Here is a 57671-nt window from a genome sequence, read left to right as displayed (position 1 = left end):
CGGGCGGGCGGAAGGGACGGGGCTGGGCCTGTCCATCGTCCGGGAAATCGCGGTCGCCCACGACGGCATCGCCCGCTTCCGCCGCGACGACGGCACAACCACCCTCGAAATGGTCCTGCCATGGCAACCGTGCTGATTGTCGATGACGATGCCGCCCTGCGCGACGCCCTGGGCGAGGTGGTGGGGGATTGCGGCCACACGGCGCGGCCCGCCCCCTCGGGCGAGGCCGCCTTGGCCATCCTGGCGAACGAGGCCGTGGACGCCATGGTGCTGGACCTGCGCATGCCGGGGCTGGACGGGATGGAGGTGCTGCGCCGCGTGCGCGACCGCTTCGGCACCCTGCCCGTCACGGTGCTGACGGCCCACGCCACCGCCGCCAACACCATCGAGGCCATGCGCCTGGGCGCGTTCGACCATTTGACCAAGCCCGTCGGCCGGGCCGAATTGACCCAGGCCCTGACCGGCATGCTGGCCCTGAACCGGGGTGGGGAAAGCCCCAGCGACACCGCCCCCAGCCCGGCGGAGGGCCCGATCGGCGTGTGCGAGGCCATGCGCGCCGTGCAAAAAACCATCGGCATGTTGGCGGACAGCGACGCCACCGTGCTGATCACCGGGGAAACCGGCACCGGCAAGGAGGTGGTCGCCCGCGCCCTGCACGATCATGGCCGCCGGGCCGCACGGCCCTTCGTCGCGGTCAACTGCGCCGCCATCCCATCGGAATTGATGGAAAGCGAGCTGTTCGGCCATGTGAAGGGCGCCTTCACCGGCGCCACGGCCGACAGGATGGGGGCCTTCCGCCAGGCCGATGGCGGCACGCTGTTCCTGGATGAGATTGGCGACATGGACCTAGCCCTGCAGGCCAAAATCCTGCGCGCCTTGCAGGAACGCACCGTGACGCCCATCGGCGGCAAACCCGCCCCCGTGGATGTGCGGGTGGTGGCCGCCACCCACCGCGACCTGCGCCAACGGGTGAGCGAGGGCGGTTTCCGGGAGGATTTGTTTTACCGCCTGCATGTCGTCCCCATCCATCTGCCGCCCTTGCGCGAACGCCGGGCCGACATCCTGCCCCTGGCCGAATCCTTCCTGGCCCAAGCGGGGAACAAGACCCTGGATGCCGATGCCGCCGCCCGCCTGGTGGCCTATCGCTGGCCCGGTAATGTCCGGGAGTTGCGTAACGTGGTCGAACGGTTGGCGGTGCTGGTCCGCGGCCCGGTGATCACGGCGGCCGACATCGGCTTCCTCGACCTGACGGACGCCGGGCCGACACCGGACAGCGGGGACGCTTGGCCGGCGGAGGACCTGCCCGCCGCCGTGGCCAAGCTGGAGGAGTCCATGATCCGTCGGGCGCTGGACCGATGCGGCGGCAACCGGGCGGAAGCGGCCCGCCTGCTGGGCATCCACCGCCCTTTGCTGTACGCCAAGATGAAGCGCTATGGCCTGGAGGCGTCCGAAGAGAGGACGCGCCCTGTTTCAAAACCGGACGAGGACGTGTTGGAGGAATAACCCTATCTATCTGTAAACATTAAGAATCCTTTCTGGCACGGCGCTTGCCATTTCCTCCTGGTCCCCATAACCAGGAGGAAGTCTGATGCTTACCGTTCGGAACCTCGGCCTGTTGGCCGGCACCGCCCTGCTTCTGTTGCAGACCCAGGGTCATGCCCAGGTCGCCCCACCGGTGGGCCCCCCGCCGCCGCCGCTCGAAGCCGCCGGCGTGGGTCCGGTTTACGACGCGACGCAGCTGCCGTCGATCAAGGGCGTCGTCCGTCAATTCACCCAGACGCCCCGGGGCGACATCGACGGCCTGATCCTGACGGACGGCACGGAGGTGAAGACCCCACCGCATCTGTCCAGCCAGATCGCCTACGCCGTCCGCCCCGGCAGCACCGTGGTCGTGCATGGCCTGCGGGCCGCGGCGCTGCCCCTGGTGCGTGCCGTTTCCATCACGGATGAGACGTCGAAGATCACCATCACCGATGATGGCCCCGGCCGCCGGGTGGATGTGTCGGGCGGCCCCACCCTGTCCAGCGGGCGGGTGCGCATGCCCCTGCATGGGCCAGAGGGCGAGATCGACGGCGTGCTGCTGGACGACGGCACCGTGCTGCGGCTGCCGCCGGAAGCCTATCGCGGCGGCACCCGGCTTGAGCCCGGCCAGCCGGTCGTGGCCGAAGGATCCGTCCTGACGACGCCGTTCGGCAAGGTCGTGGACGTGACGGCCCTGGGGGCCACACGGGACCGCCTGGAACCCCTGGCGCCGCAGCCGCCGGGCCCGCCCCCGCCGCCGCCCCGTCCCTGAAGCAGCACTCTTCCCTTTCCTGAGCGAGCCTTTTCTTGAGCGAGGACGATCATGCATTGGATAGACCCAGAGCACCTGCCGGTGATCCCCGGACGCGTAACCAGACTGTTGTTGAGCCCGCGGGGCGAGGTTGACGGCTTTCTGTTGGGCGATGGGCTGGAGGTGCTCATGGCCCCCCACGTCGGTACCGCGGTGGCCGCGGCCCTGGCCGCCAGCCATGACGTGGCCGTCGGGATACGGGGCGTGAAGCTCAGGGCCGGCAACGTGGTCGCCGCCGTCGCGGTGGATCTGCCCGATGGACGACGCATCGCCGACACCGGCCCCGACCACGCACCGCCCCCGCACACCCCGGCCCCCCCGCCGGCGGTGGAGCGCACCCCGGCCACGACCACGGGCCGGATCGAGCGCCTGTTGCATGGCGGCAAGGGGGAGGTGCGCGGCGTCCTGTTGCTCGGCGGCGAGCAGGTGCGCTTCGCCGCCGCCGAGGCGGAACCGTTGGCGCAAGGGATGCGCATCGGCGCCCCCTTCGCCGCCGCCGGCGAGAGGGTGACGACCACGGCGGGGTCGGTGCTGGTGGCGCGGGCCATCGGCACCAGCGTCGATGAGCTGCGGGATCTGAAGCCCGGCAAGCAGAAGCCGGGCAAGCCCAAGCCAGACCCCAAGCCCGGCCCCGAGGCTGATCACCAGCGGGATGCCGATGCCGGCCGTCACGCTGGTTGAGGGCGGGATCTGGACGGTGGCCGCCGTTACGACCGGCGGCGTCATCGTCCGACCCTGGCGCCTGCCAGAGGCCGTATGGGCCATGGCGGGCGCCGCCACCCTTGTCGCCACGGCGCTGGTTCCGTGGCGGCAAGCCTGGGGGGCCGTCGCGGAGGGCAGCGACCTCTACCTGTTCCTGATCGGCATGATGCTGCTGGCCGAATTGGCCCGCCAGGAGGGGCTTTTCGACTGGCTGGCCGCCATCGCCGTCAATCGGGCCAATGGATCGGGCGGCCGTCTTTTCACCCAAATGTTCCTGATCGGCGTGGCGGTGACGGCCTTCCTTTCCAACGACGCCACCGCCGTGGTCCTGACCCCCGCCGTCTATGCGGCGGTGCGGGCCGCGGGCGCCACGCCGGCGCCCTATCTTTTCGCCTGCGCCTTCGTCGCCAACGCCGCCAGTTTCCTGCTGCCCATTTCCAATCCCTCCAACCTGGTGATGTACGGCGGCCACCTGCCGCCGCTCGCCGAGTGGCTGGGCCGCTTCGCCCTGCCGTCAGCCTTGGCCATCGGGGTGACGTTCCTGGCGCTTTTCCTGAGCCAGCGGCGCGCCCTCTCCGCCCCCATCGCCCAGCGCATAGCCGTGCCGACGCTGACCAGGGGCGGCCGCCTCGCGGCCTGTGCCCTGGTGGTGGCCGCCCTCGCGTTGGTGGCGGCCTCCACCGCCGGCCGGCCCCTGGGGGGACCGACGATCGGTGTGGCGGCCCTGGCCGCCGCCTTGCTGTGCGCGGTGGAGCGGCGGTCCCTGCCCCGCCTGCTCGGCCACCTGTCATGGAGCACCCTGCCGCTGGTCGCCGGCCTGTTCGTTATGGTGCGCGCGTTGGGTCAGACCAGCGTCGTGGACCGGCTGGCTGAATGGCTAGGTCAGGCCGGCGGGGCGGGCTCGGGGCCAATGGGCGTGGGGCCAACGGGTATCGGGCTGGTGGTGGCCATCCTCTGCAACCTGATCAACAACCTGCCGGCGGGTCTGCTGGCCAACTCGGTGGTGGCGATGGCGGCCCCGCCCGCCGCGACGGTGGGCGCGATGCTGATCGGGCTGAACCTTGGACCGAACCTGTCCGTGACCGGGTCCCTGGCAACCCTGCTCTGGCTGGCCGCGCTGCGGCGGGAGGGGGAGGAGATCAGCGCCTGGCGCTTCATGCGCCTGGGGGCCGTGGTCACCCTCCCAGCCCTGCTGCTGGCCCTGGCCGCGCTTTCCGTGGGAGCACACCTATGATTTCGACGCCCTTAAGGGGCAGCGTGGCACGGCTGTGCAAAAGCCTGAACGCGCTGGACGCCCTCAACTTCCTGCTGGCCGATGTGCGCGGCGCCCTGGGGCCGTTCCTGAACGTCTACCTGGTCACCCAGCAGGGCTGGAGCCAGTCCGCCGTGGGCATGGTGACCCTGGTGAGCGGCCTGCTGGGCCTGGCCGCCCAGGGGCCGGCCGGCGCCTTGATCGACGCCGTCCGCGCCAAGCGGGAACTGGTGGCCGCCGCCCTGGCGGTGTTGGCCATCGGCAGCGTCGTCATCTTCGCCATGCCGACGTTCTGGCCCGTCCTGCTGGCCAATACCGTGCTGGCGGTGGTGGGCGACATCTTCGGGCCGGCGGTGGCGGCGCTGACCCTGGGGCTGTACGCCCGGTCCCAGTTGGCGGGGCGGATGGGGCGCAACGGCGCCTTCGACCACGCCGGCAACGTCTTCATCGCCCTGGCCGCCGGGGTGCTGGGTCATCTTTTCGGCCAGCGGTCGGTCTTCCTGCTGGGGCCGTTCTTCGCCGTGCTGGCCACGATCGCGGTGCTGTCCATCCCGGCGGCGGCCATCGACCACCACCGCGCCCAGGGTCGGGACGCCCGGGGCCGGGATGAGGGCCTGGCCCATCCGGCCCAGGGTACCGTGCGCGCCCTTCTCCGATGCCGGCCCCTGATGGTCTTCGCCGGCTGCGGGCTGCTGTTCCATTTCGCCAACGCCCCGCTGCTGCCCCTGGTGGGCCAAAAGCTGGCCAACGCCAACCCGGAATGGGCCACCGCCATGATGTCGTCCTGCATCATCGCCGCCCAATTGGTCATGCTGCCCATGGCGCTGCTGGCCGGCCATTATGCGGAGAAATGGGGCCGCAAGCCGGTGCTGCTGATCGCCTTCGCCGTGCTGCCCCTCCGCGCCTGCCTCTACCTGGCGTCCGACAATCCCGCCTGGCTGATCGGCGTGCAGCTTCTGGACGGCGTCGGCGCCGGGCTGGTCGGGGTGCTGACACCCCTGATCGTCGCCGACCTGACGCGGGAGAGCGGCCATTACAACCTGGCCCTGGGCCTCATCATGTCGGCGCAGGGGATAGGCGGGGCCATCAGCGGCCTGGCGGCGGGCGCCGTGGTCGACAGGTTCGGCTATTCCTGGGCCTTCCTGGGCCTGGGGGCGGCGGCAGGATTGGCCGTCATGGCGTTGACAGCCCTGTTCCCGGAAACCGCCACCCGGACCGCACCCCGGCTGGCCATCTCACCCTCCCGAACGGGGTGACGGGTCAGGGCCGTGCCGCCGCCGCGACGGGCGCTTTGGCCCCCGTCACAACCGCCAGGGCCGTTTCCAGCGGCACGTCCCGGCCTTCGCGGATGGTGGTCAGGGTCTTCCACACCGCGATGTCCGGCACCAGGCCATAGCCCTCCAGCTCCCGCCCCTTGGGGTCCCTCAGCGCCGCCTCGGGCACCTGGAGCAAGCCGCCGTTCGACAGGTGATGGGCGCGCGCCATGAGAACATCGCCGGATGTCTTCCGGCCCACGATGGTCGCACGGCCGTAAGCCTGAAGTGCTGCGGCAGAAACCTCGGCGGCGCTGGCGGAGGCCGGGCCGACCAGGACCGCCAACGGACCGGATATGGCGGCGTTCCCGTCCGAAACCTTTATAATTTCGGTGCCGGTGGCGCTCCGTTGTTCCATGATCGTGGCCCCGGCGGGCAGGAAGTAGCCCAGGAAGCGCTGTGTCGCTTTAACAGTGCCGCCGGAATTATTGCGAAGATCCAGAATGACGGGCCCGGAACCGTGCTGTTGAAGCTGGGTACCGACCCAGTCCACATCCTCATCACTGAACTTGTCGAACCGGATGACCAGGGTGGTGCCGACCCTCTCAACGGACCGGTGATAGGGTTGCCATCCCTCGACATCCCTGATCGGCACCTTCGCCTCGAACTTCCTCTCTTCCCCGTTGGGCAGCTGAATGGTCAACGCGATGCCGTCCTTGCCATCCTGGCGCGGCAGGCTGGTCATTCCCCGCAAAGTCGAGCCAATCTCAATTCCCTCGTGATCGGCGACGGAATCCTTTTCTACGTCGATGACCAGCATAATCTCATCAGTCCCTGCCCCCCCAAGGGTGGTGACGATGCCACTAGGGCGGTAGAACACCACAAGGCCGGCGTTTGCAGGATCCTTCCGAAGCGCATTTAGCGCCACAAAGGAGTCTACATCGAAATTACTAACTATAATTCTTCCATTTTCTACGTGTGGAACAGAATCGTCATGAGATATCTGTGATTTTTCCACATACACCTTAACAACAGAGCCATCCGGCTTTGTCATTTCATACAATACATCGACTTTCCCATCAGTGTTTTTCAGTGTCCAGATAAGTACATGATCACCTACTCTAGCACCACGGCCATAGAGGAAAGAATTCCCCTCAATTTCCATAATGATCGGCGTCTTCATGTGCCCCGGACCAATGACGCTGAGGCCCGCCATCTCCATACTGTCAGGAAAGACCAATCCAGCACCGGGCTCTGATTGGATGGTAAACTCAGCCTGGGCGGGCGGCTCGTAATCCAGATGGGAGCTTTCAAGCAGTCGCAGCATGGAATTGATGACCTCGGCGGTATCGAATCCCTGGCTGTCCCACCACGGCAGCTTGGCCCTGTAGGTCTGGCCCACTTTCACCCAGTCATACCCGTTGAAGGTGCGGTCATAATAATGCGTGTTGACCACATCCCACGCGGTGTCGAACACACGCGATGGCTTGTGCCGCAGGTAGAAGATAGCCCCGGCCGCCGCCGTCCCTATCAATAAAAGGTAGGCCGAAACCCTGATAAGACGGCTTCTGCGCCAGATCTTGTTAAGCATGCCCCCCCAGCGCCACCAAAGTCCGACCGTCGTAACGGTCAACCAGACAGCCGACACCCCATGGCATCATGCGCCGAACTGGGGACACAAGATAAAAATGCAAGTTAAATTAAAAAATATGCCGTTCTTATTGCGTTAACATAGGAAACTTCATGCCCATTCTTTGATTTCTTAATATCCACGACTGACCACAGGCCTCCAGGCCAGTTACGATATTGCCAAGGGAATGGGCCGCTGCCCATCCCTTGCGTTGGGTCAATGCGGCTCCGCGCCCGTGTGGCAAGATCCCGCCATCCTGGTCCGCTTCACCACGCCTGCTCCCCAACCCGATGGGAGGAGACCATGCCGGAACCGTCACTCCCCCCACACGGGCAGCCGCCCCCTGCGGGCTTCAGGGAAGAGATTGTAAAGGACGGCGTCTTTGATCGCCTGGTGCGGTTTCCGGCTTTGGACGGTGGGGTGGCGGCGCCGGCCGCCCGCGTTCTGATCATCGCCCCCCTCTCGGGGATCAATCCCCGCCTGCTGCATGACATGGTGGCGGACATGGCGCCCTGGTGCGACCTGCACCTGTTGGAATGGCGCGATGCCGCCGATGTCCCGGCCGCCTGCGGCGGCTTCGGTTTGGCCGACTGCCTGTCGCGGGTGCTGGACGCCGTACAACAGCTGGGCGAGGTCGACCTCATCGGCCTGTGCCAGTCGGCCCTGCCGGCCCTGGCCGCGACCGCCCTGCTGGCGTCCAGCCGGACCCTGCCCAACCCGCGCAGCCTGGTGCTGATCGGCGGCAAGATCGACCCGCGCATCAACCCCACGGTCGGGGATCAGTTCGCCGCCGCCCATTCCCTGGATTGGTTCCGCACCCACGCCCTTTCCCTGGTCCCGGAGGGGCGGCTGGGTGTCGGGCGGGCCGTCTATGACCGGGAAACGCAGCGGCGCGTGCTGTGGTCCTATGTGAACCGGCACATGGCGGACGGCTGCGACATCATCCGCAAGGCCCTGCACGACGACGGCCTGGACCCGGCGGGGCATCCCTTCCTGTCCGACCTGGCGTCGCTGATCGACGTGCCCGCCGAATTCTTCCTGGACGTGATCGACACCGTCTATCACGCCGACGCCCTGGCCCAGGGAACCCTGCGCTGGTGCGACCTGCCGGTGACCCCCGCCCTGATCCGGGATACCGGCCTGCTGACCATCGAGGGCGGGCGCGACGACATCGCCGGCCCCGGCCAATGCGAGGTGGCGCATCGCCTCTGCCCCGCCATACCCAAGGCCCGGCGCGGGCACCGTCTTTTCGCGCCCGCCGGGCATTTCAACCTTTTCCACGGCGCCGTCTGGCATGACCGGGTGCACCCTGTGGTTCGGGATTTCCTATGCCGCCGTCCCTAGAATCCGCCGCGCCACAGCCCAGTTGGTCGCAGCCGCTGGACGCGGTGCTGGCCTCACTGGCCAGCAGCCCCGCAGGACTGGGCAGCGGCGAGGCGGAGGACAGGCGGCGGCGCTGGGGACCGAACCAGCCGGTGCCGCCGCGCCGGCGGCGGGCGTGGGTCGACTTCCTGGCCCGGTTCGCCAACCCGCTGGTGCTCATCCTGCTGTTCGCCAGCGGGCTGTCGGCGGTCACGGGCAACACCTCCAGCTTCATCATCGTCGCCATCGTCGTGCTGCTGAGCGTCGTGCTGGATTTCATCCAGGAGCGCCAGGCCGAGGCGGCGGTGGAGGCCTTGCGCCGCACGGTCGCCGTCCGGGCCCAGGTGCTGCGCGACGGCGCGGAAGCCACCCTGCCGCTGGACCAACTGGTCCCCGGCGACATCGTGCGCCTGTCTGCCGGCGACCTGGTGCCGGCCGATTGCCGCCTGCTGCAGGCGCGGGACCTATTCGTGAACCAGGCCGTCCTGACCGGCGAGGCCTATCCCGTGGAGAAGCGGGCGGAGCACACGCCACCCGCCCCGGCCATGGCGGGCGAGGCCACCGCCTGCCTGTTCATGGGAACCTCGGTCATCGCCGGCAGCGCCACGGCCGTCGTCTGCCAGACCGGCGCCGCCACCCTGTTCGGGCGGATCAGCGGCAGCCTGCGGTCCGTCCCCCCGCCGACCGCCTTTGAGATCGGCGTCCGGCGCTTCGGCTTCCTGATCCTGCGGCTGACCATCTTCCTCGTGCTGTTCGTCCTGACGGTGAACGTGCTGTTCCACCGGCCGTGGCTGGATTCCCTGATGTTCGCGCTGGCCTTGGCCGTCGGGCTGACGCCGGAGCTGTTGCCCATGATCGTCACCGTCACCCTGGCGCGCGGGGCCATGCGCCTGGCCAAGCGGCGGGTGATCGTCAAGCGCCTGGCCTCCATGCACAACGTGGGCGCCATGGATGTGCTGTGCACCGACAAGACGGGAACGTTGACCGAGGCCAACATCCGCCTGGTCCGCACCCTGGACTGCCAGGGGAACGAAGGGCGGCGCCCCTTCGACCTGGCCTATCTCAACAGCCGCTTCGAAACCGGCCTGCGCAGCCCGCTGGACGAGGCCATCCTGGCCTACGGTGATGCCGCCCAGGCAACCCCTGACCTGGCGGCCTGGCGCAAATGCGATGAGGTGCCCTTCGACTTTGAACGTCGGCGGGTGTCCGTGCTGGCGGAGAACGGCGGGGAGAGGCTGCTGGTGGTCAAGGGCGCGCCGGAGGATCTGCTGCGCCTGTCCGGGCGCTATCGCGGCGCCGGCGGGGACGACGCGCCCCTGGATGACGACATGCGGGCGCGGCTGGACGCCCAGTTCCAGGATCTGGGCCGCGAAGGGTGCCGCGCCCTGGCCGTGGCGACCAAGCCGCTGCCGCCGGATCGGGAGCATATCGACCGCGCCGACGAATGCGACCTGGTGTTCGAGGGCCACCTGGCCTTCCTCGACCCGCCCAAGGCCAGCGCCACCGCCGCCGTCGCGGCCCTGGCCCGGTCCGGCGTCGCCATCAAGATCCTGACCGGCGACACGGAGGCGGTGACCCGCCACCTGTGCGCGCAACTGGACCTGCCCATCCGCGGCGTGATGACGGGGGAAGAGCTGCGGACGCTGAGCGAGGACGCGCTGCGCGCCCGGCTGCCACACGTCACCGTCTTCTGCCGCGTCACGCCGCAGCAGAAGGAGCGGGTGCTGCTGGCCTGCCGGCAGACGGGGCATGTGGTGGGCTTCATGGGCGATGGGGTGAATGACGCCTCCGCCCTGCATGCCGCCGATGTCGGCATCTCCGTCGACAGCGCCACCGACGTGGCGAAGGAGGCCGCCGGCATCATCCTGCTGGACCACGATCTGTCGGTGGTGCATGAGGCCGTGCTGGAGGGGCGGCGCACCGTGCTGAACGTCACCAAATACGTGCTGATGGGCAGCAGTTCCAACTTCGGCAACATGTTCAGCATGGCCGGCGCCGCGCTGTTCCTGCCCTTCCTGCCCATGACGCCGGTGCAGGTGCTGTTGAACAACCTGCTGTACGACGCCTCGGAAACCGGCATTCCCTTCGACAATGTGGAGGAGGAGGCGCTGGCCCGGCCGGTGCACTGGAACCTGCCCTTGATCCTGCGCTTCATGCTGGTGCTGGGGCCGGTCAGCTCGCTGTTCGACTTCCTGACCTTCTACGTCCTGCTGCACCTGCTGCACGCGGACGAGGCCCTGTTCCAAACGGGCTGGTTCGTGGAAAGCCTGGCGACCCAGGTGCTGGTGATCTTCATCATCCGGACGCCACGGGCCCCGTGGCGCAGCCACCCCCACCCCATGCTGGCGGGCCTGGCCCTGGCGACGGCGGCCCTGGCCGCCCTGCTGCCCCTGACACCGCTGGCGCCGGTCTTCGGGCTGGTCGCCCCGCCGCCGCTGTTCTACCTGCTGCTGGGCGCCGCCGTTCTCGCCTACCTCGCCCTGGCGGAGGGGGTCAAGCGGCTGTTCTTCCGGCGTTTCTCAAGCTGAGACGCCGGCGCCACCCTGGAGGGGGGTGTCGCCGGCGGCCGATGTCAGGCTAGGTGCTTTACTTGGCCGTCTTGGCGTAGGCCTTCACCGCCTCCATCGCCTTTTCGATGTGCGTGTCGGGGTTCTTGTCGGTGAAGCTCAGCAGGATTTTGCCGCCGGGCGCGATGACATAGGACGTCCGGTCGGAGATCACGCGGCCGTCGGCCTGGATGATGTTCTGGTATTCGGTGGCGACCTTGGCGTCGGGGTCGGCCGCCACGGCGAACTTGTCGCGGCATTCCAGGCTGGAGAATTCCGCCACGCGGTCGACATTGCCGGCGGTGACGCCGATGACGGTGGCGCCCAGCTTCTTGAAGTCGTCCGTCGCCTCGGCGAACTCGTGCGCCTCGATGGTGCATCCCTTGGTGAAGGCCGCCGGGAAGAAGTACAGCACGACCGGCCCCTTGCTCAGCGCCTCGTGCAGCGAGAAGGTCAGCGGCTTGCCGGCCAAAGCGCCCTGCAGCTGGAAGTCCGGCGCGGTGGCGCCCACCGGCAGCGCGGCCGAGGCCACGGTGGCCCCACCCGCCACGGCCAGGACCGCCGCCGCGGCCAGGATGGTGCGGGCACTGTGGATGATGTTCATGGTTTGCTCCGTCCCTTTCAAAACGCTCAGGTCCCCACAGATGGGGCAGACCGCTTATAATTCGCTTGGGCGGCCCGATTGGTTTGGTGCGAAATCGCCGCACGTGAAAAAAAAGTCGCCCGCGCCCGCCGAAGGGCCGCCTCAGCTGCGCAGGCCCGGCGCCTCCTGCCCCGTGCGCGCCACATATTCCGTGTACCCGCCGCCGTACTGGTGGATGCCGTCCGGCGTCAGTTCCAGCACCCGGTTGGACAGCCGCGCCAGGAAATGGCGGTCGTGCGACACGAACAGCATGGTGCCCTCATAAGCGGCCAGGGCCGTGATCAGCATCTGCTTGGTGTCCAGATCCAGGTGGTTGGTCGGTTCGTCCAGCACCAGGAAATTGGGCGGGTTGTACAGCATCATGGCCATCACCAGCCGGGCCTTCTCCCCACCCGACAGGACACGGCACCTCTTTTCCACGTCATCGCCGGAAAAGCCGAAACAGCCCGAGAGGGCGCGCAGCGAGCCCTGGCCGGCCTGGGGAAACTTCGCCTCCAGCGCCTCGAACACCGTCTGCTCGCCGTCCAGCAGTTCCATGGCGTGCTGGGAGAAATAGCCCATCTTGACGCTGCCGCCGACCGTGACGGTCCCGGAGTCCGGCTGGTCCGCGCCGGCGATCAGCTTCAGCAGGGTGGACTTCCCCGCCCCGTTGACGCCCATGACGCACCAGCGTTCCTTGCGGCGGATGGTGAGGTCCAGGCCCTGGTAAATGGTGCGGCTGCCATAGCCCTTGTGCACGTTCTTCAGCACCGCGACGTCATCGCCTGAGCGCGGCGCCGGCGGGAATTCGAACGTCACCGTCTGGCGGCGCTTGGGCGGCTCGACCCGGTCGATCTTGTCCAGCTTCTTCACCCGGCTCTGCACCTGGCTGGCGTGCGAGGCGCGGGCCTTGAAGCGCTCGATGAACTTCAGCTCCTTGGCCAGCATGGCCTGCTGGCGCTCGAACTGCGCCTGCTGCTGGCGCTCGTTCAGCGCCCGCTGCTGTTCATAGAAGGCGTAGTCGCCGGAATAGCTGGTGAGCGACCCGCCGTCGATCTCGATGATCTTGGTGACGATGCGGTTCATGAACTCCCGGTCGTGCGAGGTCATGAGCAGGGCGCCGTCATAGCCCTTCAGGAACCCTTCCAGCCAGATCAGGCTTTCGATGTCCAGATGGTTGCTGGGTTCGTCCAGCAGCATGGCGTCGGGCTTCATCAGCAGGATGCGGGCCAGCGCCACGCGCATCTTCCAGCCGCCCGACAGGCCACCCACGTCCTTGTCCATCATCTCCTGGCTGAAGCTGAGGCCGGCCAGCACCTCGCGCGCCTTCCCCTCCAGCTCGTACCCGCCCAGTTCGTCGAAGCGCGCCTGCACCTCGCCATAGCGCTCGATGATCGCGTCCATCTGGTCGGCCTGGTCGGGGTCCGCCATGGCCGCCTCCAGGCTGGCCAGCTCCTTGGCGACATCGCTGACCGGCCCGGCGCCATCCATCACCTCCGCCACGGCGCTGCGGCCGGACATCTCGCCCACATCCTGGTTGAAATAGCCGATGGTGACCTGCTTCTCGATCGACACCTGGCCGCCGTCCGGCATCTCCTCCCCCGTGATCATGCGGAACAGGGTGGTCTTGCCGGCACCATTGGGCCCGACCAGGCCGATCTTCTCCCCCGGTTCAGCGCGGCCGACGCCTCCATGAACAGAATGCGGTGGCCATTGTGCTTGCTGACGTTTTCAAAGCGGATCATGGGGAAGCGTGTTCCTGAGGACGTGCGGGACTGGGGGGTGACTGAAGCGTGAGGGCCCCCTTATGCCACAGGATGCGTGGCGGCATAGAGCCCTGTTGGGCGGGACCCTGATGGGCATGACGATGAAAGGGGGGAACCGAAGCCCCGCTGAACGCTTCTCCGCCGGCAACGGAACCACGGGAGGCCGATCCGTCCCGGACGGCCCCATAGTCGGGAGAGCGAGCGATGGCCCAGAAGACCCTTGAGACCATGTTCATTGAAGAGTTGCGGGACCTCTACAGCGCGGAACGGCAGATCGTCCGCGCCCTGCCCAAGCTGGCCAAGGCGGCCTCGGCGGAGGAGCTGAGGCAGGCCATGGAAACCCATCTGGAGGAAACCCGCGGCCAGGTGGAGCGCCTGGACAAAGTGTTCGAGGCCCTGGACACCAACAGTCGCAGCCGCGGCAAGAAGTGCGAGGCGATGGAGGGCATGCTGGCCGAAGCCGGCGAGCTGCTGGACCTGGGCCTGTCGCCGGAGGCGTTGGACAGCGCCCTGATCGCCGCCGCGCAGAAGGTGGAGCATTACGAAATCGCCAGCTACGGCTCCGCCATCGCCTGGGCCAAGGCCCTGGGTCTCGACGACGTGGCCGACCTGCTGGCCGAGACGCTGGATGAGGAAAAGAACGCGGACCAGATCCTGAACAAGGCCTCCACCAGGATAAACAACTCGGCGGCCAGCCAGATCAAGGCCGCTTAAGAAGCACGGGCCAGCACAGCCGCGGCCGGAATGGCCGCGGCTTCCACCCCCGTAAGCCCGGTCATTGGGAACCCGGTTATGGATTGGACCCCCACGTCGGCCACGGTGCATCTGTGCCTGGACATGCAGCGGCTGTTCTCGCCAGAGCAGCCAGCGGCCCCCTGGCCAACCCCGTGGTTGCCCCGCATCCTGCCGATGGTAGCGGCTATCGCGGAACGATTCCCGGCACGCACCATCTTCACGCGCTTCATCCCGCCCCAGGAGCCGGAGGCCATGCCGGGCACTTGGCGGCCTTATTACCAGCGATGGCGCCACGCTACCCGGGATCACCTGGCCCCTGAAGCCCTGGAGCTGCTGCCTGAGCTGGCGCGGATGTGTCCGCCGGCGATGGTGGTGGACAAGCCCGTCTATTCGGCCTTCATCCGCAGCGACCTCGCGGCTCTGCTGCGGCGGCGGGGGGTGGACGGGCTGGTGGTGACAGGCAGCGAAACCGACGTCTGCGTCCTGGCCACCGTCCTGGACGCCATTGATTTGGGATATCCCGTCTGCATCGTGACCGACGCCGTCTGCAGCTCGGTCGACACCTCCCACGATGCCGTGCTGACCTTGTACCGCACGCGCTTCGCGCAGCAGGTCATCACGATGACCACGGATCAACTGCTGGACGGTTGGACCGTTGTGGATTGAGGCGGAGTGGATTGAGGCGGAAACGACTTGGGCGAACACCCAGAGGTGTCCGCCCAGGATCGCGGCTGCACCGCACATGGCATCAGTGGCTACGCCCGGAACGGCCGCCGCCAGCGCCACCCTCGTCCGCTTCGCCGTAGCCCTTCATGACGTCCGCCGCCGTCTCATAGTCGGTGTCCGGCATCGCCTCCAGCATGTCCAGCACGTCGCCTTCCGCGCCGTTTTCCTTGGCCTTGCGGATCAGGGCCTGCTTGTCGGCGGGGAAGTCGATGCCTTTCAGGTAATGGGCCACGTTGGCGGGGGAATGGCCGCCCAATCCTCGCGTCATGTGTACTCTCCTTTGAAAATCCACCCAGGTGTCAAACCGGGCCTGGCTCAGTCTGATGACGGAACGGGGCGCCGAAGCGCCCCGCCCCTCATAGGTTAGTGCATGCTGCCGGAGCTGCTGCGACGCCGGCGGGTCGGCTTCTCCTCGTCGTCGGACTCCGAAGATGACGAGGAGCGACTGCTGGCACGGGAGCGCGACCGGCTGGGCGTCTCCTCCTCATCCTCGCGGCTGCTGGCCGAACGGCCCCGGCTCTGGCCACCGCGACGACCGGCTTCGGCATGTTCCTCCGGGTCGTCGAAGTTGCCGCCCTGGCCCTCGTCCTCCGCGTGGCCGTCCTCGTCATGGCGGGCGCGCATCGCCCGCCATGACGCACCTGCCCGCCCCGGCGGCCAATATCCGAATGACCTTCGGAGTCACCGAAATAGCCGCCCTGGCCCCGGTCCTCTGCGTGGCCGTACTCGTCACGGCGCGCCTGCTGGGCACGCTCATGGCGAACCTGCCCGCCCCGGCGGCCAATTTCCGAATGGCCCTCGGGGTCACCGAAGTAGCCACCCTGACCGCGGTCCTCGGCGTGGCCATACTCGTCACGCCGCGCCTGCTGGGCACGCTCGTGGCGGACCTGACCGCCGCGGCGGCCAATATCGGAATGGCCTTCCGGATCACCGAAGTAGCCACCCTGGCCACGGTCCTCGGCGTAACCGCCACGGCCACCGCGTCGGTAGTCCCCGTCATCGTCGTCATCGCGGCTGCGCGAATGACGGCGATCCTCATCATAATCCTCATAGTCCCGGCGTCCGCCCTGAGGGGCGCGGGGCTGGCGGCGCGGATCCTCGTATTGTTCTCGTGCCATGAATTTTCCTCCTGGCTTATCCGACAGCCGGGCAGGTGACTGATGCGCCCGGTCTGTCAAACAACGCGAGAGAGGCCCAAACAATCCTTTAATTTTCTGTATAAATTCATTTTCCACGCCACATTAAATGCCATAACACCCCTCCAGAACCACAAATTCCCAATACTATATTGATTCAAAAACATAAATACTGCGAAGCTAACGCTTCGCTATGGATTATACGGACTATTTGTCGCACGCTTTCTTAAATTCATAAAAAGGCCACGCCGGCGATCCCGCGTGGCCTGTGCAATGGCAGTTGAAAAGATCACGGAGCCGCTGTCGACGTCAGTGGCGATACAAGAACAGGCACCATCATCGGTTCCGTTCCGGCTTCAGGGCCTTTGGCCAGGGTCTCAGAATAAATAGGGCGGTCGCCACGATGAAACGACGCTCTTCAACAACACCGCGCGGTCGAGACTACAGGATCAAGCGACGAACGCCGTGGGTGCCGGCCGCTTGAAAATGCTGGCCGGCAAGGGGTCGTTCAGTTTCATGAGCCGGCTGCGCGCCCGGTTCACCCGGCTTTTGACCGTGCCCACGGCGCAGCCGCACCGGTCGGCCGCCTCCTCATAGCTGGCGCCGGCGGCCCCAACCAGCAGCAGCGCCTGCCGCTGCTCGACGGGCAAACGGGCCAGGGCCGCCGCCATCTCCCGTCCGCGTATCCGCCATTCCTGGCGGGGTTCGACCGCCACCTGGGCGCAATAGGCGCCGTCGGGGTCGCCCTGTTCCCGCCGACGCTGCTTCACCAGGGCGTAGAAGTGATTGCGCAGGATGGTGAAAAGCCAGGCGCGCAGGCAACTGCCGGGGCGGAACTGATCCGCGTGCGCCCACGCCCGCACCACCGTTTCCTGAACCAGGTCCTCCGTGTCCGCGTCATTACGAGCCAAGGATTTGGCGAAGGCACGCAGGCTGGGCAACAAATCCAAAACATCGCCGTGAAAACCAACATAGGGTTCCGCACTCATGCTGCACCACGCTTAATGACCTTGACCTGTCGACGTCCGTCAGACGCTTTCAATGCTTGCGTGCCGTACCCGGTGCCGCCATGCCACGGTGCTGCTCCGCCAGCATCTCGTTCGGGGTGATGTTGGCCAAGGTCGCCTGCAGCTTGTTCTTCCAGCCGCTGACGACATCGGCCTGCCCATTCATGACGGCGTCGAAGCCGTCACGGGCCACCTTGGCCGGGTCGTCCTTCCGGGTGGTGCCGATATCGGTGTCCAGCAATTCGGCGCGACGGAAAAACTCCGTCTGCGTCGGCCCGGGCATCAGACAGGACACGGTGACGCCCGTGTCCTTCAGCTCATTGCGCAAGGCGAAGGCGAAATTGTCCAGGAACGCCTTGCTGGCGTTGTAGACCGCCTGGTAGCTGCCGGGGATGAAGCCGGCGATGGAACCGGTGATGAGGATGCGGCCGGAGTTCACCAGCCGCATGTCCCGGCCCACCTTGTGGATGAGGTAGACGGTGCCGGTCACGTTGGTGTCGATCACCCGTCTGGCCTTGGCGAAGTCCTGGTCCAGGAAGCCCTTGCCCAGGCCGCGCCCCGCGTTGGCGAACAGGATGTCGACCGGGCGGCCGGTCGCCTGGATGGTGGTGTAGAGGGTGTCCACGCCCTCCACCGTGGCAAGGTCCACCTCCACGGCATCGACGTGCACGCCCATGGTTCGGAAGGTTTCGGCGGCGATGTGGATTTCAGGTTCGTCGGCCGCGACCACCAGGTCGAGGCCGTTCTGGGCGCACAGCTTGGCCAGTTCATAGCCGATGCCGGTGGAGGCACCGGTGACGACGGCCAGCAGGCGGACGGGCGCGCGGGAGGCGGCCATGGCGTTACTCCTTCACTCTAGGGGTTGGGAACGGCCCGGCTCAGGGGCGCAACACGACCTTGATGCAGCCGTCCTTCTTGTCGCGGAACGTCTTGTAAAGGTCCGGCCCCTCCTCCAGCGACGCGCGGTGGGTGATGACGAAGGACGGGTCGATATCCCCCTCCTCGATCCGGCGCAGCAGGTGAGGGAGGTAACGCTGGACCGGGGTCTGGGCCATACGGAAGGTCAGGCCCCGGTTGATGGCGGACCCCATGGGGATCTTGTCCAGGAAACCGCCGTAGACGCCAACGATGGAGACGACGCCGAAGTTGCGGCAGCACATGATGGCCTGGCGCAGAACATGGGGACGGTCGGTGCCCATGAAGGTGGCGACCTTGACCCGGTCGATCACGGCATCGAAGCCGCTGCCGATATCGGGCTCGGTGCCCACGGCATCAATGCAGGCGTCCGCCCCGCGGCCCTGGGTCAGGTCCATGATGCGGTCGTAGATGTCCTCTTCCTTGAAATCCAGGGTCACGGCCCCGCCCTGGCGGGCCAAGGCCAGCCGCTCCGGCACATGATCGATGGCGATCACCCGCTCCGCCCCCAGCAGGTAGGCGCTGCGGATGGCCATCTGGCCCACCGGCCCGCACCCCCAGATGGCGATGGTGTCGCCCGGCTGGATGTCGCAGAAATCGGCGGCCATGTAGCCGGTGGGGAAGATGTCGGACAGGAACAGCGCCTGCTCGTCGGTCAGGCCGCTGGGCACCTTGATGGGGCCAACGTCGGCATAGGGAACGCGCAGATATTCCGCCTGGCCACCGCTGTAACCGCCCAGCAGATGCGAATAGCCGAACAAGCCTGCGGGGGAATTGCCCCACAGCTTGGTGGCCTTCGACCTGTCGGGGTTGGAGCGTTCACAGGCGGAGTAGTAGCCGCGCTTGCAGAAAAAGCACTCCCCGCAAGAGATGGTGAACGGCACGACCACGCGGTCGCCAACCTTCAGGTTGCCCACGCCGCTGCCCACGGCGACAACCTCGCCCATGGTCTCATGGCCCAGCACGTCCCCGCTTTCCATGGAGGGGATGATGCCGTCGTAAAGATGGACGTCCGAACCGCAGATGGCGCAGGCCGTCACCTTGATGACGCAGTCCCGGGCGTGCTCGATCGTCGGATCGGGAACATGTTCGCACCGGACGTCCCCCTTGCCGTGCCAGGTCAGCGCTTTCATGGGAACCCCTTCAATGGTGGATGGCTGGGAACCCCCCTCCCCCAGGATCAGCGCCCCACTTCCGGCCGCAGGACCCAAGCCCGGGGCGACAAGAGGGGATCACGTCCCGGTCCGGGACGTGGCGCAGGGGATGGTGGTTCCGAATGCGGCATAAATCGCCGAAGAAGGGCGGGGTTCCGCAGCCAGGCGGCGCCGATTGAAATTTACCGGCGGCGCGCCATGGGCGCGGGTGGCACGCTCAGGCCAGCGCCCATTCAGACCAGCGCCCGTTCCCGGCCGACCAGCGTCAGCATGCACGACATGAACGCGTCCTGCCGCACCGGCTTGGTCAAGACCGGAACGTGGGGGTATTTGGCCTGCATCCCCGGTGACAACATCTGCCCACTGTAAAAAAAGAAGGGAATCCCGCGTTGGGACAGGACATCGGCCACGGGTTCCGAGGTGTCCCGCCCCAGCCGGACATCCAGGATGGCGGCCGTCAGCCCGGGATCCTGGGCAGCGACCAGCGCCTGCGGAACCGTGGCGGCGCTGAGGATCTCGGCCCCGGCCTCACGGAACGTCTCTTCCAGGTTGAGGGCGATCATCACCTCGTCGTCCGCGACCAGGATGCGCGTGCCGGCCAGCGGCAGGTGCGGATCAATCGTCGTCGCCATCCCGCTCCTCCTCCTCCAAGTCGATGTCCATGGCGCAAATGAGGCCACCGGGCTCGAAACGCCGTGACACCGCCGCACCCGGCAGACCCCGCTCGATAAGAACACCGCCAAAGCCATGATGTTCCGGCGGGACCACGGGCGGACCATCGAACTCCTGCCACGTCACCTTCAGCAGCGGCGCGCTCCCCCGGTCTTCGCGGGCCCAACTCAACACCACCCGCCCGCCGGCCACCGAGAACGCGCCGTACTTGGCGGCGTTGGTCGCCAGTTCGTGCAGCACCAGGCCGAAAGGGGTCGCCAGATGGGGCGGCAGCAGGACGTTACCCCCCTCCAGGCGCAGGCGCTGCGGGTCGGCGCTGATGTAGGCGGCAAGCTGGATGCGGGCCAGGGCCATGAGTTCAGCCCCCTCCCACTGGCAGTCCACCAGCAGGGCGTGCGCACGGGCCAGCGCGGTCAGGCGCCCCTCGAACAGGTCGACGAAGCGCTCATTCGACCCGGCGGTGCGCAAGGTCTGGCGGGCCAGGGATTGCACGACCGCCAGCGTGTTGCCCACGCGATGGCGCAGTTCACCCAGCAGAAGTTGGCGACGCTGTTCCCACTTTTTCTGATCCGTGACGTCGCGGGTGCTTTCTAGCACCAGGCGCCGGCCGCCAACCTCGATCATCTCGATCTGGCTTTCCACGCTCAGCACCCGGCCATCCTTGGTCGTATGCCGCAGTTCCCCGTTCCAGGCGCCCTTTTCCGACAACGCGCGGCGCACGATGTCGAAGCCGCCCTCAACCGGAGTGGACCGCAGCAAATCGGCCACATCCCGCCCCTTCGCCTCTTCCCGGGAATAGCCGTAGAGCTCCTCGCTACCCCGGTTCCACTGGACGATGCCGTTGTCATATTCCCAGACGAAGATGGGCGCGCGGGAGAATTCCACCAGGCGCATTTCCTGCTGCAAGCGCGCCTCGCTGTCCCGCAGCGCGCCCTCCACCCGCCGCCGCTCCGAAATGTCGACGAAGGTGACCACCACGCCGTCGATCCTGTCATCCACCGTGCGGTAGGGGCGGATGCGGACAAGGTACCAATCGCCCCCCCGGCTCTTCACCTCATGCTCCAGCAAGGTCAGCTCACGCAGGACGGCATGGGCGTGATCGGCCAACCGGTCATAGTCCAACTGGTGGGTGAAATCGGTGATGGGGCGGCCGGCATCGGTGGCGGTGATGTTGAACAGCTCGGTCACGCGCGGGGTGAACCGCTTGATGCGCAGCGCCGGGTCCAGGAACAGGGTGCCGAAATCCGCCGCCGCCATCAGGTTCTGCAGGTCGCTGTGCGCCCGGGACACGCTGGCCAGCTTCTGCTTCAGCTCATTGTTGACGGTCTGCAGTTCCTCATTGGTGGACTGCAGTTCCTCCTTGCTGGTTTCCAGCTCCTCGGAGGTGGAGCGGTATTCCTCGTTGATGGATTGCAGTTCCTCGTTGGCGGCGCGCAGCTCCTCATTGGTGGCCTCCGCCTCCTCCCGCGTCGCCCGCAGGCGGTTCTGGGCCATCTGCAATTCTTCCTGCAGACGGCGGACGGTCTCGTCGTTGGGCTCCCGGGCCAGGTCGCCCTCCATCCCGTCGTCGCCGTTGGCGCGCACCGCCTCGCCCTCGATGAACAGCACCAGGGCGTAGCGGCCGGGATCGCCCTCCTCCAGCACCGGTTTCACCTGCACATAGACGCGCTGGGGCTGGCTGTCGAAGCGCACCGCCAGGGGGCGGCTCAGCGTGGTTTCCCCGCGATCGAAGGCGCGATGCAGCGCCGCCTCCAGATCGAAACGCAATTCGGGCCGCACCATGTCCGTGGCCACCGTGGTGACCGGACCACCGGACGGCTGAAGGAAGCGGCCGGCTGTTTCGGACAGATGGATGGCCCGGTGCGTTTCATCCACCAGCATGCTGGGCGGTGCCACGCGTTCCAGCATTTGCCGGTGCAGGGCCACCGCCCCACCGACACCGGCGGAACGGTGGGCCGGGGCGCCGCGGCTGGGGGCGGCCTGGTGGGTGCTGGGCATGATGGGCAAGGCTGTCCGTCTTTCCCCCGTGTTGGGCATCATGCGGTAGATGCGCGCGTCGCGGTCAACGGCACGAAACAGGCCGGGCGGGTTGTCCGCGCTTTCCGACGCCCCCAGGAACAGGAAGCCGCCAGGGTTCAGCGCGTAGTGGAAGGTGGTGCAAACCTGGTGCTGCAGTTCCCGGTCCAGGTAGATCATCAGGTTGCGGCAGGACACCAGGTCGACGCGGGCGAAGGGCGGGTCGCGCAGGATGCTGTGGCTGGCGAACATGACGACGTCGCGCAATTCCCGGCGGACGCGGTAATGCTCGCCCTCCCGCTGGAAGAACCGGCGCAGGCGCTCCTCCGCGATGTCCTGCTCGATGGCCACGGGGAAGCAGCCTTCGCGGGCAACGGCCAGCGCGTCGGCATCCAGGTCCGATCCGAACACCTGGATTTCGGGCCGGACCTCGCGCCGCGCCGCTTCCTCCAACAACAGCATGGCGATGGAATAGGCCTCTTCGCCGGTGGCGCAGGCCGGCACCCAGATGCGGATGCTGTGGGCCGCCTCCTTCCCCTCGAACAACTGGGGGATGACCAGGGTCTCCAATTGTTCGAAGGCCCGCTTGTCGCGGAAGAAGGTGGTGACGGAGATCAGGAAGTCGGCGAACAGGGCGTGCACCTCGTTCGCATGGTCCCTGAGGTGGGCGTAGTAATCGGCCAGCGTGTCGCGCTGGGTCACCTGCATGCGCCGCGCCACCCGCCGGGCGATGGTGGCGCGCTTATACTGGCTGAAATCATGCCCCAGGCGCACGCGGACATGGGCCAGGATGCGACGCATGACGTCGTCATCGTCCTCGGGTGTCGACAGCGGGATGCCATCCCGCCGCTTGCGCAGCAGGTCAGCCAGTTGGCGGGCCAGGTCGCGCACCGGCAGGACGAAGTCGGCGGCATCGGTGGCGATGGCGTTGCGCGGCATGGACGCGAACTCCGCCTCGTCCGGGTCCTGCACCAAGACGATGCCGCCCACCTCCTTGATGGCCCGCACGCCGGCGGCGCCGTCCGCGCCCGCCCCGGTGAGGATAAGGGCGAAGCCGTCGCTGTGCTGCGCCGCCAGGGAACGGAAGAACAGGTCGATGGGCGCGCGCTTGGCCCGCGGCTCATCGAACGGCAGGGCCGAGATCATGTGGTCGGCGATGTTCAGCGCGCTGTCAGGGGCGATGACATAGACATGGTTGTTGCGCAGGTGGACCCGGTCCGACACCTGCGACACCGGCATCCGGGTGCGGGTGGCCAGGATGTTGGCCAGTTCGCTGCGCCGTTCGGGGTTCAGGTGGATGACCACGACGAAGGCGGCGTTGGGTTCATCGGGCAGCGCCTCGAAAAAGGCCTGCAGCGCCTTCACCCCACCCGCCGACGCGCCGATACCGACGATGGGCGGATCGGTTTCCAACTCCACATGCCCCTCCACACGCCCGTCCTCCACCCCGCTCGGGGCGGGGCGGTTCGGCGTAAGCCATTGAAACCAAGGGTGCCGCCCGCGATCCCGCAGCCCCGCTTTCCCCCTTGAAAAGCGCAGTCCGCGACGCGCCCCGCAAGGGCGAAAAAGGGCCTATGCCCATCGCTGGCGCTCAATCAGCCAATGTGTAAGCCCGGACGTAGTCGCCAATCTTGGTGCCGAAGGAGCCGTATCAACGCGTGTTCAAAGGCTTAGACAAAGGGAAGGTTCCGGGCCGCTCCGTTTGACATTTCCAGAGATATCGAATTATAGTGGCGTCATGAACGACCTGCCCAACATCGACGCCGACCGGTTCGACCTTCCGGACCTGAACAAGCTGACGCCCAAGCGGATCTCCAGCCATCCGCCCCGCATCCTGCTGCTCTATGGCTCGCTGCGGGAACGGTCCTACAGCCGCTTCCTGACGCAGGAGGCCGCGCGCCTACTGCAACGGTTCGGCTGCGAGACCCGCATTTTCGATCCCGCCGGCCTACCCCTGCCGGACAGCGTGCCCCCCACCCACCCCAAGGTGGCGGAGTTGCGCGACCTGTCGATCTGGTCCGAGGGGCAGGTCTGGTGTTCCCCCGAGCGGCACGGAACCCTGACCGGCGTGTTCAAGAGCCAGATCGATTGGCTGCCCCTGGAAACGGGCAGCGTCCGCCCCACCCAGGGCCGCACCCTGGCGGTCATGCAGGTCTGTGGCGGCAGCCAATCCTTCAACGCGGTCAACGCCATGCGGGTATTGGGCCGGTGGATGCGCATGGTGACCATCCCCAACCAGTCGTCGGTGGCCAAGGCCTATCAGGAGTTCGACGACGACGGCCGCATGAAGCCGTCCGCCTACTACGACCGTGTGGTGGACGTGATGGAGGAGCTGGTGAAGTTCACCCTGCTGGTGCGTGACCGCGCCGACTACATGGTCGACCGCTACAGCGAGCGCAAGGAGGCCGCGGCCAAGGAGGCGAAGCCTGACTTGGGCGCCGTCGCCATGAGCCATGAGAAGCCGGCGGCGGGCAAGGCCTGACCGCCATGGAAACGACCGCCGCCATCGGGGCCTTCGCCGCCCTGGCGCAGGAAACCCGCCTCGGGGTGTTCCGCCTGCTGGTGCAGGCCGGGCCGGATGGGCTGAGCGCCGGGGATATCGCCGGCCGCGTCGGCGTGCCGGCGTCCACCCTGTCGCATCATCTGGGCATTCTGGAGCGGGCGGGCCTGCTGCGCGCCTGGCGGGTGCAGCGGCAGATTTTCTACGCCACCGATTATGAGGGCACCCGCCGCCTGCTGGACTTCCTGATGCAGGATTGCTGCGGCGGCGTGCCGGAGCTGTGCGGCGATAATCCTGCCGCGGCGATCGCCTGCTGTCCCAAACCAGCCGTCGACGCCTGACGGCCACCATCCTCAGGGGGCCCCATGAGCCGCGTCACGATCTATCACAACCCCGCCTGCGGCACGTCGCGCAATGTCCTGGCCATGATCCGCCAGGCCGGTGTTGAACCTGAAGTGATCGAGTATCTGAAGGCGCCGCCCAGCCGCGATGTCCTGGCGGAGCTGATCCGGCGCATGGGCGTGCCCGTCCGCCAGGTGCTGCGCCGCAAGGGCACGCCCTATGCGGAACTGGGCCTGGGGGAACCGCACTGGACCGACGATCAGTTGCTGGATTTCATGATGGCCCATCCCATCCTGATCAACCGGCCCATCGTGGTGACGCCCGACGGGGTGGCCCTGTGCCGGCCATCGGACGTCGTCCTGGACCTGCTGCCCGACCTGCCGCAGCCGGACTTCGACAAGGAGGAAGGGGCGCCGTTCCTCCGGGACACGCCCGTCGCGGCCGCCGACCCCGGCTTGGTGGCGGCGCTGACGGCCGGTGGCCTGCCGGTGGCGGACCTGGAGGAAGGCGACGGTCGCTTCTTCGCCTACCGGACCTTGGGCGGCACGCTCGCGGGTTATGGCGGCTACGTGCCGCTGGGCGCCGACATCCTGGTCCGCTCCGTGGTGGTGCCGGAGACGGCGCGGGGCAAGGGCATCGGCCGCAACCTGCTGGCCCTGCTGCTGCGCCGCGCCTGGGAGGAAGGCCACCAGCGGGCCTGGCTGCTGACCACGTCGGCCGGCGGCTTCTTCGAGAAGGCCGGGTTCAAGCCCATCGCCCGCGACCAGGCCCCGGCATCCATCCTGGCCACACCGCAGGCCCAGGGCCTGTGTCCCTCCACCGCGACGCTGTTGTCGCGGACCATCACCGTCTGAGGCCCCGCATGTCCGGCCCCATGTCCCGTTTCGAGCGCTATCTCAGTGTCTGGGTGGCGCTGTGCATCGTCGCCGGCATCGCCTTGGGGCACCTGCTGCCGGGCGTGTTCAGCGCCGTGGCGGCCGCCGAGGTGGCGAAGGTCAACCTGCCGGTGGCCGTGCTGATCTGGCTGATGATCATCCCCATGCTGCTGAAGATCGACTTCGGCGCCCTGGCCCAGGTGAAGGAGCATTGGCGGGGCGTGGCCGTCACCCTGTTCATCAACTGGGCGGTCAAGCCCTTCTCCATGGCGCTGCTGGGCACGCTGTTCATCGGCACCCTGTTCGCCGGCCTGCTGCCGGCCGGCCAGGGCCCGTCCTACATTGCCGGCCTGATCCTGCTGGCGGCGGCGCCGTGCACGGCCATGGTATTCGTCTGGTCCAACCTGTGCGAGGGCGAGCCGCATTACACCCTGAGCCAGGTGGCCCTGAACGACGTGATCATGGTGTTCGCCTTCGCGCCCCTGGTGGGGCTGCTGCTGGGCGTGGCCTCCATCACCGTGCCCTGGGCCACCCTGGCGCTGTCCGTCGCCCTCTACATCGTCGTGCCGGTGGTGGTGGCGCAGGCTTGGCGCCGCGCCCTGCTGGCGGGTGGCGAGGCCCGGCTGAAGCGCACCCTGTCGGTCCTTCAGCCGCTGTCGCTGGTGGCGCTGCTGACCACGCTGGTCCTGCTGTTCGGCTTCCAGGGGGAGCAGATCCTGGCCCAGCCCCTGGTCATCGCCCTGCTGGCTGTGCCCATCCTCATCCAGGTCTATCTGAACGCCGGCCTGGCCTATCTGTTGAGCCGCCGGTTCGGCGTCGCCTGGTGCGTCGCGGCCCCCGCCGCCCTGATCGGCGCCAGCAACTTCTTCGAGCTGGCCGTAGCCGCCGCCATCAGCCTGTTCGGCCTCAATTCCGGGGCGGCGCTCGCCACCGTGGTGGGCGTGCTGGTGGAGGTGCCGGTGATGCTGTCGGTGGTGCGCCTGGTGAAGGCCAGCCGGCCCTGGTACGAGCGGCATTCCCATTAAAATAGCGCTCGGTGTGCCAGACGGGCCTGCGGCGAAAAAGGCATGGACGGGGGAAAACGGCATGGGTATCTAGTTATGTTATAACATAACGTATCGGTGCCCCATGTCCCCGCCCTCCCCCTTGATTCATCTGCGCGCCCTGCGTCACCGGGTGGCCGGCCGTCTCGTGCTGGACCTGCCGGACTGGCGGGTTGAGGAGGGCGAGCACGGCCTGCTGCTGGGCCCCAGCGGCAGCGGCAAGACCACGTTGCTGCAGATCATCGCGGGGCTGCTGTCCCCCACCACCGGCCAGGTGATGGTGGCCGGCCAGGACATGACCAGCCTGAGCGAAGGCGTGCGGGACACGGTGCGCGGCGCCTGCGTCGGCCTGGTGTTCCAGCAGTTGCACCTGGTGAACGCCTTGACCCTGGCCGACAATCTGCGCCTGGCGCAACGGCTGGCGGGTTATCCACTGGATGACGACCGGGTCGCCCACCTGCTGGCGCGCATCGGCCTGGACGGCCGGGCCGAGGCCCGTCCCCAGCAGCTTTCCCAGGGGGAACGCCAGCGGCTGGCCATCGCCCGCGCCGTTGTCAACCGCCCGGCCCTGGTTCTGGCGGATGAGCCGACCAGCGCGCTGGACGACGCCAATTGCCAGCGCCTGCTGGACCTGATGCTGGAACAGGCGGCGGAGAACGGGGCCACCCTGCTGATCGCCACCCACGATGCCCGGCTGAAGGCCCGCCTGCCGGCGCGCCTGACCCTGGCGGCATCCGTCCTGGAGGTGGTGGCATGAGTATCCGTGCCTTCAGCGGCGGCGGCTTGGGCCCGTTCGGGCTCAGCCTGGCCTACCTGCGCCAGAACCGCCTGGCCACAAGCCTGAACCTGTTGCTGCTGGCCCTGGGCGTGGCCGCCATCGCCGGGCTGGCGTTGATCGACCACCAGATGCAGGGGCGGCTGACCCGCGACGTCGCCGGCATCGACCTGGTGGTGGGCGCCAAGGGCAGCCCGTTGCAGTTGATCCTGTCCAGCGTCTATCAGGCGGACGTGCCCACGGGGAACGTCCCCTTGTCCACGCTGGACGACCTGCGCCGCAATCCGCTGGTCAAGCAAGCCATCCCGGTGGCCATGGGCGACAGCTATCATGGCTTCCGCATCGTCGGGACCACGGCGGACTATCCGGCCCATTACCAGGCGGCCCTGGCGCAAGGGCGGATGTTCGCCACCGCCATGGAGGCGACCGTGGGCGCCAGCGTGGCGCGCACCGCCAACCTTCATGTGGGCGACAGCTTCGCCGGCAGCCACGGCCTGACCCCCGGCGGGGAAGTGCACGCCCATAGCCCCTACACCGTGGTCGGCATCCTGGCCCCCACCGGCACGGTGGTGGACCGCCTAGTGCTGACGCCGGTGGAAAGCGTCTGGGCGGTGCATGACCATCACCACCATCATCACGATGATGGGGACGACGACGATCATGACGGTGATCACGATGCGGACCATGCTGGCGACCACGCCGCCGAGGCCGGCGCGCAGCCCCCGCGCGAGGTAACGGCCATCCTGGTGCGCTATGCCTCGCCCCTCGCCGCCGCCCGGCTGCCCCGCGCGATCAACAGCGAAACCGGGGCCCAGGCGGCCAGCCCCGCCGTGGAACTGGTGCGCCTGATGTCGTTGCTGGGCGCCGGGCTGGACGCCTTCCGCGCCGTGGGCGTGCTGTTGGTGGTGACATCGGCGCTGGGCACCTTCGTCGCACTGACCAACGCCCTGCAGCAGCGGCGCTATGATCTGGCGGTCATGCGCAGCCTGGGTGCCAGCCGGGCCCGCATCGTCATCCAGATCGGGGTGGAGGCGTTGCTGGTCAGCGGCGCCGGAACCGTGGCCGGCCTGGCCCTGGCCCATGGCGGTATCGCCCTGTTCGCGCTGCTGTCCCCCAAGGCGCGCGACTTCGGCCTTAGCCCCTTCACCCTGGTGCCGGCGGACCTGGGCCTGCTGGGCCTGGGCATCGCCGTCGCGGCGGTGGCCGCAGCCCTGCCGGCCGTCCAAGCCTACCGCACCGACGTGGCCCGGACGCTGGCGCGGGGTTAGCGGTTGACCGCAGCTAGTGACACCACTGCGTGCCGTAAGGCGTCGGGTGGCAGCACAGGCCGGCGGAACCGCGCGGGGCGTCGGGGCCCAGGCTGTCCTGATAGGCGCGCGCGGCTTCCCGCCATTTTTCCTCCCGCATGTTGCGGACGGCGGCGGCCGCCATCTCCGCATCCTCCGCCGACGGGGGGATCGCTTGCGGTGCACCCCCTGGCGATGCGCCGGCTGAAGCGGATGCGATGGGAGGTGACGGCGATGGCGTGGGAACGGCATCGCCGGCCGCTGCCGCCCCGCTGGCCAGACAGGCGCCGATCAGCGTCGCCCACAGCAGCCCTTTGCCCGTCATATCGCCCCCACCTTTCCGTCGCCCGTCGCAGATGCTAGAGTGTGATACGTTATATCATAACGTCTTCTTGACGACCATCCTTGGAAAGTCCCATGCCGCTGCCCCGCTTGCCGGCCCTGCTGCTGGCCCTCGCCCTGCCCGCCCTGACCCCAGCCCCCGCGCTGGCCCTGCGCCTGGAAAAGGGGACCGCGCCCAAGGTCCAGGACATTCCGCGCGCCACCCTGGGCTGGGACAAGATCGCCGACGTGAAGGAGATCGAGGTGAAGGTGAAGAACGGCACGCGTCTGCGCGCCGTCTTCGGCCCTTCGGTCCAGCACATGGCGGGGCAGAGCCTGACCCTGGGCGGGTACATCATCCCGCTGGACCAGACGGAGCACTCGACCCACTTCCTGCTGAGCGCCCTGGCCCCCAGTTGCCCCTTCTGCCCACCGCCGGGCGCGGCCGACGTGGTGGAGGTGCGGACGACCGAGCCTGTCACCTTCACCTATGACCTGGTGGTCCTGACCGGCACCGTGCGGCTGACGCCGGACGATGAGAATTGCCTGTATTATCATCTGGATGGGGCCCGCCAGCAGCCCAGCGGCTGATCGCCCCGCCACCACCCGCCACTTTTTTGCGTTTGCCCATCCTGGATTTTTCGGGCCCGTTCGTCATACCTGGATAAGGCGCCCTGGGATAAGGCGCCGCTCAGGCGTGAGAGCCAAGGGAGGAACGAGGGTCGGTGAACAGGAGCGCGGTGGATCTATGGTTCGTGGAGGAAGTCCTGCCCCTGGAGGCGGCGCTGACCGGCTATTTGCGCCGCAAGTGGCGGGAGGCCAACGAGATCCCCGACCTGCGGCAGGAGATCTACACCCGTGTCTACGAGGCGGCGACCGTGGCGATCCCTGAGCTGACCAAGCCCTTCCTGTTCATGACCGCCCGCAACCTGCTGATCGACCGCGCCCGCCGCGCCCAGGTGGTGTCGATCGAAACGGTGATCGACCTTGAGGATCTGGACGTGGCCGACACCGTGCCCGATCCGGAGCGCAACGCCGTGGGGCGGGAGGCCGTGCGGCTGTTGCAGGCGGCCATCAACCGCCTGCCGCCGCGCTGTCGCGAGGTGACGCTGCTGCGCAAGGTGCACGGCCTGCCGCAACGCGACGTCGCCCGGCGCATGGGCATCAGCGAAAGCACGGTGGAACAGCAGGTGGCCAAGGGTGTGCGCCTGATCGCCGACGCCATGGCGGACATCGCCCCCGAACCCATCGCCCGCCGCCTTGGCCGGCCCCGGAAAGCGGGGCGGTCATGATCGAGCACGACCCCATCGAGGAACAGGCGGCGCGCTGGCTGGCCCGTCAGGACGCCGGGCCGCTGGACGCGGCGGCCAAGGCCGGGTTCGACGCCTGGCTCGCCACCTCCACCCGCCATCGCGTGACCTATCTGAGGCTGGAGGCCGCCTGGAGGCGGGCGGACCATCTGCGGTCGCCCGGGCAGGCCCCCACCCTGCCGCTGCCGCGTACCGACGCGTCACAGGGGCCGTGGCGCCGCCGCGCCCCTCAGCGGGCCGCACGTTGGGCCGCACGGTGGGCCGCCATGACGGCAGCGGCGGCGGCGGTGCTGCTGTTCATGCTGCCGCTGGTGGAGGAGTGGGACTGGCCCTTCGCCGCCGGTCAGAAATTCAGCACGGGCGTGGGCGACCGCTACACCGCCCATCTGCAGGACGGCACGCAGATCGAGCTGAACACCAACACCCGGCTGCGCGCCTCGGTCGACCAGACGGCCCGTGAGGTCCGGCTGGACAAGGGTGAAGCCTTCTTCGAGGTGGTGCACGACGACAAGCACCCCTTCGTCGTCATCAGCGGGGACCTGCGCATCGTCGATGTCGGCACCAAATTCTCCGTCCGCCGCGACGGCGATAAGCTGGAGGTGGTGGTGGCCGAGGGCGCGGTGCTAGTGGAGGACCTGGCGCACCCCAACGACGTGCCCCCGACGCTGGTGACGCAATCGATGGCGGCGGTGGCCCAGCCCAAGGCCATCCGCAAGTCCAGCCGCAGCGAGGAACAAATCCGGGAGGCGCTGGGTTGGCGGCACGGGACGCTGATGTTCACCGACCGCCCCCTGCGCGAGGTGGCGGCGGAATTCAACCGGTATAACCGCAAGCAACTGGTGGTGCCGGCGGAGGGCCCTATGGGCGACATCCGCATCGGCGGCAGCTTCGAGGCCACCAATGTCGACGCCTTCGCCCGCCTGCTGCACAGCGGATTCGGCCTCAAGGTCGTTGATGACGGTCGGGAAATAAGAATTTCAAATTGAGCATAGGGGATTTGGCACGGCCCTTCGTCAAAGCTCAATACAACAACTGAGAAATAGGGGAGAATCGTGCCAAATCCGACCATCTGTCGCGCCATTTCCGCCGCCCTCATGTCGACGGTTTGTTGGCCGGCGTTGACTCACGCCGCCGAGATCGCCGCGAAGACTAATGCAACCCCCGCGATCACTTTGGCAGCCGCTGCCGAAGGTGCGACCCAGACCGTGATCGACATTCCCGCCGGCGACCTGCGCTCGGCGTTGGAGAGCTATATCCGCCAAACCGGATCGCAACTGATCTACAGGGCCGACGACGTGGCCGGCATCAACACCAAGGGGGTACAGGGCCGTCTGTCGGCCGAGCAGGCGCTGGACAGCATCCTGGCCAATACCGGCCTGACGGTGCACCGGGACCCGTCGGGCGCCGTGGTCGTCAGCCGCAAGACCGACCGTGCCGCCACCACGACTCCCGCCCTGCGCCACACGGCCGCGGAGGGCGGTGCCGCACAGACCCCAGTCGGACAGGCCCCAGTCGCACAGACCCAAGTCGCCCAATCCCAAGCCACCCCGGCCACCACCGGCACCGATGACGCCACCGCCCTGGGCGGCGCGCCCGACCTGCAGGAAATCATCGTCACGGGCACGCGGTCCAAGCGCAACCTGCTGAACGCCTCGGTCGCCATCACCACGGTGAATGAGGCCGACCTGGCCCAGAAGGCGCCGCGCAGCACCGTCGACGTGCTGGAAATGATCCCCGGCATCTTCGTCGAGGGGACCGCCGGCCCGGTGTCCAACAACTACTCGGTGCGCGGCCTGCCGGGCGGCAGCCAGCAGTTCGTGCGCCTGATCGAGGATGGCATGCCCGCCATCTATGGCGGCCTGAACGATGACGAAGTGTTCCAGAACGACATCTCGATCGACCGGGTCGAGGCGTTGCAGGGCGGCAGCTCCGGCATCCTGACGCCCAACGCCGCCGGCGCCTCCATCAACTTCATCTCGCGCAAGCTGAACTTCGACGAGGCCGGCGGCATCGCCCGCATCACCGGCACCACCTATGGCGACCGGCGCGGCGACCTGTGGTTCTCGTCCCCCATCCCGGATCTGAAGGACACGGCCTTCGCCATCTCCGGCTATTACGACAGCACGCCGGGTGTGCGCAGCTCGCCCTTCCGGTATGAGACGTATCACATCAAGGGCCAGCTGGAGCACAAGTTCGAGGACGGCTGGATCCGCTTCACCGTCAAGGACTGGGACGAGCACGACCCCTACTACGCCGACCAGCCCTACGCCTACAACAACGGCACCATTTCCAGCGTGCCCGGCCTGGACAGCCAGTTCGGCAACATCATCGGCAAGGGTTTCGCCAACATCAGCGTGCCGGATTCCTGCTACGCCCATGGCCAGTGCTTCCGCACCTTCAGCATGCAGGACGGCATCCACGCCACCGGCCACCAGTTCCGCGTGGATGGCGAACGTGAGTTCGACCACGGCATCTCCCTCTTCGCCCGGGGGCGCTATACCGAGACCGACTGGGACTTCAACGGCGTGTTCTCCGGCAGCGGCACAGGCAACGGCGGACTGGCCTCGGCCCTCACCTATCTGACGCCCACCAGCGCCTCCCCCATCTACAGCCTGTTGCAGCAGGGCCTGGCGGCCTTCCCCGGCACGACGCAGTTCGGCATCCGCAACCTGACCACCGGCCAGGTCACCCCAGCGTCCAACGCCGCCGCGCTGAACGGCCTGAATGGCAACGGTCTGCTGCAGCAGACCGTGCTGAACCGGCAGTTGGTGAAGCTGCGCGATTGGGGCAGCGACTTTGGCGCCAAATGGGAAACCTCGGGCGACGGCTGGGCTAACAGCCTGACGGTGGGTGGCATGATCTACGCCACCGACATCAACACCGACCAGTCCGGTGTCTCCACCGTCATCAACGACGTGACGAACCAGTCCAACATCTACGACGTCGTGGCCATGAACAATGCCGGCGCCGTGCTGGGGACGCTGGGCAACAACGGCCTGATCTCCTACGGCAACTGGGGCCAGGGCATCAGCGCCACCCACCAGACGTCCAAGTCGGTCTATGTGAACAACGAGTTCACCTGGAACCAGGACCTGCACGTCGACTTCGGCGTGCGGTATGAGCGCGAGGACACCGACGCGGTCGCGGGCAACAGTTCCGCCCTGCCCATCCCGGCCGGCGTGGGCGGCCTGGTGCAGGTGAGCCCCAGCGCCTTCAACGGCACCTACAGCTATAATTCGGGGCATGAATCGCCGGTGCATGTCACCGCCGGTGTCAACTACACCATTGCCCAGAACCTGTCGGTTTATGCCCGCTACGCCCACGCCTACCAGACCCAGGGCACCAACCCAGAGGCAACGGCACTGACCCTGTATGAAGGCGGCGTCACCTATTCCGATTACGGGCTGACGGGCACCATCCGCGGCTTCCGGACGGAGTTCAACAACCAGACCTGGGGCGGCGGCGTCAATCCCGACAATCCCAACCTGAACCAGGCCTTCTTCGCCGACTCCCAGACCAATGGCGTCGACGTCGACCTGTTCTACCGCCCGCAGTATGAGCCCCTGAGCGCCTTCGCCATCCACGCGCAGGCGACCTATCAGGACCCGACGTTCAGCAACGTCAAGGTGGGTTTCACCGACGTCAACGGCACCAACATCGCGCCGCAGGTGGCCGCCTTCTACAATGGCAAGGTTCCGGGCCGCACGCCCAAGATCCTGTACGCCATCACGCCGGAATACGACCTGCCGAACAACAAGGGCCAGATTTACCTGCGCTACAAGTATGTCGGCCGCATCTTCGCCGACAACGGCAACCAGGTGGAACTGCCCGGCTATGGCGTCGTGAGCATCGGCGCCATTTACAACCTGACGCCCGCCATGACGCTGAACGTCAGCGTCGACAACGTGACGGATGAGTTGGGCCTGACGGAGGGTAACCCCCGCCAGGGCTTCACCCAGCAGATCGTGAACGGCTATTTCTATGGTCGCGGCATCGTCGGCCCCAACGCCATGGTGTCCCTGACCGCGAAGTTCTGATCCCGCTTCCCTCCCTTCCTCCCTGGGCGGGCGGCGGATCAGCTCGGGGCCCGCCGCCCGCCTTTCTTTTTGATCTTTATCGATGCCTTGCCGTGGGAGTGCGAAAGCCGTGTCAGACCGACGGATCCGGAAGGTCGTCATCCTGGGCGGGGGCACCGCCGGGTGGATGACGGCGGCGGCCTTGGCCAAGGTGAACACGCCGCCGCAGTTCGAGGTGACGCTGATCGAGTCCGATGAGATCGGCATCATCGGCGTGGGGGAGGCCACCATCCCCACCATCCACTGGTTCAACGCCCTGGTCGGCCTGGATGAGGCGCGGTTCCTGCGCGAAACCAAGGCCACCTTCAAGCTGGGCATCGAATTCGTCGGCTGGAACGGGGCCCCGGATGGCAAGCCCAGCCGTTATTTCCATCCCTTCGGCCGCTATGGCGGCCCGGCCGACGCCCAGATGTTCGTCCACCGCTGGGTCCGGGCCCGCCAGGACGGCCTGCCCCACAGCCACCAGGATTATTCCCTGGCGACGCTGGCGGCTAGGATGGGGAAGTTCGGCCCACCCGCCCCCGACCCCAATTCCCTGTTCTCCACGCTGGGCCATGCCTATCACTTCGACGCCGGCCTCTATGCCGCCCACCTGCGCCAGTTGGCGGAGGCGCGGGGGGTGAAGCGCGTTGAGGGCAAGGTGGAGCGGATCGAGCGGCATCCGGAAACCGGCTTCGTCACCCGCCTGACCACCCACCGGGGCGACGCCATCGACGGTGACCTGTTCGTCGATTGCTCCGGCCTGCGCGCCCTGCTGATCGGCGGCGTCATGGAAAGCGGGTTCGAGGACTGGTCGCATTGGCTGCCCTGTGACCGCGCCCTGGCCGTGCCGTGCGCGCGGGTGGCCGACCCGATCCCCTACACCCGCGCCACCGCCCATGCCTTCGGCTGGCAATGGCGCATCCCGCTGCAACACCGCACCGGCAACGGCATGGTCTACAGCAGCCAGTTCGCCAGCGACGACGCGGCGGCCGGCGCGCTGATGGCCAACCTGGACGGCCAGGCCCTGGCGGAACCGCGCCTGATCCGGTTCCAGACGGGCCGCCGGCGGCAAGCCTGGATCAAGAACGTGGTGGCCATCGGCCTGTCCAGCGGCTTCCTGGAGCCCTTGGAGTCCACGTCCATCCACCTGATCCAGAGCGGCATCGCCAAGCTGCTGTCCCTGTTCCCCAGCCGGGAGTGCCCGGAGGAGACGGCCGGCCAGTTCAACCGGGTCTTCGCCGCCGACATGGAATCCGTGCGCGATTTCCTGGTACTGCACTACAGCCGCACCCAAGGCCGGGACGAGCCGCTGTGGCGCCACTGCCAGGCCATGGCCGTGCCGGAGGGCCTGACCTGGAAGGAACGCCATTTCACCCGCACCGGCCGCATCGTGCTGTCGACCGATGAGCTGTTCCGCGAGGCCAGTTGGTTCGCCGTGATGATGGGCCAGGGCCTGCGGGCCAGCGACTACAACCCGCTGCTGGACACCCTGCCGGCGGCCGACAACATCGCCTATCTGCAGCGCCTGCGGGAGCAGATGGCCAAGGCCGTGGCCACCCTGCCCAGCCACGACGCCTACCTCCGCCGCGTCATGGCACCGGCCTAGCCGCATCGCCGCGCTTACCCCCCCGCCTCCACCGCCCTCGCGCCAGGACCCCCTGCCCATGCCGCGCCTCCCCCGCCTTGTCCTCCGTTCCGCCCTGGCCCTGACCCTGGCGTGCGCCCCGATGGCCGCCATCGCGGATGCGGGCGCCCAAGCGGCGCTGTCCTACAGCCTGACGGAAGGGCGCAACCTCAACGCCTTCGTGCGGGACGGCGCGGTGGCGGCCCACCTGCTGCTGCGGTCGGGCAAGGATGCGCGCCTCCTGGTGGCCTTCCCCGCCGGCAACAGCGGCGTGGGCCTGTGGCTGGACACCCAGGACGGCGCGCAGTGGACCCTGGGCGGGGCGCCCCGCCCCCTCACCACGACCGACAGCCGGGGCCGCCCCCTGCGCGGCATCGTGTTCGACGCCACGCTGAAGGCCGACAGCGCCGTGCCCCGCCAGGGCGTGCTGTCCAGCATCCGGGTGCTGCGCGACTATGAGGCGCTGCACACCCTGCCGGCGCAGGTCGAGGTATCGCCCACCCGCACCCAGGACACGCTGGACTGGTCGCGCGACCGGCTGGATGGCAAGCCCGGTTATCGCCTGACGGTCACCGTCACGCACGGCCGGTTGGCGGACGGCGTGCTGACGGCCGGCGCCGACGGCGTCATCGGCCTGCGGGTCACGGCGCTGACGGGCGAAACGCCGCTGACCCCACTGGCGGGCGACCAGCTCCTCAACACCCGCGCGGCGGACCAGCCGGGCGCCCGCGACGCCCTGACCTTCCTCAGCTATCAGGAAAAGCTGCTGGCCGGGTCCTGGCAATTCGACACCTATTTCGGCCGCGACACGCTGATGTCCGTCATGCTGCTGATGCCAGCCTTGCAGCCGGACGCGGTGGCGGCCGGCCTGCGTTCCGTTCTGGCCCGGCTGTCACCCGGTGGCGAGGTGGCGCATGAGGAGGACATCGGCGAATTCGCCATCCTGGACCATCTGAAGGCGGACGGCACCCTGTCGGACGCGCCGGTCTACGACTACAAGATGGTGGACAGCGATTTCCTGCTGGCGCCCGTGGCCAGCGCCTGGCTGGTGGACGATGCCCGTGGCCGCGCCACCGCCCGGGACTTCCTGGCGAGCCCCGGCCAGGGGGAAGCAGCCGGCGCCGCCCTGGTGCGCAACCTGCGCCGCGTGGTCGCCCAGGCGGCGCCCTTCGCCGCGGCGCCCGGCGTCGGCACCCTGGTGCGGCTGAAACCCGGCGTGCCGGTGGGCGAATGGCGGGACAGCAACACCGGCTTGGGCGGCGGCGTCTATCCCTATGACGTCAACGCCATCCTGGTTCCGGCGGCGCTGGAGGCGGCCGACGCCCTGCTGAAGGCCAAGCTGCTGGACCCCTGGCTGGATGCTGCCGCCCGCGCGGATCTGGCGAAGGCAGCGGACTTGGCCAAGGTGTGGCGGGCCAAGGCGCCCACCCTGTTCGACGTGACCGTGCCATCGGCCGAGGCGCGGGGGGCCGTGGCCGCCTATGCCGCCAAAGCGGGCGTGCCTGATGCCGATGCCCTGGCCGCCCTGCCGGACGGCCCGGTGCGCTTCCACGCCCTGTCGCTGGACGCGACGGGCCGGCCGGTGCCCGTGCTGAATTCCGACGAGGGGTTCGAGCTGCTGTTCGGCCATCCGACGCCCCAGGCGCTGGACGCCGCCATGGACGCCGCCGCCCGCCCCTTCCCCGCCGGCCTGATGACCGGCGTCGGCATGCTGGTGGCCAATCCCGCCTATGCCCCGGCGGCGGTGCAGGACCTGTTCCCGCGCACCGCCTATCACGGCACGGTGGTGTGGTCCTGGCAGCAGGCGCTGACCGCCGCCGGACTGGCCCGCCAACTGTCCCGCACCGACCTTCCGGCCACCACGCGGGCCAAGCTGACCCGCCTGCAAGCCGCGCTATGGCAGGCCATCGCCGCGACCCGCGGCGTGCAGAGTTCGGAACTGTGGTCCTGGGACTTCCGCGACGGCCACTACGTCGTCGCCCCCTATGGCGCCGCCGGCGGCGACGCCGACGAGTCCAACGCCGCCCAATTGTGGAGCACCGTCTTTCTGGCCGTGCGGCCGCCTAAGGGTGAGCGTTGAGCCGTCCATGAACAAAGTGGACGTTAGGGCGAGGTTTCCGGCCAGAACCCGGCATCCATAATTTGCTCAAACGGCCAGGGGCATTCCGCCGGAAAGGTCGCTTCCGGTAGGCCGGTTTCATCGGCGGCCATGATCAAGGCGTTGCCGTAAGCCTGCTGAATGGCTTCCGGCAATTTCGCCTTCAGGCTTGGGTTGTCCTGGAGATGAACGGCCAAGTCACGTCGTTGCACCCGGATGGTCGCTTCCCAGGAGGAGCCGCGCCGCACCGGTTGATATTGCCATTTCAGGAGATGCAGGAGCAGGACGACAAGGCGGTTTGCCAGTTCACGCTTCTCGGCTTTGCCCATGCTCTCGATTTCCTCGGCGATGTGCTCAATGTCCGCAGCCGACACCTGGCCAGAGCGCAGCAGGGCCGCCTGTTCATTGGCCCAAGCGTAGAAGTCCTGCTCATAAAGGCCGGACTTAGGCATCAGGTCTTCCTCCTTTGAATGACTGGACCTTAGGGTAGCACACTCCATGTCCCGGGATGCATCGGGGTTCTACATGGCATTTGATAAGCAAAGGCAAAGCTCTCGACGCACCTCGCGCTTCGTGCAGGGTTGGGAGAAGGCCGAAATAATGAAACCAAAATTGCTAAAGTTCCATGACAGGCCGGAATCTTGCTGTCTGCCGCGTCTTGGCTTTTAAGGGCGCCCGCCGGGGGCGTCCAAAAGGGAGCCGAAAGAAGACTATGCGACACACGATGCTCAAGGACGTCCTGCTCTGCGGCGCCATGGCCGGCGCGCTGCTGGCCGCACCGACCATCCATGCCGCCGAAGCCAGCGCCGCCAGCGCGACCACAGCCAGCACGGACGGGGCGCTGGAGGAAATCCTGGTGTTCGCCAACCGCGAGCAGGCCGACAGCGGCAAGCTGCGGGCGTCCAACACCGTCGACATCATGTCGGCGACCGAACTGGAACACACCGCCGTCCATAACGTGGCCGAGGCCCTGGGCCTGCTGCCCGGCGTGACCGTCAGCAACACCGGGCAGTCGGTGGCCGGCGGCATCGACGGCGCCTCGCGCGGCGAAGGCATGCTGGTGGCCATCCGCGGCATGAACTCCGAATTCGCCGTCGACCTGATGAACGGCGTGGAAGTGGCCCAGGGCCTGCCCTACAGCCGCAGCGTCCAGTTGGACCTGCTGCCGCCGTCCGGCCTGCAGACCATCGTCGTGAACAAGACGCTGGACGCGTCGATGAGCGGCGACGCCATCTCCGGCACCGTCGACTTCCGCACCCCCACGGCCTTCGACTTCACCAACCCGCTGCACATCAGCGTGCAGGGCGGCGCCCGCCTGGAAAGCCGCGCCCGCGACTATGGCGAGACCGGCCTGGGCGGCAACACCGCCGCCGAGATCGCCAGCCAGTTCGGCCGCGACCGCCAGTTCGGCGTCTATGTCAGCGGCTATTACGACAAGCGCCACTTCACCAACAGCGAGATGGCCGGCGTGGACGCCGCCCATAACGACGGCGGCTGGGGCTTCGCCGTCAGCAGCACCAGCAACGGCGCGACCAACCCGGCCGGCACCGACCCGACGTCCAACCTGCGCCAGACCGGCATCAGCGTCGGCGTGTCGGACGGCAGCACGGAACGTTACGGCGGCAACCTGTCGCTGGATTGGCATCCGGATGACACCACCGCCATCTTCCTGCGCGGCTCCTTCGCCCGCGAGAACGCGGTGCAGAACAGCACGCTGAGCCAGATCATCAGCACCAACAAGAGCTGGAACCAGCTCGCCAGCGGCCTGTACGGCCTGAGCGTGGACAAGTACCGCACCTCCGTCTGGTATGAGACCAATCCGGAACGCGCCGACCTGTCCACCATCCAGCTGGGTGGTGAGAAGAAGCTGGGCAACCTGACGCTGACGCCCACCGTGTTCTTCAGCGCCGCCAACAACGACCGCCCCAACCACATCGAGGCGTCGGCCCGCAACGACCAGTACAGCAGCAGCGCCCGCTTCCCCAGCGGCATCGCCGGCATGGGCAGCAACGACGGCTATCCGGTGCCGGTGTTCAGCCCCGGCATGTATGACGCCCTGAACAACTCGGCCACCGCCCTGTGGGCCCGCCGCGCCGGCCAGCTGACGCAGCAGGGCAGCCACCAGGACAAGTACGGCGCCAAGGTGGACGGCCAGTACGACATGGCGGACAACGGCCCGCTGTCCTTCATCAAGGCGGGCGTGAAGTTCGTGGAAAGCGACCGCGCGGTCACCAACCGCGACTGGACCAACCCCTATTTCTCGGCCTTGGGCTACCCCAACAGCACCTGGTCCAGCCTGGGCATCGCCAACGGCTATTATTCCTCGGTCTACCCCGGCCGCTACAGCTGGTCGGTGCCCAAGGTGAACCAGCAGACCCTGCTGGACTATTTCTACAAGCTGCAATCGGCCAGCAGCTTCGACACCTGCAACGGCAACTACGTCGACAATATGAACTGCAACACCCTGAAGGGGCGTGAGCAGGTGACGTCGGCCTATGTCATGGCCGACCTGCAGTTCGGCCAGGTGGAGGTCATGCCCGGCATCCGGTTCGAACACACGGACATCCACAACACCTTCTGGCAGCTGGACAACAGCGGCAAGACCGTCGGCCACTGGGAAAACAGCAGCACCACCTACAACGAGCCGCTGCCCAGCGTGCTGGTGAACTGGCGCCCGGACAACGACACCGTCTACCGCGCGTCGGTCAGCCAGTCCTACACCCGGCCGGCCCTGGTGCAGCTCGGCGCCTCGTCCTCCGTGTCCATCAGCGCCGACACGGGCGTCAAGACCATCACCCAGGGCAACCCCAACCTGAAGCCCATCGAGTCCACCAACCTGGACATGTCGGGTGAATGGCACAACAGCCAGGGCGGCATGGCCTCCACCGCCGTCTATTACAAGCGCCTGTCGAACTACCTGTTCGACAATGGCTCGACCCTGGTCAACCCGTTCAGCACCACCAGCAACCTGGTCAGCATCAGCCAGCCCAAGAACGGCGGCAACGGCGACGTCTACGGCATCGAGCTGGCCTTCCGGCAGAAGTTCGACACCATCCTGACCGGCTGGCTGTCCGACTTCAGCATCGGCGGCAACCTGACCCGCCAATGGTCGATGGTCGACACGGGCATCAAGGGTCTGGACGAACAACCCATCCAGAACGCCCCGGGCTGGCTGGCCAACGCCACCCTGTCCTACGCCGTGGGCGGCTTCTCCGCCGACATCACCTACAACCACACCGGTTCCTACCTGGCCTATTACGACTACCTGGGCCAGGGCGGCAGCTGGGATAACCTGTGGGTCCGGCCGACCAACCGCCTGGACCTGCACGTCGGCTACAAGTTCGACAACGGCGTCGCCGTCGACGGCTCCGTTTCCAACCTGACCGGCGACTACACCTACTGGTCCCACATCGGGCACAACAGCCTGACGCTGTCGAACATCGTCGACAGCGGCACCACCGCGCTGATGACCGTGAAGTATACCTACTGATATAGTCTGCCACCGGGGGTGGGGCCCAAGGCCCCACCCCTTTTTAACCCCCGCGTCCCCGTCATCGGGAGCCTGCATATGGCGCAGCCCTCCATCATAAAACTGAAGCCTGCCGCCGCTATGACCTTGTCCTCGCCAGCACACCGGCCGAGAGGGAAGATGGATAGCCAGGCCGATGCCAGGACCGACGGCATGCCGCCGTCAGTATTCGACAGCGCGGAGATGGAGGCGCACCAATCGGCGCTGCGGGGATATTTCGCCCGCCGCGTCCGGCAGGCGCAGGACGTGGACGACTATGTCCAGGACGTCTATCTGCGCGCGCTGTCCGCAGCACCAGACCGGGGCGTGGACAACTGGCGCGCCTTTCTGCTGCGCGTGGCCAACAACCTGCTGATCGACCGATTCCGCCGCAACACCGCCCGCCACCTGGATGCCCACGATGGCCTGGAGGAGGTGGCAGAGCTGGTGGACGATGGCGCCGCGACGCCCGAACGCACCCTGATGTTCCGGCAGGAACTGGCGTGCCTGGAGGCGGCGCTGCGCGACGTGGACCCGTTGGCGCGCCACGCCTTCCTACTGGTGCGGGTCGACGGGCTGAGCCACCGGGAGGTTGCCGGCCGCCTGGGTCTTGAGGTCAAAACGGTGTCCCGTCAAATCGAACGTGTCCTGGCCCACCTGGCCCGGACGATGGTGGAGCCGTCGCGTTGACCCCCACCGATCAGGACCAAGCCATACTGGAAAACGCCGCCGCCTGGCTGCGGCGCATACACAACGGGGACCTGGGCGCCGAGGGCCAACGGACCTTCCGCGCCTGGCTGGAAGCCGACCCCCGCCATACCGCCGCCATGGACCTGGTGACCCGCGCCTGGACGGCCAGCGGCGCCATCACCGACAAGGGCGCGCTGCGGCCGGATCTGACCCGCGCCCGGGGCCTGCGCCTGGCCGATGACCAGACGCGCCCGCACCGGTCCTGGCGCCGCGCCATCTGGATGCCCCCGCTGGCGGGCCTGGCCACCGCCATGGCCCTGGCGCTGGTGTGGCTGTGGAACGGGGCGGTCAGCGAGGCCGACTATGTCACCGCCACCCACGACCATCCGCAGGTGACATTGTCCGACGGCACGGTCATGCGCCTGGGCGGTTCGACCCACCTGCATGTGCGCATCGACCCCCTGGGCCGCCGGGTGGACCTGGCCCAAGGTGAGGCCGAATTCCAGGTGACGCATGAGAGGCTGAGGCCCTTCCACGTCCTGGCGGGGGGGCTGGAGGTGCGCGACCTGGGCACGCGCTTCACCGTATCGTCCCATGGCACGCAAGTGCGCGCGGTTCTGCTGGAAGGGGCCGCGGAAATCCGCGACCGGGACAGCGGCCGCGTGCTGTTGAGCCTGACCCCGGGCCAGCAGGTGGACCAGGACGGCCGGGGGCCGGTGCGCCTGGGCAAGGCCAACCTGGCCCAGGTGGCGGCTCGCCAGGACGGCCGCCTGCTGTTCGACGACGTGCCCCTGGCGCAGGTGGTGCCGGAGGTGGCGGCCCGCACGGGCATCGTGTTGCGCCTGGATGATCCCGCCCTGGGCGCGATCCGCGTCAGCGGCAGCTACCGCGCCGACGACATCGCCGGTTTTTTGGCGGCCCTGGCCCGCCTGCATCCCATCACCTGGCGGCAGGACGCCAATGGGGATTACCGGATTGGCCGCCGGCGGTGACCCTTCGCGCAGGCCAGGACACCGCCGGCTGGCGGTGTCCTGCGCCCTGCTGCCTTGCCTGACCGGACCGTTGGCGCCCACCCCGGCGGCGGCGCGCGCGGCCTATACCATCGCGGAGCAACCCCTGGGCGGCGCGCTGCTGGAACTGGCCCGGCAGTCGGGCCGGGATGTGCTGTTCCGTCCGGAGCTGGTGCGCGGCTGCCGCGCGGCCCCCCTCTCTGGTGAAACCGATTTCGAGGCGGCGCTGGCCCATCTGATCTCAGGGTGCCATTTACGCTATCGCCTGGGTGACGGCGGGGCCATCGAGCTGGAGCGGGCGCCGGTTCCCACGACCGTCGCCATTCCGGCCGTGGCGCCGGCGCCCGGTCAGTTGCCAGAGGTGCTGATCGTCCGCGCCGCCCACCACGACGCGCCGCCCGGCGAGATCGCCGCCACCGCCCTGACCGACAGCCTGACGGCAGCCGAATTGCGGGAGCGGGCGGACCGCACCCTGGCGGAAGGGCTGGGCCGCCTGGCCGGGGTGAACGTGCTGGTCACGTCGCTGCAGGGGGACTTGGGCGGCATCGACCGGGCCGCGCGGGGGGAGGGCCAGTTCGCCGCCGTGCGCGGGCTGGACAGCGCCTACGCCGTCACGCGCCTGGATGGGGTCTCGGTGGCGCAGAGCATGCCCTACAGCCGCGCCGTGCAATTGAGCCTGCTGCCCCCCTGGCCATGGACGGGGTGGAACTGACCAAGACGCCGGACGCCCACGATGACGGCGACGCCACCGCCGGCCAGTTCGACCTGCGGCTGGCCTCGGCCCTGGAGGGGGGAGCACACCCGGCTGCTGGTCCAGGGCAACCTGGATGAACGCTCCGCCAGCCTGGGGCGGCCGTCCGGCGGGGGCATGGCCATCGCCGATATCGCCCGGCAATTCGGCCGGGACCATACGCTGGGGCTATCGGTCACGGGCTATTACGGCCGCAACCGCTTCGCCAGCGTGGAGCAGTCATACCAGACGACGCAATTCGAATACCGCCTGGTCGACGCCAGCGGCAAGCCCCCCGCCGGGATGGACCCGGCGCGCGACCTGATGGCCACCTCGCTGAACGTGCAATATTCGGAAGGCGAGACGCGGCGCTGGGGCGGCAGCCTGGCCGGTGACTGGCAGCCCAGCGACGCCTTCCACGCCTTCGCCCATGTCACGGTCGCCACCGCCGACACGGACCAGGAGGTCTACCAGATGGGCTTCCAGGGCGGGCGGGACCCCAGCTTCATCACCCGCGTGGCGCTGGGCAACGGCCTGTATGAGAACCGCAGCGTCAAGACCCAGGTGCATTACTGGTTCGAGACCAACCCGGACACGGCGACCCTGGGAACGGCGCAGGTCGGGGCGGACTGGCATGCCGGCGCCCTGACCCTGGCGCCGCGCCTGTTCTACACCTGGGGGGAAAACGGGCGACCCCAGCATATCGAGATGTCGTTCTGGAACCCCGTGGGCACCACGGTGAACCAAGGCCTGAGCCTGGGGCGCCAGGATGGTTATCCCGTGGTGGCGGGGCCGTCCGCCGCCTTGGCCATGGCCGATGGCGTGGAGAACCTGCCCGTGTCCAACCGGGGGCAGATCACCAGCCTGTCCAGCCGGCAGGACCGCATCGGCGGCGCCTTGGACGGCAAGCTGCCCCTGTCCGCCGACGCCACCCTGGAAACCGGGGTGAAGATCACCGACAGCCAGCGCGACAGCTACCGCCGCGATCAGGAGGGCCAATTGGTCGGCGGCCTGGGGGCGGTGGACGCCGGCAGCACGGTGGCCAGCCTGGCGGCCGTCGGCCTGCGCGCGGGCACCCTGACGGCGCCCCTGGCCGGCATCTACGACTTCACCTTCCCCCTGATCGACGCCAGCCGGCTGGCGCAGCTCTACCGCCTGCGCAACGGCGGCGCCACCTGGACCGCCGACGCGTGGAACGGCAACACGCTGAGCGGCGACGAGCGACGGGTGGCCGCCTACAGCCAGGTGCGCCTGACCTGGGATGATTTCGTCCTGCTGCCCGGCGTCCGCGCCGAATTCACCGACCTGACCAACCGCTATTGGCTGTCCGGCGGCAACGGCGCGCCGGCGGGCAGCGTCCATTACGGCTGGAACGACAGCAACAGCCAGTTCAGCGCCCTGCTGCCCCGCGTGCTGGCCAAGTGGCAACCGGACCCGCAGGTGACCTACCGCGCCGCCGTGTGGACCAGCCAGACGGCCCCGTCCCCGTATCAACTGGCGGGCAACGCCACCGCCACGCAGGACAGCGACGGCGTGCTCACCATCACCCGGGGCAACCCGGACCTGAAGGCGGTGGACGGGCTGAATTTCGACCTGTCGGGCGCCTGGGCCTGGACCGGCCAGGGTGGGGCCGGCGACGACGGGCGGCTGGAATTGGCGGTCTTCCACAAGCGGCTGAAGAACTACCTGTACGACGCCGGTGGCAACCTGGCCACCGGGTCCGCCACCAACGACGCGCAGGTGCGCCTCAGCATCCCCACCAACGGCGGCACCGCTCGGCTGACGGGGGCGGAACTGTCGCTGGACCAGGGGTTGGCGACCGTGGCCGACGCCCTGAGCGACTTCCGCCTGGCGGGCACCCTCAGCTGGGAAACGACGGCGGTGCGCCTCAACAACGCCGACCTGAACGCGGTGGAACGGGTGCAGTACGCGCCCCGCTGGCTGGCCGGGGTGCAACTGCGGTACGACCGCGGGCCCCTGCATCTGGCGATGGATTACCGCTGGGCCGACGACTACGTCCAATCCTATGGCACCGCCTTTGTTTCCGGGGGCGGAACGACCATGGCCGGCAGCGCCCTGGACACCTGGGTGCATCCGACGCGGCGGCTGGACTTCAGCGCCGGCTACGATGCCGGCGGGGGATTGAGCGCCCGGTTGACGGTGCGCAACCTGGGCGACGCCCTGGCCTATCGCACCAGCGTGGGCCGCCACGGCGACGCGGTGGTGCAGACCATCAACGCCGGCCGCAGCTTCGAACTCAGCCTTCAGCAGGAATTCTGACGATGCCGCGTTCCGTCCTTCGCCAGTCTCTCCTGGCCACCGCCCTGCTGCTGGTCCCGCCCGCCTTGGCCGCCCCCTCCAGCCCAGCCGCCAACCCCACCGCCATCGCCGACGCCTCCCCCTCACCCGGGACGCGCTGGTCCGGCTGCGGGGGGATGTGGACGCGATCCACGATCCGGTGATCAAGGCGGCGACCGCGGACGCCCTGTTCAACCCCGCCACCTGTGTCGCCCATCGCGCCCGGCTGGACGCGGCGGGACGCCAGGCCATCATCGACCGGCTGGTGGCGGAGGACCTGGCCGATCCCGCTGACGCCACCGGGTTGCCCGGCGGCCTGATGGCTGGGCTGTTCCCCACCCTGCCGGACGAGGACGGCCCCTGCCCCCACCTGCCCCAGCCGTTCGCCGCCGCCCCCGGCGGCAACGCCGGCAGCCATCACTCCTGGCCGGGCGGCCTGCCCGTGCATGAGGCGTTCAACGCCCGGAGCGCCCAGGATTTCGCCGCCGCCTACCGCACCCTTGAGGGGGTGGATCTTGACGGCCAGGACGACCTGATCACCGCCGCCCCCCTGTGGCACGACTGGGCCAAGGCGCTGCTGTTCATCTGGCGCGCCGACGGCGGCCTACCGCCGGAGATTTCCCTGGGTGGCCATGGACCGGAGGGCGACTTCCGCACCGGCGCCCACCACATCCTGGGCCTGGCGGAGGCGATGGCCCGCCACCTGCCCGCCGATCTGGTCATCGTCCAGGCCTGTGCCCACCAGGCGCCGGAGCGCGGCAAGCCGGAACGGCTGGTCCATTGGTTGCGCGCCGCCGCCATCATCGCCCGCGTCGACCCTGTCAAGGCCGGATATCTGGTTCCCACTGCCCACGGCAGCCTGACCCTGCCCGGTACGGGCAGCGTGCCCCGCTGGTGGTCCGCCTGCCTGATCCACGCCCAATCGGATCACAACTGGGTCTATGCCGAGCCAGCCGTCGAGGATGCCGATGCCCTGCTGCGCCAATTGGCCCCGCGCTTCGGCGTTGATGCCACCGATCCCGCCCGCTACGCCTGGGGATATCGTCATCCGGTGCTGGCCCGCCTGGGGGCGGCCCGCATCCAATCCCTGGTGGCCACGGGCGGACTGGACGCCCTGGCCCAGGCGCTGACCCAGCTGCGCGCCCAAGGCGTGTTCTGATGCCCCGACCCCTCATTCCCACCCTGGTCCCCCCTGGGATCACAACTGGAAAGAAGCCCGTGACCCGCCTCGCTTCCCTATTCCTGGCCGGCCTGCTGCTGGCGGCCGCCCCCACAGCCCAGGCCATGCCGGCCGACGCCACCGCCGCGCCCCACGCGGCCAACGGCCAGCCCTTGCGGCTGGAGCGCGTGGTGATGCTGGTGCGCCATGGCGTGCGCGCCCCCCTGGACACCGAGGCCGCCCCCGGCCTGGCCCAGGGCCAATGGGCCGCCTGGCCGGTGGCTCCCAGCCTCCTGACGCCCCATGGCGCCGCCGCCGCCGCCCTGATGGGTGCCTACCAGCGTGAATGGCTGGCCGCCAACGGCCTGCTGCCGGCCCAGGGTTGCCCGGCCGAGGGCCAGGTCGCCATCTGGACCAATTCGGCGGAGCGCACCATCCGCACGGGCGAGGCCATGGCCAAGGGCCTGGCGCCAAACTGCGCCCTGACCATCGGCCACAAGCCGCCGGGCACGCTGGACCCGCTGTTCGACCCGTTCGAAGCCGGGGCCGCCACCGTCGACGCCGCCGCCGCGGTGAAGGCGATGGAGCCGGAAATGGGCGACGTGCGCAACGCCTCGACCTATCTGGTGCCCGCCATCACGCTGACGGCGCGGGGTCTGGGCTGCGACCGCGCCACCCCGGCCTGCGACCTGGTGCAGATGCGCACCACCATCACCCCCAGCGCCGACAACCGGGGCGTGGACCTGCGCGGCCCCGTCGCGCAGACGGCCGGCGCCGCCCAGATCTTCATCCTGCAATATCTGGAGGGCATGCCGGCCAGCCAGGTCGCCTGGGGCCGGCTGGGCGACGGCCAGGGGCTGCGGGACGCGCTGGCCCAAATCTCCCGCCTGCACGGCCTGCAGTTCGACGTGTTCGCCCGCAACGCTTACATGGCGCCGCGCAAGGCGGTGGCGCTGGCCCCGCGCATGGTCCAGGCGCTGACCGGTGCCGACCAGCCGCCTGTCACCCTGCTGGTGGGCCATGACGACAACATCGCCGCCATCTCCGGCCTGCTGGGCGTCCATTTCCAGGTTCAGGGCTATGGCGAGGACGACCCGCCCGTGGGCGGCGGCCTGCGCCTGGAACTGTGGCGTGATGCCGCCGGCCAGGCCCTGGTCCGCGTCGCCTATGTCGCCCAGACCCCGGACCAGGTGCGCACCCTGGCGCCGCTCAGCCTGGCCACCCCGCCGTGGAGCGCCGTCCTGGCCCTGCCCGGCTGCGCCGAGCTGTGCCCCGTGAAGACCGTGACGGACAAGCTGTCCGTCGCCCGCTGACGCCCCGCCCACGGCCCCTCTAACCGGAAAGCCGCCCAATCATGATGGATCGCCGTTCGCTTCTTCGCCATGCGTTGGGCGGTGTCGCCCTGGCCGGCCTGCCGCCGGCCCTGGCCCGCGCCGCCGCCATTCCCGCCGACGTGCGCACCGGAACCCTGGAGGACGTGGCGCACATCGTCGTCCTGATGCAGGAGAACCGGGGCTTCGACCATTATTTCGGCACCCTGTCCGGCGTCTGCGGCTTCGGCGACCGGTTCCCCATCCCGGTGCCGCCGGGACCGGACGGCCAGGCGATGACCGTGTGGGACCAACGCGACCGCACCGACCCGCATCCCCGCGTCGTCAACCCCTTCCACCTGTCGACCAAGGCGCATTTCGAGCTGATGCGCATGCTGGGCACGCCGCACCAGTGGAACAACGCCCAGGCCGCCTGGGACAACGGCCGCATGGCGCATTGGCCGGAGGCCAAGACCCAGCGGGCCATGGGCTACTACACGCGGGAGGACATCCCCTTCCAGTTCGCCATGGCGGAGGCGTTCACCATCTGCGACGCCTATCACTGCGCCATGCACACCGGCACCAACACCAACCGGCTGTTCCTGTGGACCGGCACCAACGACCCCCACGGCAAGGGCGGCGGTCCGGCCATCGACAACCCCGACGACGACCTGAAAAAGCCGGACGCGGCCAGCATCCCGCGCTTTTCCTGGACGACCTATCCGGAGCGGCTGGAGGCGGCGGGCGTCAGTTGGGGCCATTACCAGGACATGGCCGACAATTTCGGCGACAACCCGTTGGCCAATTTCCTGCAATACCGCGCCGCCTATCGCGGCGACCCGGGCTCCCGCGCCGTGCTGCGGGACAAGGGCCTGTCCACCCGGGCGCTGGACAAGCTGCGCGAGGATGTGCTGGCCGACCGGCTGCCCCAGATCTCCTGGGTCGTCGGCACGGAAGAGGGGTCGGAGCATCCGGGCCCGTCCAGCCCGGCCCAGGGGGCGGCCTACACCGCCCAGGTCATCGACGCGCTGACCGCCAACCCCAAGGTTTGGGCGCGCACGGTGCTGTTCATCACCTTCGATGAGAATGACGGCTTTTTCGACCATGTGCCGCCGCCGGCCCCGCCGTCGCCCGACCCCGACGCGCCCGGCGGCTTCGCCGGGGCCAGCACGGCGGTGACGGATGACGATTATCACCGCCTGAAAGCCCCCGGCGCCGATGGCGACGACCTGAACCTGCGCGGCCGTCCCTATGGCCTGGGGCCGCGCGTGCCCTGCTATATCCTGTCCCCCTGGTCGCGTGGCGGCTGGGTGCATTCGGAGGTGGCGGACCACACCTCCATCATCCGCTTCATGGAAAAGCGCTTCGGCGTGATGGAGCCCAACATCTCGCCCTGGCGGCGCGCGGTGTGCGGCGACCTGACCACAGCCTTCGACTTCAAGACCCCCAACGCCAAGCTGCCCACCCTGCCGGAAACGGCGCCCACCCGGGAACGCGCCCGCGCCATCGTCGGCCAGGCCATCCCGGAAACCCCGGTGGCGCCCCCGCACCCGTTGCAGGAGGCGGGCACCCGGCCGTCGCGGCGGCTGCGCTACGCCCTGGAGGTGAGTGACCATGTCGACCCCGCCGCCGGCACCATCCGCCTGGATTTCGTGGCCGGCGCCGGCCAGGGCGCGGTGTTCCATGTCTATGACCGGCTGCGGCTGGACGCCATCCCCCGCCGCTACACGGTGGAGGCTGGCCACACCCTGACGGGGGACTGGCACCTGATGGGGCCGGAGGGCGCCTACGACCTGTGGGTGCGGGGGCCGAACGGCTTCCACCGCGCCTTCACCGGCACCCGCATAGGAAGCGCTGGCCTCAGTTGGGCGGTGGAGGGCGATGCCCTGCGCGTCACCGTCGCCCCGGGCACGGGTGCCGGCGTGACCGTCCAGCCCGCCGCCTACAAGGACCACCACCGTCCCTGGACACCGGGGCCGGTGGGCGGCGTCATGCGCTGGCCGCTGCGCCCCACACTGGGCTGGTACGACCTGCTGATCACGGGAGAACACGTCCAGCGCCGCCTGGCGGGCCGTGTGGATGGGGACTGGCCGGCCAGCACCGACCCGGCCCTGGGGGCCCCCGGCACCGCCGGCTGAGGGCAATTATCGCTTTGATCCAGGGCCCCGGCATGCGAATAGGATTTTTATAATACTTATCGCGAGGATCGGTGCCGGCCGCCATAAGGCCGGCACCGTCAGCCGGAGGACTGGATCTCAAGATGGTGGGTTTAAGGAAAAGGACGCCGTTCCCGCGGGCGGCGCTGTCTGGTTTCGTTTCCGCCCTGGCACTGACGGGGGCCCTGGCAGTGGGCCTGACGGTGGGCCTTACGACGGGGGCGAAGGCGGATCCCCTGGCGGTACTGGATCGCTACGGCGCCTATGTCTCGGTGGAGGGGTACGACGCCAACGTGGTGCGCGTCACCATCGCGGCGGAGAAGGACCAGGCGCTGAAGGGCCCCGGCTATGGCGTGCTGCCCGGTGCCGCCGACAACGCCGGCTTCCGCCATAGCGGTGACTTGAGCGGCGACAGCTTCACCTCCGGCGCCTTGAGCCTGCATGTCGACGCCGCCAAGCCGCCGCACGTCCCCAGCCAGATGGAGAAGTATTTCGCGCCCCAGCTGCCGCCCGTCACCCTGCAGGTGAAGAACGCGCGGGGACAGGTGGTGCTGGACATGACCGGCTGGTCCATGGCGCCGCACACCGTGGCGGGGGAGAAGACCTACCAAGTCGGCGCCAGCTTCAAGGCGCCGGCGGACGAACATTATTACGGCATGGGCCAGAACCAGCAGTCGCTGGGCCCGCTGGACCTGCGCGGCCGCACGCTGGACTGCAAGCACTGGTATGACGCCCCCGGGGGCGAAACCGTGTGCGTGCCGGTGCTGGTCAGCTCCAAGGGCTACGCCATCGTCTGGGACAACCCGGCGGAAACGGTGCTGAGCGCCGGCATCAACGGCGCCACCTCCCTCTCCTCCACCGTGGGGGAGCGGGTCAGCTTCTTCGTCATCACCGGCGACACCCCGGCCGAGATTTACGGCGCCTACGCCCGCCTGACGGGCAAGACGCCCATCCCGCCCAAGGCCGCCTTCGGCCTGATCCAGTCCAAGGCGCGCTACGACAGCCAGGATGAGATCCTGCGCGTGGCCAAGACCTACCGGCAGAAGAAGTACCCGCTGGATATCATGGTGCTGGACTGGTTCTACTGGACCCGCATGGGCCAGCTGGACATCAACCCAGCGGAATTCCCCAACCCCGACGCCATGAACCAGGACCTGCACGCCATGAGCCTGCAGTCCATCGTCTCGCTCTGGCCGCGGTTCGAGACCTCGGGACGCTATTTCAACGAGCTGGACACCAAGGGCTATCTGCTGAAGGACGCGGACGGCAAGACCGTGGACGGCCTGCCCTTCCGCTCCGACCGGGCCGGCGCCCTGATCGACGCCACCAACCCCGCCGCCCGCGCCTGGTTCTGGGACCATATCCGCGACAACGTGCTGAGCCACGGCTTCGACTATCCCTGGCTGGACGAGACGGAACCGGACCTGGTGCCCGATGGCTTCTTCTATTCCATCGGTTCCGGCGACAGGTATCACAACGTCTTCCCCCTGCTGCATGTCGAGGGGGTGGCGCAGGGCCTGCGGGCCTGGCGGCCCAACCGGCGGCCCCTGATCCTGTCGCGCGCCGCCTATCTGGGATCGCAGCGCACCGGCGCCCTGTTCTGGTCGTCGGACATCAGCCCGCAGTGGGAGGCGCTACGCCGCCAGATCCCGACCGGCCTGAACATGACGGCGTCGGGCATCGCCTATTGGGGCAACGACATCGGTGGCTGGCAGTACCTGCCGCAGACCACCAGCTACACCGGCACGCCCCTGGTCAGCCCGGCGGGAGCCGAGGAGACGGTGGGCCAGAACCACGACTATCCGGAACTGATGGTCCGCTGGTTCCAGTACGGCACCTTCCTGCCCACCCTGCGGCTGCACGGCGACCGCAAGCATACGGAAATCTGGGCCTTCGGTGCGGAGGCGGAGGCCATCATGGCCCGCTATGACCGGCTGCGCTATGCCCTGATCCCCTATCTCTACGCCCAGGCCAAGGCCACCTACGACACGGGCGTGCCCTTCATGCGGGCCTTGTGGATGGACTTCCCCCACGACCCCAATGTCGCCGACTTGGGCACGGAATACATGTTCGGCCCCGCCTTCCTGGTGGCACCGGTGACGGAGGCCGGCCAGACGAGCAAGCCGGTTTACCTGCCGGCCGGCACCGACTGGTACAACTACTGGACCAACGAGAAGCTGGCCGGCGGTCAGTGGGTGACCGTGGCCTCCCCCATCGACCAGATCCCCCTGTTCGTGCGGGCGGGCTCCATCCTGCCGCTGGGTGCCGACGTGCAGTCGACGGCGGAGAAGCAGAAGATCGTGGCCCTGAAGGTCTATCCCGGCCGCGACGGCAGTGCCACCGTCTACGACGACGACGGCCTGAGCCTGGAATACGAGAAGGGCAAGGGCGGCAGCGTCGCCACCCTGCGCTGGGACGACAAGGCGGGAAAGCTGACGGCCGAGGGCGCGCGCGAGCCCTTCGCCACGGCGCCGGCCGACCTGGTCCAGGTCATGGGCCGCTAGGCGGTCCCCCGCCTACCCCGGTGACCGGGGCCTTGTGACGGGCGTCATCGCCCAGGGGAGCGGCCACGGCTAGTGTCGTGGCCGTTTCCATTTCATGAGCAAGGCTCAAGGAACCGCCCGGTTCGGTTGAGCATTGTCAAATTGTTGACGTTCCCGCCGGGGGTTAATAGCTTCCAGGCACAGCCTTTCGCTGTCGTGGGAGCATTGGGGCGGAGGGTGGCGATGGCGGTGCTGGGAGGGCGTTTGGCTTTGGTGCGCCGTGAGAAGGCAGCCGCGCAGCTGACCGGCGATACCCTGTGGGACCGCATCCGGCAGGAGGCGGAGGCCGCCCTGGCGGGCGCCCCCATGCTGGCGCCCTTGTTCCTGGACTCTGTCATCAACCAATCCTCGTTCGAGACGGCGCTGTTCCACCGCATCGCCGCGCGGCTGAAGAACGACGTGGTGTCCCAGGCCCTGATCGTCGACACCTTCAACCAGGCGGCCGCCGACGACACCACCCTGGCACCGGCGCTGCGCGCCGACATCGCCGCCGTGCTGGACCGCGACCCGGCCTGCGAGCGGCTGATCGAACCCTTCCTGTACTTCAAGGGCTTCCACGCCATCCAGACCCACCGGCTGGCCCACTGGCTGTGGATCAACGGCGCGCGCGACTTCGCGCTGTACCTGCAAAGCCGCTCGTCGGAGGTGTTCCAGACCGACATCCACCCGGCGGCAACCATCGGCCAAGGCGTCTTCCTCGACCACGCCACCGGGCTGGTGGTGGGCGAGACGGCGGTGATCGAGGATGACGTGTCGCTGCTGCAGGACGTGACCCTGGGCGGCACGGGGAAGGACATGACGGACCGCCACCCCAAGGTGCGCAAGGGCACCATCATCGGCGCCGGCGCCAAGATCCTGGGCAATATCGAGGTCGGCGCCTATACGCGGGTGGCGGCCGGCTCCGTCGTGCTGAGGCCCACCGAACCCTATTCCACCGTGGCGGGCATCCCGGCCAAGGTAATAAAGGTGGACGATGCTGGCCGGGAGGCCGCCCGTGAACTGGACCAGGCGCTGAGCGACCTGGCCTATACGTCCTTCAACTACTCGATCTGACGTCCCCGGCGCCTCGCTTTGTTGCGATCGCCGGGCGCCACCTTGACGGGAATCCGCGTTCGGTCAGGCTTGCCCTCCTGACCGTCGCCCGCCGAGGAGCCTGCCATGAGCGCCCGTCCGCTTCTTCCCCCCGTCCCCGCCGCCTTCTTCGGGATTGTCCTGGGCCTGACCGGCCTGGGCGGGTGCTGGCGGGCCGCCCATGACGCTTGGGGCCTGCCGGCGGCGGTGGGCGAGGCGCTGATGGCGGTGGGCGCGGCCGTATGGGCCATCGTGCTGCTGCTCTACGGCGCCAAATGGGTCAATCACCGCACGGCGGCCATGGCGGAGGTGAACCACCCGGTGCAGTGCTGCTTCATCGGCTTGGCCGGGGTCGCCACCATGCTGGTGGCGGGCGGCGCCCTGCCTCATTCCCGGCCCGTGGCGCTGGCGCTGTATGTGCCGGGCGCCGTCTTCACCCTGCTGTTCGCGGTGTGGCGCACCGGGGGCTTGTGGCAGGGGGACCGCGACCCGGCGACGACCACCGCGGTGCTATACCTGCCAACAGTGGCCGGCAGCTTCGTCGCCGGCATCGTGGCGGCGGCGCTGGGATACAGGGAAGCGGGGCAGATGGCGTTTGGCGCCGGCTTCTTCGCCTGGCTGGCCATCGAATCCGTACTCCTGCACCGTCTGCTGACCGCCCCCGGCCTGGCGGCCGCGCTGCGCCCCACCCTGGGTGTGCAACTGGCGCCACCGGTGGTGGGCGCGCTGGCGCTGATCAGCGTGGCACCGGATTTGTCCCCCGTCTTCGCGCGCCTGCTGGTGGGCTACGGCCTGTTGCAGGCGCTGGTGCTGGCCCGCCTGCTGCCCTGGATCCTCAAGGACGGGTTCACCCCCGCCTACTGGGCCTTCACTTTCGGCGCCACCGCCCTGGCGACGACACCGATACGTCTGGCGGCACGGGGCGATACCGGCGTGATGGCGGATCTGGCCCCGGTGTTGTTCCTCGTGGCCAACGGCGTGGTGGGGGTGGTGGCGCTGGGCACCGTCCTGCGCGCCCTGCAAGGCCGACTGCTGCCCCCACCTCCCATTCCCGCCGCCCCCGCGACGATGCCCTGACGCATCGATCTTCGGGGCGGAGTGTCCAGGGCGCCCATATCCCGCCCGTTCAGGTATTCCCGCGGGCAAATGGGCCACCATCCAGGACACAGCCCCACGACATCATCAGCGAACGCGGGATGGATGGGACCATCCCGCTACCGCTGTCCGAGTCAAACCGGGCGCAGCCGGGGTCACGATCATGCCATAGGGTATACGGGAGCACTTGCCAGCGTTTCTGCAATCGGCCCAATCGAGTAGGAGGGAGGTTCGCACCTCCCCCCTCCCACACCACCGTACGTACGGTTCCGTATACGGCGGTTCATGAAACGTGGTTTAGACGTTGATGGGTCGTCATGAGGGATGGCAGGCCGAGAGTGTCGAAGTAGGATTTCCGGTAGGCATCGTTCATGTGGCTGGCCCCTGCATTCCACCAGGGGCCGCGTCCGTTGCAGGCGGACGCCCATGCGCGGGCCTCATCCAATCCCCGCCGCATCAGGTTGCCGGCCCGGGTGCGCGGGCGTTTCCATTGGCGCCAGAGGATGCAGCGCAGTTTGCGCCGCAGCCATCCATCGAGGTCCTCGAAGATGCCCTTCACCTCGGCCAGCCGGAAGTAGGCCGTCCAGCCGCGCAGGATGGGGGCGAGGGTCTCGATGGTGTGTGCCAGGGAACGTCCGCGTCCGGCCCGGAACAGGCCCCTGAGCTTGTCGCGCAACCTGTCCACGCTCTTGGCCGGGACTGTCAGGAATTTCGTGCTCGGCGGGGTCGGTTTCGCATTCAGGCGCTCATCGCCCTTGAGAACTGCTCGCCGAACATGACAGCCATCTGGGCCTTCGCCGCCGTCCATTCGCGCGGTGGCATTTTCCAATCTTTCTCCGCCCGGTTCAAGACCAGGAACAGCAGCTTCAGGGCCGCCTCGTCATTGGGGAAGTGCCCCCTGGCGCGGACCGCCCGGCGCAGCTTGGAGTTCAGGGCCTCGATGGCATTGGTGGTGTAAAGGATCCGCCGGACTTCCCGCGGGAAGGCGAAGAACGGAATGACCTCTTGCCACGCCCGGCGCCAGGCCTTGCCGATGGCGGCGTGTTTCTCGCCCCAGGGGCCGACCTCGAAGGCGGACAACGCGGCCTCGGCCGCCTTGTCGTCCACGGCGTCGTAAATTGTCTTCAGGGCGCCGGCGATGGCCTTGCGATCCTTCCAGGAAGCGAACTCCATGCTGTGGCGCAGCAGGTGGACGATGCAGGTCTGTACAATGGTTTCGGGATAGGCTGCGGCGATCGCTTCGGGGAAGCCTTTCAGGCCATCGACCACGGCCAGCAGGATGTCTTCAACGCCCCGGTTCTTCAGTTCGTTCAGGACCCGTAGCCAGAACTTGGCGCCTTCGTTCTGCTCGATCCAAAGGCCCAGGACCTCCTTGCTGCCGTCGGCCCGCACGCCGATGGCAACGTGGATGGCCTTGTTGCGCACCAGGCTCTCATCCCGGATCTTCACCCGGATGGCGTCCAGGAACACCAGGGGATAGATCGCCTCCAGCGGCCGGTTCTGCCAAGCCGTCACTTCCTCGATCACTGCGTCCGTCACCGTCGACCCGAAGGGCAGCGCGGAGCAGCAAGATCAGGTCGGCCGACACCTCAATGCCGTAGAGTTCCCGCAGGTGCCCTGTGATCTCCCGCGTCGACATGCCCCGCGCGTACATCGAGATGATCTTCTCGTCGAAGCCCGGAAAGCGCCGCTGGTACTTGCCGATCAACTGCGGATCGAATGTCGCCGTCCGGTCCCGGGGGATGGCCAGCTCAACCGGGCCACCATCCGTCAGCACCGTCTTGCGGCCATAGCCGTTGCGCCGGTTGCCGCTCTCGTCACCAACCAGGTGATGATCCAGTTCCGCGTTCAGCGCCCGCTCCGTCAGCGCCTTCTTCAACTGATCAAGCAGCCCGTTCTGCTCAAACGCCGTCTTGGCGTCCGCACCGGCCAGCAACTGGTCCAGGATCGCGGCGGGAATAACTGGCTCTTTGCGTCGGGCCATAGGGGGTCTCCTTCTTCCTCACTATGACCCCGCCGAGCACGAAATTCCTGACAGTCCCG

At 68.1% G+C, this 57671-nt stretch carries 48 protein-coding genes and 1 pseudogene (1 of these 49 running past the window's edge); 35 read left to right on the top strand and 14 right to left on the bottom strand.

Going from position 1 to position 57671, the window contains the following annotated elements; translation table 11 throughout:
- The 6 genes from ULB03_RS22255 to ULB03_RS22230 all read left to right on the top strand — a co-directional run.
- Positions 1-136, top strand: partial view of a sensor histidine kinase gene (locus ULB03_RS22255; protein ID WP_322485293.1) — the end only. 1334 nt of this gene lie to the left of the window's left edge; the window shows 136 of its 1470 coding nt (coding positions 1335-1470); the start codon falls outside the window, past its left edge; its stop codon occupies positions 134-136.
- Positions 121-1503 carry a sigma-54-dependent transcriptional regulator gene (locus tag ULB03_RS22250; RefSeq protein ID WP_322485292.1) on the top strand — a complete coding sequence of 461 codons (1383 nt, stop codon included), beginning with the start codon at positions 121-123 and terminating at the stop codon, positions 1501-1503. Before ULB03_RS22255 ends, ULB03_RS22250 begins: the two co-directional genes overlap by 16 nt.
- A gap of 85 nt (positions 1504-1588) precedes the next feature.
- On the top strand, positions 1589-2293 hold the full coding sequence (locus tag ULB03_RS22245) for a hypothetical protein (RefSeq protein ID WP_322485291.1): 705 nt from the start codon (positions 1589-1591) through the stop codon (positions 2291-2293).
- A gap of 168 nt (positions 2294-2461) precedes the next feature.
- Positions 2462-3013, top strand: a complete 552-nt coding sequence (locus ULB03_RS22240) for a hypothetical protein (protein ID WP_322485290.1) — start codon at positions 2462-2464, stop codon at positions 3011-3013.
- The gene (locus ULB03_RS22235; protein WP_322485289.1) at positions 2991-4268 is read left to right on the top strand and encodes an arsenic transporter; all 1278 of its coding nucleotides are present in this window, start codon (positions 2991-2993) and stop codon (positions 4266-4268) included. The genes ULB03_RS22240 and ULB03_RS22235 overlap by 23 nt, the downstream gene beginning before the upstream one ends.
- The gene (locus tag ULB03_RS22230; protein ID WP_322485288.1) at positions 4265-5542 is read left to right on the top strand and encodes an MFS transporter; all 1278 of its coding nucleotides are present in this window, start codon (positions 4265-4267) and stop codon (positions 5540-5542) included. Before ULB03_RS22235 ends, ULB03_RS22230 begins: the two co-directional genes overlap by 4 nt.
- Positions 5543-5546: 4 nt before the next feature.
- Here the strand turns inward: ULB03_RS22230 and ULB03_RS22225 are convergent, their stop codons facing one another.
- Complete coding sequence (locus ULB03_RS22225; protein ID WP_322485287.1) at positions 5547-7130, bottom strand: S41 family peptidase; 1584 nt, start codon at positions 7128-7130, stop codon at positions 5547-5549.
- A 432-nt stretch (positions 7131-7562) separates the two neighbouring features.
- On the opposite strand from ULB03_RS22225, the gene ULB03_RS22220 reads away from it, so the two are divergent.
- The gene (locus ULB03_RS22220) at positions 7563-8513 is read left to right on the top strand and encodes a hypothetical protein (protein ID WP_322485286.1); all 951 of its coding nucleotides are present in this window, start codon (positions 7563-7565) and stop codon (positions 8511-8513) included.
- The gene (gene mgtA / locus ULB03_RS22215) at positions 8498-11059 is read left to right on the top strand and encodes a magnesium-translocating P-type ATPase (protein WP_322485285.1); all 2562 of its coding nucleotides are present in this window, start codon (positions 8498-8500) and stop codon (positions 11057-11059) included. Before ULB03_RS22220 ends, mgtA begins: the two co-directional genes overlap by 16 nt.
- A 58-nt stretch (positions 11060-11117) precedes the next feature.
- Here mgtA and ULB03_RS22210 read toward each other — a convergent pair whose 3' ends face one another.
- Both ULB03_RS22210 and ULB03_RS22205 read right to left on the bottom strand, forming a co-directional pair.
- The gene (locus tag ULB03_RS22210; protein ID WP_145734473.1) at positions 11118-11681 is read right to left on the bottom strand and encodes a peroxiredoxin; all 564 of its coding nucleotides are present in this window, start codon (positions 11679-11681) and stop codon (positions 11118-11120) included.
- Positions 11682-11822: 141 nt separating this feature from the next.
- Positions 11823-13319, bottom strand: a complete 1497-nt coding sequence (locus ULB03_RS22205) for an ABC-F family ATP-binding cassette domain-containing protein (protein ID WP_416211199.1) — start codon at positions 13317-13319, stop codon at positions 11823-11825.
- 350 nt (positions 13320-13669) lie between these two features.
- On the opposite strand from ULB03_RS22205, the gene ULB03_RS22200 reads away from it, so the two are divergent.
- Together ULB03_RS22200 and ULB03_RS22195 are read left to right on the top strand one after the other, a co-directional pair.
- Positions 13670-14179: a YciE/YciF ferroxidase family protein gene (locus tag ULB03_RS22200; RefSeq protein WP_322485284.1), complete on the top strand. Its 510-nt coding sequence runs from the start codon at positions 13670-13672 to the stop codon at positions 14177-14179.
- Between the two features lie 78 nt (positions 14180-14257).
- Positions 14258-14866, top strand: a complete 609-nt coding sequence (locus ULB03_RS22195; protein ID WP_322485283.1) for a cysteine hydrolase family protein — start codon at positions 14258-14260, stop codon at positions 14864-14866.
- 82 nt (positions 14867-14948) lie between these two features.
- Here the strand turns inward: ULB03_RS22195 and ULB03_RS22190 are convergent, their stop codons facing one another.
- On the bottom strand, positions 14949-15194 hold the full coding sequence (locus ULB03_RS22190) for a DUF2795 domain-containing protein (protein WP_322485282.1): 246 nt from the start codon (positions 15192-15194) through the stop codon (positions 14949-14951).
- A gap of 95 nt (positions 15195-15289) precedes the next feature.
- The gene (locus ULB03_RS22185; protein WP_322485281.1) at positions 15290-15550 is read right to left on the bottom strand and encodes a hypothetical protein; all 261 of its coding nucleotides are present in this window, start codon (positions 15548-15550) and stop codon (positions 15290-15292) included.
- A gap of 8 nt (positions 15551-15558) precedes the next feature.
- Here ULB03_RS22185 and ULB03_RS22180 point away from each other — a divergent pair, with 8 nt between their 5' ends.
- Positions 15559-16083, top strand: a complete 525-nt coding sequence (locus ULB03_RS22180; RefSeq protein ID WP_322485280.1) for a hypothetical protein — start codon at positions 15559-15561, stop codon at positions 16081-16083.
- A 428-nt stretch (positions 16084-16511) separates the two neighbouring features.
- Here ULB03_RS22180 and ULB03_RS22175 read toward each other — a convergent pair whose 3' ends face one another.
- The 5 genes from ULB03_RS22175 to ULB03_RS22155 form a co-directional block, all read right to left on the bottom strand.
- On the bottom strand, positions 16512-17003 hold the full coding sequence (locus tag ULB03_RS22175; protein ID WP_322485279.1) for a sigma-70 family RNA polymerase sigma factor: 492 nt from the start codon (positions 17001-17003) through the stop codon (positions 16512-16514).
- 97 nt (positions 17004-17100) lie between these two features.
- A complete protein-coding gene (locus ULB03_RS22170; protein WP_322485278.1) occupies positions 17101-17907 on the bottom strand; it encodes an SDR family NAD(P)-dependent oxidoreductase in 807 nt (268 codons plus the stop codon).
- 40 nt (positions 17908-17947) lie between these two features.
- On the bottom strand, positions 17948-19117 hold the full coding sequence (locus tag ULB03_RS22165; RefSeq protein ID WP_322485277.1) for a zinc-dependent alcohol dehydrogenase: 1170 nt from the start codon (positions 19115-19117) through the stop codon (positions 17948-17950).
- Between the two features lie 254 nt (positions 19118-19371).
- On the bottom strand, positions 19372-19770 hold the full coding sequence (locus ULB03_RS22160; RefSeq protein ID WP_322485276.1) for a response regulator: 399 nt from the start codon (positions 19768-19770) through the stop codon (positions 19372-19374).
- Positions 19754-23245: a chemotaxis protein CheB gene (locus tag ULB03_RS22155; RefSeq protein ID WP_322485275.1), complete on the bottom strand. Its 3492-nt coding sequence runs from the start codon at positions 23243-23245 to the stop codon at positions 19754-19756. The genes ULB03_RS22160 and ULB03_RS22155 overlap by 17 nt, the downstream gene beginning before the upstream one ends.
- Before the next feature lie 319 nt (positions 23246-23564).
- Between ULB03_RS22155 and arsH the strand changes: the two genes are divergently transcribed.
- The 6 genes from arsH (at position 23565) to ULB03_RS22120 (ending at position 28629) form a co-directional block, all read left to right on the top strand.
- A complete protein-coding gene (gene arsH, locus ULB03_RS22150; RefSeq protein WP_322485274.1) occupies positions 23565-24308 on the top strand; it encodes an arsenical resistance protein ArsH in 744 nt (247 codons plus the stop codon).
- Positions 24309-24313: 5 nt separating this feature from the next.
- Positions 24314-24667: an ArsR/SmtB family transcription factor gene (locus ULB03_RS22145; protein ID WP_322485273.1), complete on the top strand. Its 354-nt coding sequence runs from the start codon at positions 24314-24316 to the stop codon at positions 24665-24667.
- Between the two features lie 24 nt (positions 24668-24691).
- Positions 24692-25522, top strand: a complete 831-nt coding sequence (gene arsC, locus ULB03_RS27595; RefSeq protein ID WP_463605637.1) for an arsenate reductase (glutaredoxin) — start codon at positions 24692-24694, stop codon at positions 25520-25522.
- A 20-nt stretch (positions 25523-25542) separates the two neighbouring features.
- On the top strand, positions 25543-26568 hold the full coding sequence (gene arsB / locus ULB03_RS22130) for an ACR3 family arsenite efflux transporter (protein ID WP_322485272.1): 1026 nt from the start codon (positions 25543-25545) through the stop codon (positions 26566-26568).
- Positions 26569-26671: 103 nt separating this feature from the next.
- Positions 26672-27343 (top strand): ABC transporter ATP-binding protein, encoded by a 672-nt coding sequence (locus ULB03_RS22125; RefSeq protein ID WP_322485271.1) that lies wholly within the window; start codon positions 26672-26674, stop codon positions 27341-27343.
- The gene (locus ULB03_RS22120) at positions 27340-28629 is read left to right on the top strand and encodes an ABC transporter permease (RefSeq protein WP_322485270.1); all 1290 of its coding nucleotides are present in this window, start codon (positions 27340-27342) and stop codon (positions 28627-28629) included. The genes ULB03_RS22125 and ULB03_RS22120 overlap by 4 nt, the downstream gene beginning before the upstream one ends.
- Positions 28630-28642: 13 nt before the next feature.
- Here the strand turns inward: ULB03_RS22120 and ULB03_RS22115 are convergent, their stop codons facing one another.
- Entirely contained in the window at positions 28643-28972 is a 330-nt protein-coding gene (locus ULB03_RS22115) for a hypothetical protein (protein ID WP_322485269.1), read from the bottom strand.
- A 92-nt stretch (positions 28973-29064) separates the two neighbouring features.
- Between ULB03_RS22115 and ULB03_RS22110 the strand changes: the two genes are divergently transcribed.
- The 6 genes from ULB03_RS22110 (at position 29065) to ULB03_RS22085 (ending at position 38040) form a co-directional block, all read left to right on the top strand.
- Positions 29065-29559, top strand: a complete 495-nt coding sequence (locus ULB03_RS22110; RefSeq protein ID WP_322485268.1) for a DUF3299 domain-containing protein — start codon at positions 29065-29067, stop codon at positions 29557-29559.
- Between the two features lie 134 nt (positions 29560-29693).
- Positions 29694-30260: an RNA polymerase sigma factor gene (locus ULB03_RS22105; protein ID WP_322485267.1), complete on the top strand. Its 567-nt coding sequence runs from the start codon at positions 29694-29696 to the stop codon at positions 30258-30260.
- Positions 30257-31264 (top strand): FecR family protein, encoded by a 1008-nt coding sequence (locus ULB03_RS22100; RefSeq protein WP_322485266.1) that lies wholly within the window; start codon positions 30257-30259, stop codon positions 31262-31264. Before ULB03_RS22105 ends, ULB03_RS22100 begins: the two co-directional genes overlap by 4 nt.
- Before the next feature lie 219 nt (positions 31265-31483).
- Positions 31484-34315 carry a TonB-dependent receptor gene (locus ULB03_RS22095; RefSeq protein ID WP_322485265.1) on the top strand — a complete coding sequence of 944 codons (2832 nt, stop codon included), beginning with the start codon at positions 31484-31486 and terminating at the stop codon, positions 34313-34315.
- Positions 34316-34424: 109 nt separating this feature from the next.
- Entirely contained in the window at positions 34425-35942 is a 1518-nt protein-coding gene (locus tag ULB03_RS22090; RefSeq protein WP_322485264.1) for a tryptophan halogenase family protein, read from the top strand.
- A 58-nt stretch (positions 35943-36000) separates the two neighbouring features.
- Positions 36001-38040 (top strand): hypothetical protein, encoded by a 2040-nt coding sequence (locus tag ULB03_RS22085; protein ID WP_322485263.1) that lies wholly within the window; start codon positions 36001-36003, stop codon positions 38038-38040.
- Positions 38041-38063: 23 nt separating this feature from the next.
- Here ULB03_RS22085 and ULB03_RS22080 read toward each other — a convergent pair whose 3' ends face one another.
- Complete coding sequence (locus ULB03_RS22080; RefSeq protein ID WP_322485262.1) at positions 38064-38510, bottom strand: DUF29 domain-containing protein; 447 nt, start codon at positions 38508-38510, stop codon at positions 38064-38066.
- A 260-nt stretch (positions 38511-38770) separates the two neighbouring features.
- On the opposite strand from ULB03_RS22080, the gene ULB03_RS22075 reads away from it, so the two are divergent.
- From ULB03_RS22075 to tehA, 12 genes are all read left to right on the top strand, one after another.
- Positions 38771-41548 (top strand): TonB-dependent receptor, encoded by a 2778-nt coding sequence (locus ULB03_RS22075; protein ID WP_322485261.1) that lies wholly within the window; start codon positions 38771-38773, stop codon positions 41546-41548.
- A 192-nt stretch (positions 41549-41740) separates the two neighbouring features.
- A complete protein-coding gene (locus ULB03_RS22070) occupies positions 41741-42256 on the top strand; it encodes an RNA polymerase sigma factor (RefSeq protein ID WP_322485260.1) in 516 nt (171 codons plus the stop codon).
- The gene (locus ULB03_RS22065) at positions 42253-43248 is read left to right on the top strand and encodes a FecR family protein (protein ID WP_322485259.1); all 996 of its coding nucleotides are present in this window, start codon (positions 42253-42255) and stop codon (positions 43246-43248) included. The genes ULB03_RS22070 and ULB03_RS22065 overlap by 4 nt, the downstream gene beginning before the upstream one ends.
- On the top strand, positions 43232-43978 hold the full coding sequence (locus tag ULB03_RS22060; RefSeq protein WP_322485258.1) for an STN domain-containing protein: 747 nt from the start codon (positions 43232-43234) through the stop codon (positions 43976-43978). The genes ULB03_RS22065 and ULB03_RS22060 overlap by 17 nt, the downstream gene beginning before the upstream one ends.
- Positions 43979-43999: 21 nt before the next feature.
- Positions 44000-46276 carry a TonB-dependent receptor domain-containing protein gene (locus ULB03_RS22055; protein ID WP_322485257.1) on the top strand — a complete coding sequence of 759 codons (2277 nt, stop codon included), beginning with the start codon at positions 44000-44002 and terminating at the stop codon, positions 46274-46276.
- A 2-nt stretch (positions 46277-46278) separates the two neighbouring features.
- Positions 46279-46458, top strand: coding sequence for a hypothetical protein (locus ULB03_RS22050; protein WP_322485256.1), 180 nt, complete (start codon positions 46279-46281; stop codon positions 46456-46458).
- Positions 46434-47453 carry a hypothetical protein gene (locus tag ULB03_RS22045; protein ID WP_322485255.1) on the top strand — a complete coding sequence of 340 codons (1020 nt, stop codon included), beginning with the start codon at positions 46434-46436 and terminating at the stop codon, positions 47451-47453. Before ULB03_RS22050 ends, ULB03_RS22045 begins: the two co-directional genes overlap by 25 nt.
- 59 nt (positions 47454-47512) lie before the next feature.
- Positions 47513-48766 (top strand): histidine-type phosphatase, encoded by a 1254-nt coding sequence (locus ULB03_RS22040; protein ID WP_322485254.1) that lies wholly within the window; start codon positions 47513-47515, stop codon positions 48764-48766.
- A gap of 41 nt (positions 48767-48807) precedes the next feature.
- A complete protein-coding gene (locus ULB03_RS22035) occupies positions 48808-50901 on the top strand; it encodes a phosphocholine-specific phospholipase C (protein ID WP_322485253.1) in 2094 nt (697 codons plus the stop codon).
- Between the two features lie 122 nt (positions 50902-51023).
- Positions 51024-53423 (top strand): glycoside hydrolase family 31 protein, encoded by a 2400-nt coding sequence (locus tag ULB03_RS22030; RefSeq protein WP_322485252.1) that lies wholly within the window; start codon positions 51024-51026, stop codon positions 53421-53423.
- A 222-nt stretch (positions 53424-53645) separates the two neighbouring features.
- Complete coding sequence (gene cysE, locus ULB03_RS22025; protein WP_322485251.1) at positions 53646-54515, top strand: serine O-acetyltransferase; 870 nt, start codon at positions 53646-53648, stop codon at positions 54513-54515.
- Between the two features lie 105 nt (positions 54516-54620).
- Complete coding sequence (gene tehA, locus ULB03_RS22020; protein ID WP_322485250.1) at positions 54621-55610, top strand: dicarboxylate transporter/tellurite-resistance protein TehA; 990 nt, start codon at positions 54621-54623, stop codon at positions 55608-55610.
- Positions 55611-55911: 301 nt separating this feature from the next.
- Here the strand turns inward: tehA and ULB03_RS22015 are convergent, their stop codons facing one another.
- Entirely contained in the window at positions 55912-56304 is a 393-nt protein-coding gene (locus ULB03_RS22015) for a group II intron maturase-specific domain-containing protein (protein ID WP_322485249.1), read from the bottom strand.
- 62 nt (positions 56305-56366) lie between these two features.
- A pseudogene (locus ULB03_RS22010) lies at positions 56367-57612 on the bottom strand (IS256 family transposase).
- Positions 57613-57671: the final 59 nt, after the last annotated feature.

It is taken from the genome of Nitrospirillum goiasense (assembly GCF_034427435.1).
GTDB lineage: Bacteria > Pseudomonadota > Alphaproteobacteria > Azospirillales > Azospirillaceae > Nitrospirillum.
The sequence above is the reverse complement of the archived record's forward strand: the minus strand, read 5'-3'. Positions and strand labels throughout refer to the sequence as shown.

Coding starts and splice junctions, on each gene's coding strand:
- ULB03_RS22250 (WP_322485292.1), top strand. CDS start 121: ATGGCAACCGTGCTGATTGTCGATGACGATGCCGCCCTGCGCGACGCC.
- ULB03_RS22245 (WP_322485291.1), top strand. CDS start 1,589: ATGCTTACCGTTCGGAACCTCGGCCTGTTGGCCGGCACCGCCCTGCTT.
- ULB03_RS22240 (WP_322485290.1), top strand. CDS start 2,462: ATGGCCCCCCACGTCGGTACCGCGGTGGCCGCGGCCCTGGCCGCCAGC.
- ULB03_RS22235 (WP_322485289.1), top strand. CDS start 2,991: ATGCCGGCCGTCACGCTGGTTGAGGGCGGGATCTGGACGGTGGCCGCC.
- ULB03_RS22230 (WP_322485288.1), top strand. CDS start 4,265: ATGATTTCGACGCCCTTAAGGGGCAGCGTGGCACGGCTGTGCAAAAGC.
- ULB03_RS22225 (WP_322485287.1), bottom strand. CDS start 7,130: ATGCTTAACAAGATCTGGCGCAGAAGCCGTCTTATCAGGGTTTCGGCC.
- mgtA (WP_322485285.1), top strand. CDS start 8,498: ATGCCGCCGTCCCTAGAATCCGCCGCGCCACAGCCCAGTTGGTCGCAG.
- ULB03_RS22210 (WP_145734473.1), bottom strand. CDS start 11,681: ATGAACATCATCCACAGTGCCCGCACCATCCTGGCCGCGGCGGCGGTC.
- ULB03_RS22200 (WP_322485284.1), top strand. CDS start 13,670: ATGGCCCAGAAGACCCTTGAGACCATGTTCATTGAAGAGTTGCGGGAC.
- ULB03_RS22195 (WP_322485283.1), top strand. CDS start 14,258: ATGGATTGGACCCCCACGTCGGCCACGGTGCATCTGTGCCTGGACATG.
- ULB03_RS22190 (WP_322485282.1), bottom strand. CDS start 15,194: ATGACGCGAGGATTGGGCGGCCATTCCCCCGCCAACGTGGCCCATTAC.
- ULB03_RS22185 (WP_322485281.1), bottom strand. CDS start 15,550: ATGCGCGCCCGCCATGACGAGGACGGCCACGCGGAGGACGAGGGCCAG.
- ULB03_RS22180 (WP_322485280.1), top strand. CDS start 15,559: ATGACGCACCTGCCCGCCCCGGCGGCCAATATCCGAATGACCTTCGGA.
- ULB03_RS22170 (WP_322485278.1), bottom strand. CDS start 17,907: ATGGCCGCCTCCCGCGCGCCCGTCCGCCTGCTGGCCGTCGTCACCGGT.
- ULB03_RS22165 (WP_322485277.1), bottom strand. CDS start 19,117: ATGAAAGCGCTGACCTGGCACGGCAAGGGGGACGTCCGGTGCGAACAT.
- ULB03_RS22160 (WP_322485276.1), bottom strand. CDS start 19,770: ATGGCGACGACGATTGATCCGCACCTGCCGCTGGCCGGCACGCGCATC.
- arsH (WP_322485274.1), top strand. CDS start 23,565: ATGAACGACCTGCCCAACATCGACGCCGACCGGTTCGACCTTCCGGAC.
- ULB03_RS22145 (WP_322485273.1), top strand. CDS start 24,314: ATGGAAACGACCGCCGCCATCGGGGCCTTCGCCGCCCTGGCGCAGGAA.
- arsC (WP_463605637.1), top strand. CDS start 24,692: ATGAGCCGCGTCACGATCTATCACAACCCCGCCTGCGGCACGTCGCGC.
- arsB (WP_322485272.1), top strand. CDS start 25,543: ATGTCCCGTTTCGAGCGCTATCTCAGTGTCTGGGTGGCGCTGTGCATC.
- ULB03_RS22125 (WP_322485271.1), top strand. CDS start 26,672: ATGTCCCCGCCCTCCCCCTTGATTCATCTGCGCGCCCTGCGTCACCGG.
- ULB03_RS22120 (WP_322485270.1), top strand. CDS start 27,340: ATGAGTATCCGTGCCTTCAGCGGCGGCGGCTTGGGCCCGTTCGGGCTC.
- ULB03_RS22115 (WP_322485269.1), bottom strand. CDS start 28,972: ATGACGGGCAAAGGGCTGCTGTGGGCGACGCTGATCGGCGCCTGTCTG.
- ULB03_RS22110 (WP_322485268.1), top strand. CDS start 29,065: ATGCCGCTGCCCCGCTTGCCGGCCCTGCTGCTGGCCCTCGCCCTGCCC.
- ULB03_RS22100 (WP_322485266.1), top strand. CDS start 30,257: ATGATCGAGCACGACCCCATCGAGGAACAGGCGGCGCGCTGGCTGGCC.
- ULB03_RS22085 (WP_322485263.1), top strand. CDS start 36,001: ATGCCGCGCCTCCCCCGCCTTGTCCTCCGTTCCGCCCTGGCCCTGACC.
- ULB03_RS22080 (WP_322485262.1), bottom strand. CDS start 38,510: ATGCCTAAGTCCGGCCTTTATGAGCAGGACTTCTACGCTTGGGCCAAT.
- ULB03_RS22075 (WP_322485261.1), top strand. CDS start 38,771: ATGCGACACACGATGCTCAAGGACGTCCTGCTCTGCGGCGCCATGGCC.
- ULB03_RS22070 (WP_322485260.1), top strand. CDS start 41,741: ATGCCGCCGTCAGTATTCGACAGCGCGGAGATGGAGGCGCACCAATCG.
- ULB03_RS22055 (WP_322485257.1), top strand. CDS start 44,000: ATGACGGCGACGCCACCGCCGGCCAGTTCGACCTGCGGCTGGCCTCGG.
- ULB03_RS22050 (WP_322485256.1), top strand. CDS start 46,279: ATGCCGCGTTCCGTCCTTCGCCAGTCTCTCCTGGCCACCGCCCTGCTG.
- ULB03_RS22035 (WP_322485253.1), top strand. CDS start 48,808: ATGATGGATCGCCGTTCGCTTCTTCGCCATGCGTTGGGCGGTGTCGCC.
- ULB03_RS22030 (WP_322485252.1), top strand. CDS start 51,024: ATGGTGGGTTTAAGGAAAAGGACGCCGTTCCCGCGGGCGGCGCTGTCT.
- cysE (WP_322485251.1), top strand. CDS start 53,646: ATGGCGGTGCTGGGAGGGCGTTTGGCTTTGGTGCGCCGTGAGAAGGCA.
- tehA (WP_322485250.1), top strand. CDS start 54,621: ATGAGCGCCCGTCCGCTTCTTCCCCCCGTCCCCGCCGCCTTCTTCGGG.